The following is a 57,671-nucleotide window of genomic DNA, read 5'->3' on the forward strand; positions in this document are numbered from 1 at the left end:
GACCTCCGTGTCAGCAAGCTGCAATTTATGACGTTCAATGTCTTTTAGGATTATATCTAATCATTTACGATTAGCACATTAGCCACCAAAGTCATCGAGTAAGATGTTTTCATCTTCAACACCTAAGTCTTTAAGCATACCGATAACAGCAGCATTCATCATTGGAGGTCCACACATGTAGAACTCACAATCTTCTGGTGCATCATGATCACGTAGGTAGTTTTCATACAATACGTTGTGAATGAAACCCGTGTATCCGTCCCAGTTATCTTCTTCTTGCGGATCAGATAACGCAACATGCCATTCGAAGTTTTCATTTGCTGCAGCTAAGCCATCAAAGTCTTCTACGTAGAACATTTCACGCTTAGAACGTGCGCCGTACCAGAAGCTCATCTTACGCTTAGAGTTAAGACGCTTAAGTTGATCGAAGATGTGTGAACGCATTGGCGCCATACCAGCACCACCACCAACAAACACCATTTCAGCATCAGTTTCTTTTGCGAAGAACTCACCAAATGGACCAGAAATAGTGACTTTATCACCTTCTTTCAGGCTCCAAATGTACGAAGACATTTTACCACAAGGTAGAGTTAGGTTACGTGGAGGCGGCGTAGCAATACGCACGTTCAACATAATGATTCCAAACTCTTCTGGGTAGTTAGCCATTGAGTAAGCACGAATAGTTTCTTCATCAACTTTAGATTCAAGGTTGAAGAAGCCAAAGTGCTCCCAGTCGCCACGATACTCAGCAGGTACATCAAAATCTGCATATTTAACATGGTGAGCTGGCGCTTCAATTTGGATGTAACCACCAGCGCGGAAAGGCACTGATTCGCCATCAGGAATCTGTAGCTTAAGCTCTTTAATGAAGGTTGCTTTGTTATCGTTAGAGATAACTTCACATTCCCACTTCTTGATGCCGAAGATTTCTTCATCAAGTTCGATATCCATGTCAGTTTTAACGTTAACCTGACAGGCTAAACGACAACCCTGACGAGCTTCACCTTTACTGATGTGATCAAGCTCGGTCGGTAAAATATCACCACCACCTGATTTCACATTCACACGACACTGACCACAAGAGCCACCGCCACCACAGGCACTTGATACGAAAATACCGTTATCAGCTAATGCGCCAAGTAACTTGCTTCCCGCACCTGTTTTAATTGCTTTGTCGCTATCATCATTGATTGAGATAGTGATATCACCGCTTGCAACCAGCTTAGATTTAGCGAATAGGATCACTAATACTAAGATCAAAACGATTGCAGTAAACATACTCACACCTAGATATACATCTATTGGAGTAGCGTTAAGAATATCCATTAACTTATCCTTTAAGGTTCAAAGTAATACGTCGTAAGGTCTCTCTTAAAGAGAGACACCTGAGAACGACATGAAACCTAGCGCCATTAAACCAGAAGTGATGAAGGTAATCCCTAAACCACGTAGGCCATTTGGCACATCAGAATACTTCATTTTCTCACGAAGACCGGCTAACAATACGATTGCTAATGCCCAACCAATACCTGAGCCGATACCGAATACCAAGCTCTCACCTAGGTTGTAGTCACGCTCAACCATGAATGATACTGCACCAAAAATCGCACAGTTAACGGTAATCAATGGTAAGAAAATACCTAACGCGTTATACAAAGGAGGAAAGTACTTATCTAACGCCATTTCCAGAATTTGTACGAGTGCAGCGATAACACCGATGAAAGTAATGAACTTCAAGAAGCTCAAATCTGCATCAGGTACACCTGCCCAAGCGAGTGCGCCGGGTGCTAATAAACCTTGATAGATGATTTGGTTAACTGGTACAGCAATGGCAAGAACCACAATTACTGCTACACCAAGTCCCATCGCAGTTGTGACTTTCTTAGACACAGCCAAGAAGGTACACATACCCAAGAAGAAGGCTAATGCCATGTTCTCAATGAATATTGAACGAATTAACAGACTAATATAATGTTCCATTGCGCTTACCCTTTCGCTTCTACTTGCTCTGGCTTGTAAGTACGGATAATCCAGATCAACATACCGATCAAGAAGAACGCACTAGGAGGAAGAAGTAACAAACCATTTGGTTGGTACCAGCCACCGTCAGAGACCTTGCTTAGGATTTCAACACCAAATAAAGAACCGTTACCAAATAGCTCACGGAAGAAGCCAACTGATAATAGGATTGCACCGTAGCCTAAGCCGTTACCGATACCGTCCATAAAGCTCATTAAAGGTGGCGTTTTCATCGCATAAGCTTCTGCACGACCCATTACAATACAGTTAGTAATAATCAAACCAACGAATACTGATAACTGCTTAGCTACGTCATAGGCGTAAGCTTGCAATACTTGGTCAACCACGATTACTAACGAAGCAATAATCGTCATTTGCACAATAATACGAACACTGCTTGGAATGTGATTACGTAAAATCGAAATAAATAAATTCGAAAATGCGGTCACTGCAGTTAACGCTAATGTCATTACAATAGCGGTTTCCATTTTCGCGGTAACAGCTAGCGCACTACATACACCCAGAATTTGCAGAGCAATTGGGTTGTTATTAATGATAGGTCCAGTCAGAACCTGTTTAAGTTCTTTAGCATCAGCCATTAGCTAAGTCCTCCATTGCGTGCTTTTTCGATAAAGCGTGCAAAACCTTCTTCACCTAACCAGAAAGTTAATGAATGCTGAACACCATTACTTGTCAGTGTCGCACCAGATAATGCATCTACACCGTGAACTGAAGAAGCGATAGTTGGAACTTTAGTCACTTGAATAGCTAAGTTGCCATTGTCATCATAAAGTTTCTTCCCTTCCCACTTCGCAATCCATTGTGGATTTTGAACTTCGCCACCTAGACCTGGGGTTTCACCAGAACCAGTGAAGTCGTAATACACTAAACTACGAATCGTGTTCATATCAGCTTCAACTGCTAAGAAAGCAAACATGGTTGACCATAAACCGTAACCTTTAACAGGAATAATAACGGTTTGTAGAGCATTGTTATCATCTTTTACAAGATATATAACACCTTGATTCGCTACACGTTTAACAGAAGCAATATCGTTCTCAGGCTTGAAAGAAGTCGCTGGAGTTCGCGCTGCTTTTTCAACATCAAACGTATCAGCATCACCATCTACAAAGTCACCCGTTTTTAAATCAACTAGACGAGCTTCAACGTACTTATTGTACTTTTCGATGATAACGTCTTTCTCTACTTTGCCAGCTTTAGTATCCACTAAGCCCGCAGCTTCAAGAATATACTTTTGCTTATCTAATAATTTATTTTGTTGTTGAGTCGGCTTTAATAATACTGCTGCAGTCGAAACAAACATTGAGCAGACAAAGCACAAACCAATAACAACAAATAATGTTTTGCCGATTGATTCTTTATTACTGGCCACGTGAAATCCTCCGCTTAACATTTGCTTGAACCACAAAGTGGTCAAATAAAGGTGCGAATAAGTTAGCGAATAGAATTGCTAACATCATGCCTTCAGGGAATGCTGGGTTAATAACACGGATAAATACCGCCATCGCACCAATTAACAGACCGTAAGCCCATTTCGCATTATTAGTAAATGAGGCTGAAACAGGGTCAGTCGCCATAAACATCATACCGAAAGCGAATCCACCTAAAACAAGGTGCCAATACCATGGTGTTGCAAACATAGCGTTGGTATCACTACCAATAACGTTAAGCAATGTTGAAACCGCAATCATGCCAAGTAACACACCACCAATGATGCGCCATGAAGCAATACGGGTATAAACGATAACTGCGCCACCAAGTAAAATAGCAAAGGTAGACACTTCACCTACAGAACCAGGAATGAAACCGAAGAATGCGTCCCACCAATCCTGCGTTAAGCCATATTCTAATGTGCCTTGTGCCGCTTGGCTCAGTGCAGTAGCACCAGAGAAACCATCAGCAACAACCCATGACGTGTCACCTGACATGTTAAGTGGGTAAGCAAAGAATAGGAAAGCACGACCAGCTAATGCAGGGTTAAGGAAGTTACGACCTGTACCACCGAAGACTTCTTTCGCAACAACCACACCGAAGGTAATACCTAGTGCAACCATCCATAATGGAATTGTTGCTGGCAGTGTTAATGCAAAAAGAATCGAGGTAACAAAGAAACCTTCGTTAACTTCATGGCCACGAACAGAAGCGAAAAGCACTTCCCAGAAGCCACCGACCGCGAAGGTCACCGCGTAAATAGGTAAGAACCAACAGGCGCCATACCACATCAAGGCTGCAACGCCAGAATCTGCGGTAAGCTCAGTTCCAAACAAGCTAAATAAGCTAACTTGCCATACATCTGGAGTAGCAAAGCCAGCAATTAACGCATCTTGCGCTTGTAAGCCAACGTTGTACATACCAAAGAACATCGCAGGAAAAGTACAAGCCCAAACCGTAATCATCATACGCTTAAGGTCAAGGTTATCACGCACGTGCGTGCTACCTTTGTTTACTTTACCCGGAGTGTAAAACACAGTCGCAGCCGCTTCATACAGGGCATACCACTTTTCGTACTTGCCGCCTTTTTCAAATTGCGGTTCAATACGCTCGATAAAATCTTTCAAGCTCATATTAGCCTTCCCTCTCGATCGTATCTAAACAATCACGCAGGTATGTACCATAGTCATACTTGCCCGGACATACGAAGGTACACAATGCTAAATCTTCTTCGTCTAGTTCAAGTGCACCTAGCGCCGCAGCACCATCGTAATCACCAGAAACTAAGTCACGTAGTAGCATTGTTGGTAAAATGTCTAGCGGAACAACACGCTCATAATTACCAATTGGCACCATTGCACGGTCAGAACCACCAGTACTGGTCGTCATATTAAATAAACGTGAACGGTTTAAGTGGCCTAAGAATGCACGTGTAATAGAGAATTTGTCGCTACCAGGCATCGCCCAGCCAAACAATTCTTTTTCAGTGCCTTCAAGCAACAAACTGATTTGTTGATGATAACGACCAAGGTAAGCATGAGGACCTGCAGCTTGACGACCACTTAATACTGAACCAGAGATAACACGTACAGCATTACCTTCTACCTCATCAGCGGTAATTTCAGTTGTGCTTGCACCTAAGACCGTACGAATTAAACGTGGGTTCTTAGCTTGTGGGCCACCAATGGCAATAACACGTTGAGTGTTAAGTTCGCCTTGAGTAAATAGCTGACCGATTGCAATCACATCTTGATAGCCAACATGCCATACAGTGCGTGTTGCAGATGCAGGAAGTAAGTTATGAATATGAGTACCCACTAAGCCAGCAGGATGCTTTCCAGCAAACTCTTCAACTTGTGCATTCCCAGAAGGAATATCCGCACCAGGTGCTTTAGCCAGGAATACTTTGCCTTCAGTTAACTTAGCAAGTAGGGTCAAACCGTTTGCGAAGTCTTCTTTGTGCTCAGCAATCACAACGGCAGGATCTGCAGCTAGTGGTTGGGTATCTATTGCGGTGACGAAAATACCAGCAGCGACTGAGTCAACAGCAGGTACTTTACTGAAAGGGCGAGTACGCAAAGCTGTCCATAGACCTGATTCAATCAAGTTCTCTTTGACAACAGCTGCATCTAACGTGTTTAACGCATCAGCACTGTATTGAGTAAAGCTGACTTTTTCATCACCTTCAACTTCAATAACTACTGACTGAAGTACACGTTTCGCACCCCGGTTAATTTCTAATACAGTCCCACTAGCTAAAGCAGTATATTTAACGCCAAGGTTCTTTTTGTCTTCAAAAATTACCTGACCTTTTTAACTTTATCGCCAACCTTGATTTTCATCGTTGGACGTAAGCCAATATACTCTTCACCCAAAGTGGCGACATTCTTAATGGCTGGGCCATTATGGATAACTTGCTCTGGGCCACCTGCTAGAGGTAGTTCCAATCCTTTCTTTATTGTAATCATATCCACAAGCACTACGTTTGAAGGAAAGACAATGCGCCGCGTTCCTACCCAAAAAAACAAAGTGTTAACAAACACTTCAGTGTTGAGCTAGCGCAGATTTATCACGGAAATGCGATCGCAATCACGCTGGTCGCGCGCATTTTACCCCAAAATGTGCGCTATCGCCACGAAAATAATAGGTGATTGAAATTTTTGATTGTTCATTTTTAAACAATTACACCTATTTAGGGTGTGGAATAGGCCGATAAATAGCGATCCGATGCAATATTTCAGTAACAAGGGCACTATAGCATTAATTTTAAAAGAATTAATATAAGAAGTGTTTTATCTATTTGTTAACAAATGTAGCGTTTAGCATAGGCTAAAATAGCCCATGCTAAAGCGCTTTTAAAACAGTAAGGTAGGAAGGTTGACACTCAAATTAATTAGAAACGCGCTTGGTACCCCACATAACTCAGCATTTCACCCTGCGAGGTAATCCCTAAACTTGATTGTTGACTGACTAAATTTTCATCAAGCACATTTTCAACACGTAGATAAATTTCATGCACATTCGATAAATGATAATTTGCAGCAATATCAACTTTCCACTGGCCATCTATTTTTTCACCACCAGAAATTGCCGTAGCATAACCCAGCTCTGATTGATAAAGCGCTTGTGTCATAAAGCTAAAGTCCCCTACTACAACACCCGTGCTCAAGGCAATTTGCTGTTCAGGAACCCAAGGTAATTGCTCACCTTCAACGTAAAGGCCAATAAGTTCATTGACACCAGATTCACCAAACTCTGCTTGGCTATACTGATATTGAACCGATAACGGTATCGCAAACGAATCAAAACTAAATTGGTAATCGGCAGATAGATCGACACCATTTGCTGTTACGTCTTCGATATTGACCTGCATATAACGTTGTGAGAAATCGCACGCCATGCTCCACATACAAGTGACATGCTGATTATCAAAGTCTTGTATGTATAAGTTAACACCAAGATTCAATACTTGGGTTTGATAAGTAAAACCAAGTTGATAATGCATTGACTCTTGCGCTTTCATCTCAGCATTACCTGCAGATGCAGCAGTCCAAGACTGTTTTGCAGCAAAAGCGGCTTTCCAGTTACCTGTTGTATAAGCTATTTCAAGAGACGGGATCCAACCATCATCAGAGAAGTCAGCTTCTTCAACACCATAAGCTTCCACTCCAACTTCACGAGTTGTACTGACACTCTCGAAGGCCACACCAAGGTTAAATGACAACGCGCCGTAGTTTAGCTTTGCATCTGCAGTTGTCGTGAAAACATTCACATCATCTACATAAGCCATAAGCGCTTTATCCACCGATACGCTTGATAAACTTCTATCAATATTCCATAGCCAGTCTTGTTGGCCAAATTTCATTTCTGCTTTATCTGAATGATATAAAGCGCCGTAGGTGACTTGATGAGCACCGTATTGACTGACGCCTTCGGTTTGTAAACCATAACCAGCATAATGATTATCTTCGAGCATTGAGGCTAAGTTTGCCGTTGCAGAAGGATTGGCATCCATCGCAGCAATGGCTTGCAACTCTGCTACACCAATCGCAACGCCTTCTAAACGATTCAGTTGCGAGATTTTTTCATCGTAGGACTGATAATAAAAATCTGACACCATTTGAGTGCCACCAGTTAAGTCAACCACATGGCTAACTTGATACTTATGCCGTTTACCTTCTTGCTGATCGTTTTGAGTTGCTGAGTAGCGGGTAGCGGGCTTACTGTTCCAGTCTTGTGCAATTAGGCCAACATTAGAATAACCACTTTCAGAGTCGGTATACTGATACATGAACTCGGTTTTTTGTGGGTTACGCGCACCAACTAAGCTATCAGCATTAATCTTGAACATGATATCGGTTTGCGTTTTTTCATTATCAAATTGACTGGCAAAACCTACTTCTTCAGCCGTATTTTGATAATCAACCCCAAGCAACATGCCATATTCTTTATTCAAGCCGCTGGCAATTGCGCCAACATGCCCATCGCCATTATCGTTAATTTCAATATTGGCTCGGCCCCCCATTTCATTAGGGCTAATTTGCGCCGTTGTGTAATTAACATGACCAAATGCACCCATCCCGCCCTTAGTCACATCTGTCAGACTTAAAGCAGCGATAGACTCTTGTAATACTAAGTTAGGTTGCAGTACTAAATGAGGCGCTGCATAAGGAGAAGGAGAAAAGCTGACTCTGTCTTGGGTCACCGCAACGCCATTAATTGCTCCACGGTGGGTCACTGTTGTTGTTTGGTTTGTCGGCAATACAGTCATGCCTGATAATGCTAAAGGAATATCACTATCACGATAATGCAAAGACGCAGTCTGAGGTTGAGTGAGAATAACGCTATTATTTGATTCATCCATCGCAGCTGTAACTGAGGCGGCTGCATAAGTTGAACCTGAATGACAAACAAATAGCACAGCAGAAGCAATTACAGACAAGCTGAATTGACTTTTAGACATGGTTAACTCCCAAAATACATCATCGGCACCGTAGAGTTCGGTCCCTTATTGTTATGAAAAAATCCTTCCATTGACTGATAACAATAACGTTTTCATACAAATAAAAACAGTATTTTAATAAAAAATTAACCACTAAAAAACAAAGCGGCCTAAGCCGCTTTTATCAAATACCTAATGGGATCATTAGCAACAATTATAAAGTCCCTAAAATATCATCACTCAATTTTAAGTCATCATTACGATTCACACTTACACCCGCTGCAATAATCGCACGTGCAATATCTTGTGCTTGCTCTAATGAATGCATTTCGAAGGTGCCACATTGATATTCGTTTAACTCGGGAATTTCAGTTTGTTCAACTACTTTTAGTACATCTTCCATCGCAGCCAACCATGCATCAGCGACGATACGCTCAGATGGCACACCAATTAGGCTCATATAAAAGCCCGTTCTACATCCCATAGGGGAAATGTCGATAATCTCAACATTGTCTCCATTAAGATGGTCACGCATAAAGCCTGCAAATAAGTGCTCCAAAGTATGGATACCACGCTCACTTAGAATATCTTTGTTAGGGGTGCAAAAACGTAAATCAAATACTGTAATGGTGTCACCTTTTGGTGTGCTCATATGCTTCGCTACACGTACAGCTGGTGCTTCCATTCGAGTATGATCAACGGTGAAACTATCAAGTAAAGGCATTGCTTATTCCTTAAAGTGGGTGAAATCTTTTGGCATCATAGCATCAAAATTAACAGCAAGCAGCTAGGCCTATTTCAGGCCTACATTAATCTTTAACAATGATTGATGACACTGTTATGACAAACTATCAGTAATGGACAAACAAGCCCCAAATAGCCAATAAATCCCACATCAAAGCCTAGAAAACACTCAGTTAATCCATAATAATATGAAAATAACTCATGTAAAAAATAAGATAAAAGATTTGGTTTAGTAAATGTAAGGCAATAAAAAACCCCATACGAAAGATGAGGTTTAGGTCATGTGTTAATCGCTAATTGTTAAGCTGTATTAACCTTTGCAGTTTGGTGTTTTTGGCACACTGTCTAGCGCTTGCCACTCTTCTTGTGTATAAGCATTAATCGACAGCGCATGCACTCCATTAGCTAACTCTTCTGCTAGCACAGCATTGACAGCACGGTGTCTAGCAATGAGACGCTGAGCATCAAACTTGTCGCTGACGACAACGACTTTAAAGTGGGTTTCAGAATTAGGCGGCACATGATGACGATTGCTTTCATTAAGCACGTCTAAATGGACAGGGCTAAAAGATTGGTTCAGTTTTTCGGTAATAACGTGTTCAACTGACATAACAAGCTCTTTTTATCTACATCGTAAAAAGTGAAGACTACTGATTAACGTTTCAAAAATCAAACTTGCAACAACCCAACAAGATCCAGTTGGCAAAACAAGTTTACGATTACGTCTTGTATACTTTATCTACTGCTCACTCTCTTACCCACCCTGATGAAATCCCACAATCATTTGCCTAAAGGTAAAATTAATTCTTGGCTCATTCACTTTTAGGCGTTTAGGTATGGCGTGTTGCCACTCATCTTGCATACCTGCATGCATGATCAGTAAGTCGCCACAGCTAAGTTCAATGGCGTGTTTATGCCGTGTTTGCATGTGTCTCATAACAAAAGTACGACTGGCTCCTAATGTTAACGATACAATATCTGAATTGGCAGCAATCTCAGGCTCGTTATCACTGTGCCATCCCATGCAATCTTGTCCATTTTCATAGCGATTAACCAACACGCCATTGGTCATGATATTAAATTGCGACTCAAGTATTTGTCTTACTTTCAGCAATACAGGTGGCCAAGGTTGTGGCTTTATCATGAGTGATGAATATTGATATTCGCAACCTGAATCACCAAACCAGATCTGGGAGCGTGGAATAGGATGTTGCTTGCCAAATATCGTTACGATCGGTTTTTCAAATTGATATGAGTTCGCTTCTTGAAGCAGTGAAGTTTGCAATGGTAAAGGTAAGAAGTTGGCTAAATATGTAATGGGCGCAACAGATAAACTTGCCTCAGCAGTTTGATTTTCTCCGATATCATCAGCCCCCTGAGTAGTACAACTCACTGGTTGAGAGTTAACAAGTTCAAATCCTAATTGTTTCATGCTAAATAACCTGCCTTTGTATCACTTTATGATGATGCACAGCATCTAACCTGACCGTTGTGACTAATCCTTTAGTATATAAACAAAATTGATACGCATTTATGATATTAAGCTTAGTTATATTATGAGAGTCTAAATTGAGCTAGGCTTGTATATTATACTTATTTAGCTAAAACGTTCACTCAGAGCGATATGGATTTATACCCTGTCGCCATAAAGTTGGATTACTTTTTGCAAAAAAGTAATAAATGGATTTCTCGATGACATCATAACAATGGCATGTGACCGCATTTATGAAATGGATATTGACGCTGATTATTTGTTTATTTATCTGCATGAACCCTAACGCCGTTCACGCCAAAGAACTGTATTTATCTGATAAACACAACAAGCCTATCGGTTTATCACTTAAGCAATATATTGAAGATGAGCGACTCAATGCCTCACAAGCATATTCGTTATTACAGCAAGGCCAGTTTAGTCCTGTCAGTCAACATATCAGTAATTATGGTATCAATGCCAAACCAGTTTGGTTAAGTATCACACTCATTAATAACAGCCAAACAGAACAAGAAAAAACCATTCATATCGATAACTATTGGCTAGATGAAGTCAGTAGTTTTTGGTTTGCGGATGATCACATCATCCATTTTGAGCACCAAGGTGACTTATCATTGTTTTACCAACAAGAGTCACAGCAGCCTAGTTTTAATTTTAACTACCGCTATCCACCAGGTAAAACCACGGTGTTAATTCGGGTGCAAACCCCTGATGCTATGGTTATCCCAGTGTATTTATTCGACCAGCAGGAAATGGCTAATAAAAATGCCTTCAATGCTTATAGCTATGGTTTTTTGTATGGCTCAATCACTGCGTTATTAATTTATAACTTTATTTTATATGTTGGTCTTCGTCTAAAAAGCTACTTATTTTACAGCTTATATTTATTGAATTTTTTGCTGCTTAATTTTGCCTATAGCGGCCATGGTTCATTATGGTTATGGCCAGATTCACCGATATGGCAACAATGGTCTATCCCGATACTGATGGTCAGCTTTTGCACCAGTGGGATACTGTTTGCTTGCCACTTTTTACGACTTAAATTTCAACTCCCCACTTTAAATAAAATTCTCAAGAGCCTCTGTATTATCTTTCCGGCACTAATGCTGCTTGCTGCAGTGCTACAAGACCGAGTTTTAGGACTCATTTTTGCGTTTGATTTAATGCTGCTGTTTAGCGGTTTGATGATCGTGCTGGGAATACTGTCACTGAACTTTGGTAACATCTCAGCAAGATTTTTCTTAATCGCCTCAATTTCGTCAATGATCGGGATTGCCATTACCTGTCTTGCCGTTTGGGCTTATATCCCATTCAATCAATTTACCTATAGGGCTGCAGAGCTCGGGGTGTTTATTGATGTATTACTGCTCGCACTGGCATTAACAGAACGCTTTAGACGGGTAGAAAACGAAAAAACAATTGCCGAGAAAATGGCTAACATGGACCCGTTAACAAGGTTGAATAATCGCCGAGCTTTTTACCAATTAGTTGAGCCTCAATTTACAGAAAGGCAAGTCAAAAAAGCAGCGTCTATCTTGATGGTAGATATCGATCGTTTTAAAAGCATTAATGATACCTATGGGCATAATTTTGGCGATGAAGTGCTGGTTAAAGTCGCAGCATTAATCAGAGATACATTACGAAAGAACGATATTTTAGCGCGCTGGGGCGGCGAGGAATTTATTATCTTTTTACCTTACACCCAAGAGCAAGAAGCCAGTACCCTAGCAACAAGGCTGTGCGAAAACATTGCTAAACTCTCCTTTACTCAAAGTCAGCAAAAGGTCAACGTCACAGCCAGTATTGGCATTGTCACCAGTTGCAGTGCCATCAACCAATTACCTATGCTTATTGAGATCGCCGATAAACACCTATACCAAGCTAAGCGAGCTGGCAGGAACCAGATTTCAGCGGGCACATCCCCCAGCAAGGAAAGAATAGATAAATTAGCGACCTAGATAAAAGAGGGAATCCCCTACTACCATTAAGGTATCGTAATCGCTAATTGTGTTGTCATACACACATAATTTTGCTCTAACCATTGCGGGTTAATGGGGCCCCAATCATCAATTTTATAATAACCAGCATTGTGACGTTCACCCTCTTGAATAAACTGAACCGTCACACCAATATCAGACATTGATGCCAATGTATCTTGAATGGTTCTGCGGGGCATTTGGGTCATTTTATGCAAAGATAATAAATTATGTTTATCTTGGCTAATCAAATAGCAAAGATAGAGTTTTCGCAAAAATGCTTTATGTGCTTTAGAAACAGTTTGAGTCAATTTCGCCTCTTTTTTGATGAAAATAATAGTTAAATACCAACAAAGGAGCCTTTGTCTTATACTTTCAAAGTAAAAGATTATTGCATGAATATAAAGCTATTTTAGTCACTTAAGCTTACATGAGTGCTCAAAGACCTTTTCGACTTACTGCACAAGGCTGCTATGTCTGATTAGCATTACCCTTTACATTGCAGCCTAACATTGAACCCTGACATTGCAGCCAATGAGCATATAAATGACAAAAATTGATGATAAAAGCCAGCTTGAGCCAACACAATGGCAACCATACAACGCGTTAACGTTAACTCCCGTTGATAAGCGCTACCCCATACAAGCCGCGCTTCAAATCAGTATTATTGTGCTAATCATTCTAACCGCCATCATGGTGCTGATGAATATTCAGCACACCCAACCACTCGCAGATATCCTGATTGCTATTACTGCCATAACGTCTATTGGCACTCTTTGGATCTCACTGAAGTATCTAGCTGCAAAAAAGGTCTATTACGGCGTACTCAAGCATGAACTTGTGATGAGAAAAGGCTTGTGGTGGGTAAAAACCACCACCCTACCTTTTAGCCGACTGCAACATGTCAGCTTGTCGCAAAACCCGATTCAGCGACAGTTTAACTTAGCGACGTTAAAATGCTTCAGTGCAGGAAGTGGCGCTGCAGAAATTAACTTACCCGGCTTGAAGTTTGAAACAGCAGAACACCTAAGACAACACTTACTGCATAGAGCGACTTCGCACCAACAAGACAAATCAATACCTGAACAAGTCAAAACAGAGCTTCAATCAGACAGCACAATGATTAAGCCAGACAAAACGGAACATCAATCAGACAGCATAGAGATTGAGCCTGACAAAACGGAACTTCAAACAGACAACACAGAGATTGAGCCTGACAAAACGGAACTTCAAACAGACAACACAGAGATTGAGCCAGACAACACAGAGCATCTGCAGGTCGAACAACAGTTTATCCCCTCTGCCCAACAAACATCAGTCCAACAAACATCAGCAGAAAGCCTGTTATCTCACATCAAACGACTCAATTAGCAACCGCTGAAAATAAGCTAAAGTCGGAAAAGCAAGATGACTGAACCTTCCCAACAAAGCAACAATCAGCAATCCATGGACAAATTTAGTCAGTGGCAAGCTTTATCACCTTGGGCCATGCTCAGTTTCAGTTTCGGGACTGCAAAAGCCATTTTATCGAATGGTTATGCCATGATCCCAATTGTCTTCGCAGGTTGGAAAAACGGCTTTGATTTATCCTTTGCAATGATTGCTGCACTATTTCTGATTATCTCGTTAACCGTGTTTTCATTTATACAGTGGAAAAAATACCGTTTTAAGCTTGTTGATAATCAATTGAATATTAAGCGAGGACTACTGTTTACTCGCAAAGACGAGATCCCATTTAATAAAATCCAAAATATTCGCTACGAGCAACCTCTGTATTTTAAGCCCTTAAAGCTAGGAACGTTAATCATTGAAACGGCAGGCTCAAAAAATGATGAAGCACATCTTGCAGCAGTGGACTCAACTACCGCCTATAAAATTAAGCAGCAACTGTTACAGGTAACAGCAAATAGTCTTGAGGAAAACGGCAATAATGAATCTTTATTGGATCATGATGATGCCTGCAGTGAAAATGATGTAACCAACTTAGCGACACGAACTCATGCATTCGATAATACAGATCCAGCAAATAATTCTAGCCAGTCACTGCCGAACATTATTATTAAGCGCAATTTATTACAGCTCATCAAATTTGGATTTTATCAGAATAACCTTATCTGGCTCGCCGTTATCGCAGGACCAATCTTAGGACAAATACAATGGGAAACACTCGCCGAAATCCCGTTTTTTCAACAACTTTGGCATAGTATTATCACGTTAAGCGGTGACAATATTATCCTACAAGTGAGCATCATTTTACTATTAATAGCCTTGGTATATTGCCTGTTCGCTTTGATTTCTATTTTTTCTGCCGTACTAAAATATTTTCCCTTCACCATAGAGAAGCGACAACAAACTCTGCAAAGAAGTGGCGGAGTCATTTCACATCAGCAAGATGCATTAGCGATTAGACGTATTCAACTTGTACAAATCAGCCAACCTGTATTAGCAAGGTTATTTAATGTTTGGACTGTGTATTTAAAACAAGTAAAGGGACAAGAAGTTGAGCAAAAAACTGAACAGCACATGCTCATTCCTTCAGTCAAAACCACAGAGCTACAATCTACCCTTGGCAAAATAACCGGACTTGCAGGCGGCTCGTGCAATGTTCCGCGTCAGTATCAGTCAATCGCATTTGCTTGGTTTTTACGGCGAGGGTATTTGCCGTTCATTCCCGCTGCGATTTTGTCACTGTTTTTGGGCGCCAACTTAGCAAGTCTACTAATTTGTGTATCCGCAGTTGTTGTCAGTGGGCTTATCTACTTGCGCTACCGACAATGGGGATATGTTATTGATGAGGAAGCGGTATGGCAACATAGTGGATTGTTCAGTCGAGAATGGAAGCGCATTCCTTTTACTAAAGTTCAGCATGTCACCCTCACGCAAACTCAAGGACAAAAACAAAAAGGTTATGCGTACCTGACATTAGGATTAGCCAGTGGCGAAATGACTTTGCCTTATATTAGTCAAAGCGATGCGCAATATATATCGGAAAAAGCCATGATGGCGACAAAGTATGACACCACTAATTGGATTTAAGCCTAGCTACCAATAACATTATAAAGACGTTTTTATCCGCTAAAGTCACGATTAAATAAGCTTAATCGTGACTTCTCGCTTTACAAAACAACTCACATATCGAGCGGAGTGCACGCTAACTATTTCACAACCAGTACTGGACAAAGCGCTTGATTGGCTACTTCCTCCGCGACATTGTCATGGAGAAAATGTGCTAACCCTGTTCGGCCATGACTAGCGATCACTACCATACCAATATCACCGCTATTGGCTTCTGCAACGATTTCTTCAATTGCATCACCACGACGAATTAGGGTTTCGACGGGTAAGTCAGTTTTAAGCTCAGCTAATAAACCGCGCATTTTATCTGCAGCGGCCTGCTCCATACTTTTTGCTAACTCTTCTGGTGTGATGGCGAGAATCATATAATTCTCATCACCTAGAGGCTGATCAACCACATGAAGAATACGAATTCCAACTTGATATAAGTTTGCCATTTCGATGGCATATCGCAAAGCATGAGAAGCCGTCTCAGAAAAATCAGTCGGCCATAATATATTACGTGAACGCATAGTGACGCCCTCTTGTAGATTGAAAAAAGTTAAAATTTTTCAGCTAACTAGGTGTTACTGATACCGCCTAAACAAGACTTAATGTGACAATATCCATAGGCAGAATATCAACACATTTTTAATTAATACTTAAATCTCGTGTGGCTTACGTTAATTACTATCTCCTAATAAAAGTGTAGTGTAAAACACTAATTTGCTCCTTGAGCTGTATCAACTTCTGTGACTCAAATTATCTAAAACTTGCCTTTTGATGATTTATAGCCCATATTAAACCGACTAATCAGTCGGTTTAATTTTAAACGATAACTAGGCTGCAGAAAAACACTAGGAGAAGCAGATGAATATGGCGCTCAATGAAACACATCAAACCTCATTGAAACAACACCTCGACCTACAGCGACAGGCTTACAACTCAATGCCAGCACCTAGTTATCAGTCAAGAGTCAGCAAACTTGAACAGCTCAAAGCTGGATTATTGGAGCAAAGTGAGCAATTTGTTACTGCTCTCGCTGCCGATTATGGTCATCGCTCAAGTAACGACACCATGATTTCTGACATCATGCCATGTGTAAATAACATCAATTACACGCTGAAAAACCTTAAAAAATGGATGAAACCAAATCGTCGTCATGCAGGCTTACTTCTCGCGCCTTCATCTGTAACGGTTCACTATCAGCCATTGGGTGTTGTCGGCATTATCGTCCCATGGAATTTCCCTGTGATGTTAGCCATTGGCCCACTAATAACCGCCATTGCTGCTGGTAACAGAGCTATGTTGAAAATGTCTGAATTTACCCCAGCGACCAACCAAGTGATTAAAGCAATGTTGGCAAAAATCTTTAATGAAGATGAAGTTGCAGTCATTGAGGGTGAAGCTGATGTAGCAGCGGCATTCTCTGCCCTGCCTTTTGATCATATGCTTTTCACCGGTTCTACCACAGTAGGTCGTCACGTTATGCGTGCTGCGGCCGATAACCTCACGCCAGTCACACTTGAACTCGGCGGAAAATCACCTGTTGTTATTGCACCTGATATTGATATTGCCACGGCAGTCGAGCGACTCATTTACGGTAAGTGTTTAAATGCTGGCCAAATCTGTGTCGCACCTGATTACATTTTATGCCCAGAAGATAAGGTTGATGAACTCATCAGTGAATATCAAAAACGCTTCAATAAGATGTACCCTGACTTTGACTCTAACCCTGATTACGGCAATGTCATTAATGAACGTCAATATTCGCGTTTATTAACTGTATTGGAAGACGCTAAACAAAAAGGTGCGCTGATCCACTCTGCAACCGAATACAACATTGATACTAATGTTCGAAAATTACCGACTCAATTAATCACTGCTACCAGCGATGATATGACCGTGATGCAAGAAGAGATTTTTGGCCCCTTGCTTCCTATTGTGAGCTATAAAAATATTGATAATGCGATCGGATATATTAACCAACGAGAACGTCCATTAGCCTTATATATCATGAGTTTTGATAGATCAACCCAGCAACACATCGTTCAGCACACCCATTCGGGTGGCGTTTGTATAAACGATACAGTGTTTCATGTTGCTGCAGATGATGCACCTTTTGGCGGTATTGGCCCATCAGGCATGGGACATTATCATGGTAAAGAAGGTTTTTTGACATTTAGCCATGCCAAAACAGTCCTTAAAAGTGGCAAGTTTAATTCTGGTTTATTCGTTCATCCTCCTTATGGAACAAAAATCCAAGCGCTATTGATGAAGATGTTTTTACGTTAATTCAATGTGGGTGCAATATATCCTCACCCACTTTATTCTAAGCCTAAGTAAAACAAAGAATATAAATCAACATAGGAAATCGAACGCGTATGTCAGCCACCATAAAACCTGCCGCAACAGATAAAAAACAAGCTATTTTAGATGGCGCGCTACAACTGTTTGTCGACCAAGGCTTTCATGGCACTTCCACGGCTTCAATAGCAAAAACAGCAGGGGTAGCAACAGGTACCTTATTTCATCACTTTCCTTCTAAAGAAGCCCTATTGAATCATCTCTTTGTTGTGGTAAAGCAAGAGTTTGCTGATTCGCTTACCCATTCGATGACGCAATCCTTATCGCCAATCAATGATAAAGAGGCTTCTTTAGAGCAATTGATTACTGATATAGATTTTCATACCAGTAACTCTATTTCAGCCGATGTAAATAACGCAGCGACATTAAAAAGCAGCGCCAATACACTGTGGCAACATGCGATTGATTGGGCACTGTTAAATCCAACCAAACAAAAATTTTTCCTGCAGTTTTCTTTATCATCTGATATTGATCCCGAAATCCGCTCTCAAGCGATGAACAGTATTTTACATTTCATTATTGAGCTTATCGCTAAAGGTCAGCAACTGAATATCATTGCCGATTTTCCAATCACATTAATGCTTGAGAATTGCCATGGTCAATATTTAGCTGCGATTCGCTACTTCACCGATAACCCTCAGTGGGGCCATGATAAAGTCCATCGTGAAGCAAGTTTTGAACTGTTTTGGCGCTCAATGAAGTTGTAGCGCTGAAATTACAGTATTTACTTTTGCATATTTAACAAAAGTTATTTGTATCATTTGCTGTTTTTGCAATGAGTTCTTGCCGTTATGATTTCCTTCATTAGCCCAATGTCGAGGAAAAATCATGACAGCAGCACTATTTAATCCAATCAAATTAGGCCAACTTACGTTGGCAAATCGCATTGTCATGCCCCCCATGACCCGCTCAAGAGCGAGTTTGCCTGATAACAGCGCAAATGAAATGATGGCAGCCTATTACGCTCAGCGAAGTTCAGCAGGACTTATCATTGGTGAGGGCACACAAATATCCCCTTTAGCACAAGGCTATGCTTGGACTCCAGGAATATATTCATCAGCCCAATTAGATGGATGGCAAAAAGTCACCAAGGCTGTACACGCCAACAATGGGGTCATGTTTGCTCAATTGTGGCATGTTGGTCGTGTTACTCACCCGCAAAATATTGGTGGTTTGCAACCTATTTCATCCTCTGCAATTAAAGCGAATAACGTCAAGGTTTTCATCGACGATGGTACCCATGCTCCCGGTTTTGTTGATGTGGTAACCCCACGCGAAATGACACAAGCAGATATTGATACAGTGATCGCCGAGTTTACACAAGCGGCTAGCAATGCAATTAATGCAGGTTTTGATGGTATTGAACTTCATGCCGCTAATGGCTATTTGATTAACCAGTTTATTGATTCTGAATCTAATCACCGTACTGATAAATATGGTGGTAACTTAACGAATAGACTGCGATTTCTTGATGAGGTAATTAGCGCAATGGCTGCAGCTATTGGTGCCGACAAAATTGGTGTCAGGTTAGCACCACTCACGACACTTAATGGCACTGTCGATGCCAATCCAGAACAAACCTATGTTGCTGCAACTGCGCTGTTAAATAAGCATAATATTGCGTACTTACATATTGCAGAGGCCGACTGGGATGATGCCCCCGTTATGAGTAATAGCTTTAAAAATGCCATACGCAATGCCTTTGCCGGAGTGTTGATTTATGCGGGTAAATACACCGTTGAACGAGCAATCTCAGCTATCGAATCAGGTGTGGCTGACATGATTGCTTTTGGTAGACCATTTGTCGCGAACCCAGACCTGCCATCTCGGATAAAACACGGTCAACCTTGGGCAAATCATGATCCACAAACCTTGTTTGGCGGTAATGAAAAAGGTTTAACTGATTATCCCACGTTTTCAGAATCAGAAAGCGCCTAATCACCTTAGGTGTTTCATTTTAATTTGCATTTTTATCAACAATCATCAGGAATTGTTATGTTATTTACCGAATTTGATTTAGCAGGTTCAAGGCTTGCTAACCGCATTACTATGGCACCAATGACACGTTCACGCACCAGTCAGCCTGGCGATGTGCCTAACGCATTGATGGCAACTTACTATCAGCAACGAGCCAGTGCGGGGTTAATTATTTCTGAGGGAACGCCAGTTTCAGCAGTGGCCAGAGGATACTCACTGACACCTGGCATTTATACACAAGCGCAAATAGAAGGTTGGAAGTTAGTCACCGATGCCGTACACCAAAAAGGCGGTAAAATTTTTACTCAACTTTGGCATGTTGGCAGACGCTCTCATACTGATATTGCTGGTGAGCAACCTGTTGCTCCTTCAGCGATAAAACAAGCAGATAAAGTCTATGGTCCTCTCGCTGACGGGGGATATGGCATGGTTGAAACCTCAGTACCTCGTGCTATGACGCAAACTGATATCGACCAAACCGTTGCGGATTTTGTCCAAGCAGCAAAAAACGCAATAGAAGCGGGGTTTGACGGTATTGAGCTCCATGGTGCACATGGCTATTTACTCGACCAATTCATGCGTAAAGTCAGTAATCAGCGACAGGACCAATATGGCGGCAGTCAACGAAACCGTATTAGATTGACAGTGGATATTATCAACGCTGTTGCTGATGCCATTGGTGCCAATAAAGTCGCAATACGCTTATCGCCTTTGGTAGGTGAAGGCTTTAGTGAAGTTGACAGTGATATTATTGACGTCACAAAGTTGCTGCTTAAAGAAATTGCCCCACTTAATTTAGCTTATGTGCATTTTTCTGAAAATATTGGTGAATACACAGAAGCAACAGATCACTTTAGACAAGAGATACGAGCTATATATCCTCACACCATTATGGTCGCTGGTAAGCTAACACAAGAAAGCGCACAAACATTATTAACCAAAGGCTATGCCGATTTGGTTGCTTTTGGCACGCCTTATGTCACAAACCCTGACCTAGTGGAACGCTTTAAACACAACAAACCACTCGCTGAATTTGATGCCGATGCAAGATTAACCTTATATGGTGGAAATGAAGTTGGTTATACTGATTACCCAACAGCGTCTTAACAGCACACTCACTCATCTTTAAAGGTGAGTGAGTTTTTTGGCGTGAATCATCCACTCTCCCCATAAATTAATAACAAAAAATTATTAAAAATATAAAATTTGATAATTTTTAATCAGTGCGATATCGCCATATACTTCACTCATCAAAACGAACCAAACATTATTAAGGTGAAGCAAATGAAGATGAGTCATGTAGGTATTATGGTCAGCAACATGGATAAAGCGATTGAGTTTTATACCAAAGCATTGGGACTAAAAGTCGTAATGGGAAAATCTGCTGTCATCGAAGAAAAAGAAACCGCCATTGGAGCCATGTGTATCGCTGTATTTGGCGAAGGGTTTAAAGGCTTTAATATTGCCCACCTAGTAACCACTGACGGAGTCGGTTTCGAACTATTTGAAATGAAAGACAGAGAAGAGCGTCATCATGTCGACTTCTCAAAAATTGGTTTATTTCATTATTCTCTGGAAACAGATGATTTTGAAGGTGTCATTGAACGCGTAAGACAATATGGTGGCAAGACTCGAATGGAAACCATGCGATATCACCCAGAAGATGACAGCAAACCTTATAAAATGGTTTATTTAGAAGATCCATTCGGTACTTTATTCGAGTTATATTCTCATTCTTATTCTGAAACCTACTCTTCTGAATACGAATAAAGCCACCGCCCCATTGCAGTATTTGCCGTCAATAATGTTGACGGCTTTTTCGTTTTTACTAACCATTATCTGGGCTGCAGATATTGATAAAGTGCAAACAACTAGGCTTAGCTATATTTCTGTGAACATTTAATAATGAGCTTTCTTAGCCATTGATAACGGAGATCATTTAAGCGAGAACAAAACCAGTACATTGCCACCTGAATCAGTTCAATTAAGTAAGTTGTTTTAACTTAACGTATTGGTGATATTAATCCGCTAACCTAATCTAAATTGAATTTAGTGCCGACTAAAACGCCTGCCAAAAAATCCCGAACGAACTGAAAATAGCCACAAACCAAGAAAGCGATCTAAGGGTTGATAAACCTTTGATATATAAGATGTGATAGGCCGCTCTTGCGACCACATGTACTATGGCTAACGTGCTCACTGTCGAATTAACATTGTCTGTAGCAATTGCCGTTAGACAACAAATCCCAAACACAATGAGTGATTCAAATGCATTTTGGTGCCCTGCAAGCGCCCTAGCACCGAGTCCTGTTAGCTGGGATTGCTGCGCGCGAGGATGTGCATTGTCATACCCACCTAGTTTTGCCATCGCAACAGCAACGGGGCCTTTAGCAAAATAAGGCAATAATAAGGCGATAAAAAGACAAATAAGTAATGTTTGCATGGTGCTTCCTAGCTTGCAGTAATCAATGAGCGGATAGTAAAACATTTTTTTATACGTATAAAAACCCATTTCAGCTCATCGCAGCGGCTTCAATTAATCTCACCAGTTAATCCAACAACAAATAGGTCTAAGGCCAATATTGGAGCTCTCCTAACCACAATGACGGCTTAATTGGATATTCATTAGCTAAAATCCTAGCAATTGGGCTTCATTAGTTGAAAAAGTTTAACTAACAAATGTTAATAAAAAGTCATTTAAAATCAAACTGTAACGAAAATTCTTTCTTGTCATTTACCTTATTTCTTCGATAACAAATTAATTTTTATGAAATATCTGTAACGCCACCACGGTCAATATAACTACCTGCTATTAAGACAGATAACCGCGGATAGTATCGTTTAACAAGTAGGAAGATAGTCAAAGGAAGGCATGGAAGTGTCTACGATCTTACTCATTAGCAAAACACTAGCTCATCAAAGTCTCAATTTGTACTGATGAGTTAATGCAAGGAAATATCATGAATACTAAAGCACAAACCGCACTATCAGGTGCAGCGCTAGCCATGGCAATGGCCGGGTTATCTGGTCAAGTCGTGGCAGGCGAATCAGATACCTCTCCGGTTACAGCGGGTGAAACTGACTTAGTCCATTGTTATGACGTCAACATCTGTAAAGGACACAATGACTGCGGTACAGCTGACAATGCTTGTAAGGGTCAAGCGAGTTGTGAAGGCACAGGTTTTGTTGCCATGCCGTCTAAAGCGTGTAGCGATGTTGGCGGGAAAATAAAAGATGATTGGGTTGGTAAAATAACCAAAGCTGATTTGGTCCATTGTTACGGTGTTAACGTATGTAAAGGACACAATGATTGTAAAGGTGCTGACAATGCCTGTGGCGGTAAAGCAAGCTGTAAAGGCACAGGCTTTGTGAATACAACAGCAAAATCATGCGCCGATATCGGCGGTAAAACTGGCTAACGTTCAAGCCTGAACAACTTTTAAGCTTAATCGACAACACGAGTTGTAATAATGGCTTGGTAAGATTCATCTCCTTATTGCCAAGCCGTTTATTTTGCTTAAATTCATTCGATAACAAGCAAGTCAACATCCGTCTTCCACCAACATGAAGGTTATGATTAACCTAAGGAAAGCCCATGTCAGATTCGAAAATTACGCAAGACTTTATTGGTTTTGGCTTAGGGCTTCGTACAGATCATTTTGAGTACATCTTGCAGCATCAACCAGCCATAGATTGGTTTGAAGTACTATCAGAAAACTACATGGTTGCAGGGGTAAACCTCGTTACTACCTTGAAGCGATCGCTGAGCAATACCCTGTCGTGATGCATGGTGTTTCTATGTCGATTGGCAGCACAGATCCATTAGACATGGATTACCTTAAGTCTCTCAAAAAACTCAGTAATGACATTAATCCGAAGTGGATTTCTGATCATATTTGTTGGACCTCAATTCATGGTGTTAACAGCCATGACTTATTACCTTTGCCATATACAGAAGAAACCGTAAAGCACGTGGTTGAACGTATAAACGTCGTGCAAGACTTTTTAGGTCGCCGTTTATTACTCGAAAACGTTTCGAGTTACTTATCCTATAAAGACTCGACAATGGACGAATGGGAGTTTTTATCTCAAGTTGCTGAAGAAGCAGACTGCTTAATATTGCTGGATATCAACAATATCTATGTCAGTGCGCGTAATCATTGTTTTAACCCGCTTGATTATTTAAATAAAATAGATCCTAGACGAGTGCAGCAATTTCACTTAGCTGGCCATTCGGATCATGGCGAATATGTGATTGATACTCATGACAACGAAGTCCCACCGAGTGTGTGGACACTATATCAAGCCGCACTTGAACGCTTTGGTCCAATAAGTACCATGATTGAGCGAGATGCCAATATTCCTGATTTTCCAGTGTTATACCAAGAATTATTAGAAGCTCAAAAAATTGCTAAATTAACTTTACCTGGTCATCCTGCACTGGCTTGTTCATCATTAACCTCCATGGGGCTAGATTCTCATACTACAGCAGCCTTTCAGACCCAATCGTTATTGCCAAAAAGAAAGGTTGCAGTATGAGTAAACTAGCTAAAATTCAACAAGAATTTATGCAGTATCTGCTCTTTGAGGCCTCTCCTGAACATCCGCAAAGTATAACCCACAGAGTGGCACAACAAACGGGGATTTCAGCGCAACATCGTTTGGAAATTTACGCTAATGCTTATCGTACTCGCCTTACTGAAACCCTTGAAACTGACCATCAAATATTAGCGTTATATTTAGGTGATGAATTGTTCGATAAGTTATCGAAAGAGTACATTCAAACACACCCATCAGCCACCAGCTCATTAAGGCATTTTTGCAATAACTTAACTGAATATTTACGCCAAGATGCATTTTTTAGCCAGTATCCTATTTTAGCTGACATAGCAGAATTTGAACGTCGCTTACTGGTTGCTTTTGATGCTGCAGATGCAGACAGAATAGGTTTTGAAGCGTTACAACATTTACCACCTGAATATTGGCCAAACTGCCAATTACGTTTTCATCCGAGTGTTCAAGTTTTCAGTTGCCAAAGTAACGCAGTTGAAAGCTGGCAAGCATTAAAAGCCGACACCCATCCAGATGCACCATACTACAAGCGAGAACGTCATTGGTTACTGTGGCGAAATAGCGAAAGGCTAACTCAATTTGAGTCCTTAACGGTTAGCCAGCACGCGCTGCTTACCGGATTTATTGCTGGTCAAAACTTCGCTCAACAGTGCGAGTTGATGCTTAATTGGTATGATGAACACAGCGCACCCGCAGTGGTATTGCAGACCTTACAAGATTGGTTTAAAAAAGGCATGATCAGAAGCCTGTCTAACTAACAGCTACCATAAATGAATCTTACTATGACTCTTTAGGTAACCATAATTTAACGCTCAGTCCGCCTTCAACTTTGTTTTGCATGGTAATGTGACCACCATGCGCTTCGATAATCTCGCGACACAGAGGCAAACCGATCCCCGTACCTGATTGTTTGGTTGAATAAAAAGGTAATAAGGCTTGAGACAACACTTCGCTGGACATACCGCTACCTTGATCTGCCACTACAATCAAAATACCAGATACTGGATGAGTGACCTCATCGATATCCAAAGTGACATGCTGTGTATCTGAGCCTGACTCATGGGCATTTTTAAGCAGATTAATCAGGACTTGCTCAAGTTGAACACTGTCGAGCGCAATGTTCAACGTTGGCAAAGTAGAGGTGAGTTTAAACGGGTATTGCTCAGCTAACTGATCGACTAATTGCGACCAATCTACTGTGGTTTTACGTGGCAAAGGTAACTTTGCAAATTGTGCGTAATGAGAAATAAACTGACTTAGGTGAGCGGTTCTGTTTTCGATGGTATCAAAAATAAGTGTCAGCTTTTCATTATCAAGATCTTTAGTTAACACTCGCCCAGAGTTAACCATCGACGCAATTGGCGCGACAGAATTATTTAACTCGTGGCTGATAATTCGAATCACTTTTTTCCACACAGCCACTTCTTGACGGTTAAGCTCTTTAGTTAACTGTTTTAGTAGAATCAAATGATGCTGTTGGTTATTTTGAGTAAAGCTGCCACGAGAAATATGCCAGGTTTCCAGCTCTTCATTACCGCTGCCGTCCGATGTTAATTGCTCATTGTTCACATCAATTGAAAACAATCCTTCATGCTGACTATTCAATGCGTGCTTTAATGCACTCGGCAGCTCGGCGATAAGTGCATTTAACAGCATTCCTTCTATACGTACGCCTTGATTAAATAAATGCCTAGCAGCGTCATTTGCGTAGATAATCCTTTGATTGTCATCAACTAACAACATAATATTGGGCGAGTTTTGAATCACTTTGTCCAACATTAATTCACGCTGATAAATAAATTGCCTTTCGTTTCGCAGCTTTTGGGATGCTTGATTATAAAGCTCAGCAATGGCATCTAACTGAGGCTCTCCATAACCATGCAGCGACACACTAAACTCATTATCTTTAAAATTAAGTAAGCCCACTTCTAATGCTTTCAGGCTGTCATTCAGTGCAGTTGTTAACCACATGCTTAACACAAAACATAAGCCCAAGCTCGTTAGCAGCGCTAGCCAAACATGTTCACTGCCAAGAAAAACCACACGCACCAACCGCATAAACCGCTTAACGCAACGGAAAACACGTTACCAAGTACTAACTTACTACGCAGTTGTAGCGTGTATCTCATGTTATCGGTTCACTCTTGTTATTCATCCGTTTTACTTTTTTTATGATGTTCACAGCGCTTATGGACTATCATTTTGAGGATAAACCATACTTATCCATCCTACGATAAAGCGCTTGGCGACTTAACCCTAAGGATTTTGCCACTCTGGCGATAACTCCATTGTGATGCTGCAACGCCTGCTCAATCTGTTGTTTATCAGGCTCAACTTGAGCGGCACTCACTTGTTGAGGCGCTTGCTGAGTATGCTCACCATTTTCCTGATATGGTGCCCCTTGCTTAGGTGTAAAAGTCGATGTTGTTAAAGGTTCACTTGTTTTCACATTGGAAAGCGATGAGTTTGTTGAAGGTAATAGCCCCAAGTCATCCACCGTTAAAACAGCGTTGGTAGCAAGTAGCACCGCCCTTTTACACACGTTTTCTAACTCTCTTACATTGCCTGACCAAGCATGGGCTAACAAGGCCTGTTGAGCGGTTTTTTCAAACGTAAATCCATCACCCACAAAATGCTGCGCTAACGGTAAAATATCATCAATACGTTGATTCAAAGGCGGCAAAGGTAACTCAATCACATTGAGTCGATAAAACAAATCTTCACGAAAAGTCCCTTTGGCAATATCGTCGGCTAAATCAGCATTCGTCGCACTGATAACCCGCACATTCACTTTGCGAGTTTGGTGGCTGCCAAGTCGTTCAAACTCGCCTGTTTGCAGCACTCGTAACAACTTAACTTGCCCAGATAAAGGTAAATTACCAATCTCATCTAAGAATAAAGTGCCGCCATCTGCCGCTTCAAAACGCCCTATTCTGACTTTATTCGCGCCTGTAAACGCTCCAGCTTCAGCCCCAAATAGTTCAGCCTCTAATAGATCCATTGGTAATGCACCAATATTGACCTTAATAAAAGGTTGTTTATTTAATAAAGAGTTGGCTTGAACAATATCGGCAATTTTGTCTTTACCTGCGCCATTAGGCCCGGTAATCATCACCGAAACGTCTGATTTGGCAACTTGTAAGGCCAAGTCTATGCAGCGCTGCATGGCTCCACTACCAAACACCATGCCGCATAAATCAGCGTTATTAATCACACTCATGCGCTCTGAGTCGACTCTAGCAAGCTGATTATTTTGTTTAGAAAGATGATAAATGGACAGTAAGTTATTGATACTCGTGAGCAGTTTGGCATCATCCCATGGTTTACCCATGTAATCTGCAGCGCCGGCTTTAACTAATTCAACTGCGGTTTCAAGTTGCGTCCATGCTGTCATCAAAATAATCGGTAGATTAGGCTGCTGTTGTCTTAAGGTATAAAACAACTGTTTGCCTTCTTCACCCGAGGTCGTATCTCGGGTGAAATTCATATCTTGAATCACTAAGCTAATATCTTGTTTTTCCACAATAGCCAGTGCTTGTTCTGGCGTTTCACAGCTCAGTGCTTTATAGCCATGAATGTCCAACATTAACGTTAATGCGCTGCAAATTGAACTGTTATCATCTACGACTAAAATACTGTCCATACTTCCCATCATTCTTATTTATCGAGCTTAATTATCGAGTTAATACGCTAACTATATCTTACCAAGATACGAGCAGGCTAATTTAGCGACATCAAATTAAACGCTGCGCGTCGCCATCGCTGGAGAAATCTTAGCCGCCTTTAATGCTGGAAGCATTACCGCCAATGTGGTCACCAGCAATAAGCCTATCACCGCTGCAATAGGATAAGTGACTGGCAGCATAGGTAAATTATATAAACTCATTAATTGTTGACCTAACTGCAATGCCAGCATGGCACCAATCAGTCCACCCGCTATACAAATAAGGTAGTTTTCAACCATAAAGTAATTAACAATATCGCGCTTTTTAGCACCTAAAGCGCGACGAGTTCCAATCTGTTTCGTGCGGCGCTGAATATTAAACATGACCATACCCGTTAATCCGAGCGCGGTAATCAAAAGTAGCAATATCACCATCATACTTAATAATGTCGCCATCAATCTATGATTGTTATAAGCGCCTTTTTTGGTCTCGCTTAGTGATGAAAAGCCATCAATTACACGGTTTGGGTTTTCTGCATGAAACGCCTTTATTATCACTTCTTCCAGAGCGGGTATATGCTCAGGAAGCGCACGCACCATATAGGTTTTGTTTTTAAACCCGCCACCAAAATCAATATTTTGAATCACACTGTATTCAAAGTTTTCATGATTCACCCAGGCGCCTTGTAATTTATCCACCACGCCGATAATTTCGATCGTCTGTTTGCCTTGGTACATGGTTTTACCCACAGGCGACTCATCCCCCAAAACGCCTCTGCTAAAGGTTTTGAGACTATTGCGAGCATGCCACTTTGATCTAACTGAGTATTAATTTCTTCAGGACGAAAATTACGCCCATCTACCAGTTTAGATCCCATAACATTCAGTAAGTGCTCATTACCTAAATACAAAGCAAATCCAGGCATACTTTCTGCTGTATTTTCATCTGCACTATCAACATAGCGGTCCATCCAACCACTGCCACTCAGTGGCACCATGTTAGTTGAGCTTGCCTCTATGACATTGGGCAAGCTACGTAAAATTTGCTGGTCAACTTCGTTTTGCAGCACATTATCAATTGCAGGGTCAAAGTTATAAACGTTAAAGGTTAAAATTTGCTCCTCAAGTAAACCAGAATCACGCTGCATCATGGTTAAGCGTTCATGGATAATAAAACTCGCATTGGCAACAATGGCGACCGATAACACGATTTGTAATAGCAACAGCACAGGCCCACTTTTACTGCGCATTAAACTCGATAATATTGGCTTAATATGTAACATGTTGAATTCCTTCTCTACTACTGAGCTTTTAAATACACACTGGGTTTAGTACGGCACACAATCCAAGCTGGATACACCCCTGCTAATACAGCGGTAGAAATGGCAATTAATGGCGTAATAATCCACATGCTGCTATCAAGCCCTGTAACGCTTTGCTCCATGTTGAATTCTGCATGAAGGACAGTCAATGCGCCCCACGCCCAAAGCAAACCGATAATTCCACCAATAAAGCCAATCAAACCAACCTCAACCATATATTGGCTAAAGATTTGCGCTCTACTTGCTCCAATAGCACGGCGAACGCCGACTTCGGGAGCACGTTTTAAAAACTTAGTCAGTAATAAGCCAAGGATATTGACCAAACATACACTCAAAAATAGAACACTTAATCCTACGAGAATCTTGTTATCTCTTGGCACGACATCATTATTTTCAAGCCATAAGGCAACATCACTAATTTGAAACGCCTCGGCTGCACTTTTTGCCGTGTCAGTAAATCGCCCTAAATTGCGTTGCTGCTCGACGTAATGAGTAAGCCAAGTCGCGAGCTCAGATTTGTCATCATCTGTTGCAAGAAATGTCCAAAATTGGATCCACGTTTTTTCTGAGTTTAATCGGTCTTGGTAAGTAAGCATCGGCTCGAAACGCCAGCCACTGGTGTTTCCCCACACATCAAACTCTTCTTGCTCATTTAGCGAAAATGGAATGAAAATTTCTTCTGCATCATTAAATGCTCCATTGGTCGGGTCGTAATACTTAGGCTGAGGATTCCAATCTTTAATCACCCCTACGATCTGGTAGGGTTTACGATTCAAATACAAGGTTTCACCGACGCTGTTGTTACCATTAAAGAATGTTTGATTAAGGGTCTCTCCAATCACCACTTGATAAGCTGGCTGACTATCGACACTTTTATCCCAGCGTTGCCCATATAAAAACGGCACATCAAAAATGTTAAAAAAGTCACGATCAGTAATTCGCACACTTTTTAATGACGGCTGAATATCAGGGTTCTCAGATTGAACCGCAAGACCTGTACGATACGACGCTGCTTTTAATTCCAGCTGATTGTTGTTCCGCAGATTAATCACGTCGGTGTAAGTAAGATTTGAATGAAAGTCATCCCAGGTATCCAGGCCTTGACTCCACAACTGAATCGAATTTATCTGACTACTCTTATTACCTGCAGGGTTATGCGACATCGTTTTATACACGTTCAAGGTGGTAATCGTTATGCCAATACCGATGGAAATGGCCAGCACCATTAACATGGATAACATTGGGGTTTTCTTGATGCTGCGCCAAGCAAGATCGCAATAATAAAAAAACATAAGCTTCTCTCCTGCTTCAATTAGCGACTGGCGTTGGCAACTTGCTGCAGATCAGCAACAACAGATTGGTCAGCCTTTTGATACATAGAAAAGTCACATACCTGACCGTCTACAATTTGAATATTACGCTGTGCTCGTCTTGCTAACTCTGCGTCATGGGTCACCATAATGATGGTGGTACCTTGTTGATTAATATCTTCAAGTAATTCCATCACTTGCCTAGCCATTAAACTGTCTAAGTTACCTGTTGGCTCATCTGCTAACAAAAAACGTGGCTCGCCTGCTAACGCTCTCGCGATGGCCACACGTTGCTGTTGCCCGCCCGATAATTGCGTCGGTAAATGCTTCATTCTTGCGCCTAAACCCACTTGCTCGAGTGCCGATTTCACACGGCGTTGACGTTCAGCTGCATTAAAACCACGGTAACGTAATGGCACTTCAACATTTTCAGCAAGATTCAAGTCAGGAATTAAGTTAAAGCCCTGAAAAATAAACCCTATTTTTTCATTTCTAACTTTAGCACTGTGGTTATCGCTCAAATTAGACACGTTTTCACCGTCTAAACTGAACTCCCCCGATGTAAAGCCTTCAAGCAAACCTGCGATATTTAAAAAGGTAGTTTTACCTGAACCTGATGGGCCAGTCACTGCAACAAATTCGCCTTCTTTCACTTCAAGATTAAAGTCACGCAATGCGTGGGTTTCTACTAAGTCCGTTTTAAACACTTTGCTAATATTCTTCATTGATAACATGAGTCTGTCCTTGTCTTATTGGCTCTGTGTTTTGCCAATTTTTGTTTATTCAATTAATCGGTGAATTCGCGCTTAAAAATGCACTATGATTTGCAGTGCTGTTGGAAAATCTAATTCAAATAAAATCTTTACCATGTCATTCGTGAGACCATAACTCACTTGCTCTGATAGTTGATCCGTTAAGTCGATAATGTGGAAACTAAATGACAACCAATTGAAGCTTTCATCAATGCGATAACTCACCGCTAAGCTCAATAACATCAGAGCAATAAAGCCTGTCACTGGTTTACTTTGTAATAATTTCATCCTGAGATCCTTACTTGTACAGTCCAAGTCACTTATCTGTGATTATCTAATTTGAATTTGTGTATCATTTTTGAAGGTTTCGGTACCTGAAATAACCCATACATCACCTTCTTTAGCGCCGTCAATAACTTCAATCTCACTCATGCTTCGTGCACCTAAAGTCACTGCTGTTCTTTGCACCATGTCGTCATTCATGACAAATGCCGTAGCACCGCCTCGATTAAGAAAGTCCCCTCGTTTAACCATCAATACGTTAGGACGATTTTCAAGTAACACTCTTGCTGATAAACGTTGATTTTGACGTAATGACAAACTATCAATCGCTTCAAAGCGCACTCTTGCTGTTACTTCACGATTTCTGACTTCAGGTGAAATAGACGATAAATGCCCCATTACGGTGACGCTGCCAAAGCTCAGTTCAACATCCATTCCTATACCTAAGTCATCAGCATATGATTCCGGTACTGCAAGTTCTGCTTCAAAAGCACTTAAATCCACCACAGTTAACATTGGCTGACTCGCTCCAATACGGGCTTTTTGTTCCACCAGCCAATTACCGATAATGCCTTTTACTGGTGCTTTAATATCCAATGCCGCAATTTGACGGGCAAGCTCGGTTACCACTAAGGCTTGTCTGTCGACTTCTAGCGCACGGTTTTTCAATTCAAATGTCAGCGTATCTCGCATTAAATCAACTTCTTGTAATGCATGTTGATGCAATAAGTTGGCTTTATGCAGCTCATCTTTGCCTTTTTCAAAATCAATTCGGCTAATAAGGCTGTTTTCAATCAGTTGATCACCTCGGCGACTTTCTCTGTCTGCCGCTTCTAAGTCCACTTTCGCCATATCAAGCACTTGGCTAACTCGAAGTTGCTCGCGTCGTGCATCTAACTTGGCACGTTCCAAATCACTTTCCATTGCTGCAAAGACCGATTGTTCTTGCTGAAACCGACTGCGAAGTTTTGGACTATCAATTTGAGCAACCACTTGGCCTTGCTCTACTTCATCACCAGGTTGACTCAATAAAGTGACCACACCTTGCTCTGTGCTGTATAGCACTGGGGCATTGGCGGCGACAATTTTACCTGTGGTCGCAATGTCTCTGACTAAGGTGCCACGAGTGACTGTCGCCATGCGTAAGTCTTTACTATCAACAGAGCGAATACTGCTATCGTGACCTAAGCTTGCCCACACCAATGCACTCGTTAGTAATCCAGCAAGCCCTAGCACCATAGGTAGGCGAACCTTACGACCCATTGTCGGTGTCACCACTGTGTCTTGAGCACTTGTATCTTTAATCATTTCAGTTCCTTGAAATTCGTTGCTGTGGCCTTAGCAAAATAAATGGACACAAAGGTTGTCCGCTTTTCGGTCACTTACGATATCGTTGAATGTATGACGCTTATAGAGCACAAGCTATGCCAATAATTAAATATCAATTTATTTCAACAACTTAAGCAATTATAGTAATAACTAGATTTCATAAAAGTGTCCGCGGACACCTTTAAAAGTGTCCGAAAAACAAAAAAGTGTCCGAGTGGACACTTTTCAAAAGAAGCGATGACTGTTGGAGCTAAATGGAATAGAACGCTTTTTCACATCAGTTGACTCTGGCGTTGTCTAAGGCTGCACATAATGCTTGCACACCTAAGATGGCTCTGGGGAGGCTCGATGCAGTAAGTCTGCATTAAGCTGGTAGATATGATTGTTTTTAACTGCTGGTAATTCAGGCCACTTTGACCAATCGACACCAATAATATTGCCTTCATCTTGGCTTTGTAAAATCACTTCTGCATCGGTGAGTAATACATTTTCAACACTGATTTGTGGGTATTCACTCGCAGCATCAAGAAACACATTCTCGCCATGACATGCACTAATAATGTGCTCAATCCAACTGCCTTTAGATACTGTCATTAAAGGCGTAGACCATAATTGATAAAAGACCTTTATTGCTGGTTTTTGGGCGTTACTTTTTTGATTTTACTAAGCTGTAATCGATACTCATCAGCGGCTTGTTGTGCTTTTTCTTGATGGCCAGTTAACTCACCAAGTTGCAATAACTCTTTGGCGACATCATCTAAACTCTTAGGATCGCTATTAAACACGTTAAAGCCTAATTGGGTTAATTGATTGATATCATCCAGCTTATTACCGCTTTGCCAAACAACAATAAGATCTGGGTTGAGCTCAATAACGCGCTCCATTTGAATACCATAATAACCACCAATACTCGGAATCGCTTTGGCTGCTTCAGGAAAATCAGCATGGTCCGTGGTTGCAACTATTGTCTCGCCTGCACCAATGGCAAATAACATTTCTACAGCATGAGGAGATAAGGCAATGACACGCTTAGCTGTTTTCTGGGGGGTAGCGGTGTCTATGACCTTGCTTGTTGCCTTGTCTGACAGATGTGTTTCTTGTGCTGCATTGGCTGTATTGAGTGTTACTGACGTCATCAATACGAGTGCCGTTATTGCCCAAATACGGCTCAATTTAGTAAGAAACAACATGGGTATCCTTATGATATTTATTAACAACATTCGCGAAGTCATCGCCCCATTATACTAACTCACTTCAGCAAATAATGTGGTGGTTAATTACGCCAAGCTGACCAAGGTTATTTCACTATTTAGTCAACCAAATTAGTCGGCCAGCCGTGTTGCTTGATGTAGTTAACTAAATTTTTCGGTCGATATTGACTATCTTGCTCCCAACGTACCTTAACCGACTCATGTATTTGGGCTGGCAAACCAGCCTTATCAATGCCACGTATATACTCACCACGGATCCGATAGACGTGCTTCTTCGAGTTGTGTTTACTTGCTTGGGGGTTAGGATTAAGCGAATCCGTTAAGTGCGGTTCCGTACTAAGGGATTGCAAATTTGCTTGCGTAATCATCCATTGCAGGGATATATCACTCAATAATGTCTGATCTTGATCTGGCGAGTAACTCCCTCCCACATCACAATGAACCCCAGCAAACCAAACTTGTTCAATATCAATATCACTGTTGTTTGCCCAAATGGTGGGTTCAAAGTCACTCCTTATTTCGTCAATAGCCATGGCATGCCTTGCGACTTTAACGTTACGGCCTAACTTAGTGTCGTAAAACTCATCTTTATCATCAAATAACCCTAGAAATGAAAATGGAATTCCCATCGCCCCCACGGTATCCCACACACCGACAAACTTAACCTCTCTAGATGGGTGGCTGTGGTTGTTTCTGAATTGAATTGATTTTTCACCGCTAGGTTTATAGGCCTTAGTTTTGGTTTTGTAATGATTAAATGCTTGTTGAATTAAGTTAGCATCGGGACGTTTTAAAATACCGCAATTATTAATCAAACCGCATAAACACCTTACGGTATAAGCGCCACGGCTAAAGCCAAATAAATATATCTCATCACCATCTTGATAGTTTTGAACGATATAGCGGTAGTTATCCATAATGTTTTTATGAACGCCTTTACCGGTAACCCCTCCAGAAAACGAGTCATAATACGAGCCAACACCCCAATCATAAAAAACTTGTTGAGGTGTTCCGTCTTCAGCAATAGGTTTTATTGCTCTCGCCATTTTTAGCACATTAGTCGGGTAATCATCTTGGTTTTTTCCGGCCGATTCCAAGTTCCATCAGCACAAATTACAATACGCTTTTTCATTACCTAATCCTTGAAGACTCCGCTATTTATCAATATTAATAACCCAAAATGAACACTAATGCAGCAAGCTCAATGTCGTCCTAGACAGATTCCTTCCTTCGACTTATCGACAATAGGCGAAACACAAAAATTAGCGTTTACTGGTGTAAGAATAGCCAAAACAATGGTGCACATTGGCAGATTAACCTGAGGGATTTTTATGTTAACAAGTGAAAAGTCAGTATTGGTCATTATTGATGTTCAAGGCAAACTTGCACAAATCATGCAGCAGTCATCCCAATTACATCAGCAACTTGAAACGCTTATTCAAGGGGCACAGTTATTTGATATTCCCATTTTATGGGTCGAACAACTACCAGATAAATTAGGCTCGACCACCGAGTCATTAGCTTCACTATTAACTAAAACAACACAAGCTATCCCTAAATCGCACTTTAGTGCTTGGCATTGTCATGAGTTTCAGCAACAGCTAGCAAGGCTCAATCGTAACAATATTATTTTAGCAGGCATCGAAACCCATGTTTGTGTGTATCAAACTTGCCAGGACTTATTGGCTAATCGTTATCAAGTTCATGTGGTTGCCGATGCGGTGTCATCTCGCAGCCAAGACAATAAACAATTAGGCCTGCAAATGATGCAGCAAAAAGGCGCCTTTCTCACCAATACCGAATCATGTTTATTTGAACTGCAACATCAAGCCACAGGTGAGCGTTTCAAGGCGTTACTCAAACTCATAAAGTAATGTGAATTTGAGTTAAGTTTTGAACATTAATTATTGCTTAGGCTAGATAAGTAGTGCTTCAGATAAAGCTTGAATAAATTCAGTTTCAAAGGCAACGAACGACCTCATGACAAATGTCACTGGCACTCATGACAAAGCTCACTTATCTCATTGTCCAACGTTTTATATTCTGGTTGTGAATTCAAGGAAAGCCAAAGCAAACGAGCTTGGTATCTCCATCACAAATAGTGACTAATGGCAGTCAATAAGGAGCATAAAATGGGTTGGGAACATGTTGCAGCACTGAGCCTTTGCGTAGGAATCGTTAACCAGTTAGTACCAGTATTAATGGCATTAATTGAAAACCAGCAAAGTGACTCTTCAACCAAGCACCAGCAGTAATCTTAATACATCATCAAGCGCCAAGTGCGCTTTGATGTATAAACTCCCCACACCTTACATGCGTTAATTCAATTTACGTTATTCAAGAAGAGCTGCATTAACGCGCTTTAATAACCTCAGTTTCTATTCACAAAAAGCAATAACAGCACTTTTTGTATTATTTTTATTCAATATTACCCGCTGTATTTTGAATTAAGCTAAACTAGCTGATAGTTTTATGGAAATGATTGTATTTCTGTTATTATTTCTAACCAAATAATCATAATTTAGTGGGATAGCATCAGTCTATCCAAGTTCAATCGCCATAGGTAAAAATATGATTAACCACTTCACAGTCCTCGGTGTTAAAGCCAGTGCCAAAGAAGACGAAATAAAAAAAGCCTATAAACGTTTATCAAATAAGTACCATCCCGATAAACTGATTAATGCTTCAGAAGAAGAAAAACATCATGCAGCCGAGCAACTGCACCGGGTTAAAAATGCCTACGATGTGTTATCTGATAAAAAATTAAGAACGGCATTTATTAAAGATTTTAATAATGTCATCGTGACCAACCCAACAGCTGCTATGACCGAGCTGTGGGACCAATTTTATTCTTGAGAAACCCATGAGCAAACCACTTAATATCTCTCGTATTAATGAGTTAAAGAATAATGCCTTCGATAATATCGAATCGTATAACGATCCCGATAGCCCTGAAGCTTTAGCAAAATTCACCGATTCGATGAAAGAGATTTTATTAGCCGATCCATCGATGTTAGCAGCCGTGCCAGAATATTTGCCTGTTGCACTATTCAATCGTGTTCGCTTTTCAGATGAAGCCAAAACCAAATGGGCGTCATGGATTGATAACGCTGAATTACCTAGCTGGGATGAGTTTAAGGTAACGATTCAATTTAATAACGCTGATGTCCCGTTAGTGTTAGCGGTACGAAAATATTCTGAAGAGCTATTAATAGAAAGTTGTGCAGTGGTTTACCTGCTGAATACTCAAGATAATGTGGTTGCGCCAAGTAAATCTTTTAGTGCCAATGAAGCAAGTGACACTAATGATGACGGCTATGATCCCTACAATGATGATGGGGACTATGATGACAGCGATGAAGAAGGTTATTACGACCAATATGATGACGAGGAGCGATAATGAACAATCTTATTGAACTCACCGCAGCAGAGATAAAAGATCTAGCTGACGTCGAGCCACAACAAGCCAGTAAGCGATTCGAAATCATTGCAAACACGATGTCAGACGATCAACTTGTTGATGTTATTGAACATATGGACATTGTGACATTAACGCAGATTAACAGTCATCATGATATTTCATGTCCGTCAATTATGTCGGAGTTAATGACGCCTGAACAAATTCGCGACATCGTTTGTCAGCAACCTTTATATTGGGAAGAACAAATTAAAACCAATGCTGATGAACTTATGCATCATACATTTGAGTTTTTAACTTACCTTATCCGTATTCAGGGTACCGAAGAAAAACAAGCGGCGATTTTAGAATGTATTGCAGAAGATCCTGCAGGGTTATTCTACCTTTCTATTCCGTTTATCGAGTTAATTTTATCGCCTTCTGCCGAGCAAGATACCAACAGTATTTACGAAAGCTTTGACGATGAAGATGACGGCGAAACCGTTGGTTATAGCAACTGGCAGGCAGATGAAGAAGCACATAGTTTAGCAATTGATGATCCGCGTAGCTTGCTTGCGTTAATTAAACAAATTGCGCCAGATGTGGCCTCTTCGATTAAAAACTTACTCCGTAATGAAAGTTCAGGATGGGAACAAATTATTGGTAAGTTCGTTAATGAGCTTGTACTGCAAGCTAAAGAGAAAAACGAAGTGGCTGATGAATACGCCGAAGTCGACGATATGTTTACTTTTCTTGATTAAGGAATCGAGTTAATGCAATTAGCATTACGTGATAATAACCAAGGCCCTTACTTTAGTAGAGTACTAGAATATGGGCGCACAGAAGAAAGATTAACTGATGAGCACATCACTCAAATAAAATCGAAAGCGATTTTAATGAGTTTAAAACTGGCTGATAAGTTTTATAACAAGCATAAAATGCATCTACTTGAGCAAGCAGGCCATGATGTTATTGGAGTTGTGAGCCTTGGACTTATTGCACTGACGGGCCAAGAGCCTGCGGGCTCAGTTGCCTTGCTGCAAACACCTGATGGTGTGTTGAAGTGTTTTCAAAAAGGCTGGAGCATGTTGACCGTTGTCAGCAAACACATGCACGGTAGTGATAAATCGCTTTATGGTGATATTAATCCACTGTTGTTAGAGAAAATCTCTACACCACCCGACACAGAAGAATGGCTGGGTTGGCAAGATTATCAAGCAGCGCTACAAGATCATCGCAGCCAAGAAGCCACCAAAGTGTTACTTGAAACCTTTTATGCTAAAACTGAGCTCGATCCACTGTTCAGTTTAGGTCTTGAAAGTGTGCTGGCTGAAGCCGTCTTGTACCGCATCATGTTTGATGATGCCAAAGTACGTGAAGACATGAAAAAGCGTTTACGTAAAATAGAGCTTAATGAGCAATGGTTTAGCACTGAGTCGATTCAAAACCATACCGAACGCGCATTATCTCAACTACCTGAAACCTTAGCCGATGCCATACGCCGAGATTTAGGAAAACACTTTTATCAAGAGCTTCTACGCACCCTTAAATTTGCCAAAAAATATCGAGAATTGGCATTAAGTGACGCAAGCCCTGAAAAACTTGAGCGCTATGAGCAAAAGCATGGCTTACAAAGTGTCCTTTTAGGTTGGCAAGACACAATAGATTTTTAATCAATAGCTTAGGGCAACAAAACCTTCTTTGTTGCCCCAGCTTTTATGCTGGGTATGTTAATCGCTATTGTCATTCGTATTCATAATTATCATTACCTACCTCTTTCGATACTCCTCATTTCACTGCAGACCAGCAATTATCTCTTACTCAGGGTTACAGCTTATTCATACGTGTTAGCTTGGCTTTATTCATACCGTCTTATTTACCTCACCCAATACCCTACGATTAACTGATTGATCTAAATTCACTAATAATCGTATTGTTATTTATAATTAAATAAAGACTCATGAGCTATTAAACTGCATGTTGATAGACATTGAGTACCCCATTCTTGATACAGTGTCAGCACCATTAAGTTGATGTTGATGCTGAATACATTAATTACATGAGTTGTCACTATGTCTAAAGAAGTTGCCAGTGTTCCCAGCAGTCGGTTATCTAGACTATCCAAAATAGGCGGGCTAGCCTCTCGCCTTGCAGGCAATGTATTCGTGGAAGGTGCAAAACAGCTGAGTAAAGGGCAAAAGCCAACATTACAACAACTGGTACTTACCCCCAATAACCTGACTCAAGTCGCAGAAAAGCTAGCCCAGCTTCGAGGGGCTGCCATGAAAGTTGGCCAAATGATCTCAATGGATACTGGCGATTTACTTCCCAAAGAACTCAGCGACATTCTGGCTAGACTTCGTGATGATGCTAAAGCAATGCCTCACAAGCAATTGGTTGCTACGCTAAAGCAGCAATGGGGTGATGATTGGCTTGCGCCATTTGCTCAATTTGAGTTACGTCCATTTGCAGCTGCGTCTATCGGCCAAGTGCATCAAGCCTATCTGGATTCAGGTGAAAAGCTGGCAGTAAAAATCCAATATCCAGGTATTAAAGACAGCATTGACAGCGACATTGATAACGTTGCCACCTTACTCAAAGTAGCGCAGCTGGTCCCCGACAATGTGCAGTTTGATAAATTACTGACTGAAGCCAAAGCACAATTGCATCACGAGGCTGATTACAGCTACGAAGCAAGATTGCTAAAAGAGTATCAACAATGGGTCGCTAACGACACACGATTTATCGTTCCTAAACTATATGAACAACATAGCACTGACAGTATTCTTGTTATGGAGTTTGTCGAAGGTGTACCGATTGAATCTGTCAGCGAATTACCTCAGCTAGACAGAGATAAAGTCGCGACTGATCTATTAGCATTGTTTTTAGATGAACTGTTTACTTTTTCTTTGGTGCAAACCGACCCCAATTTTGCCAATTTTATGTACCAAAAAGAGACAGGTAGCATTGTATTACTCGACTTCGGTGCCACCAGAAAAATTACTAAGACGCTGTCTAATGGGTACCGAATGCTGATGCAAGGTGCAATGACAAGTGATAAAGCACTCATGACAAGTGCAGCCGAATCAATTGGATTTTTTCAAGACAGTATCACTCCAGAGCAACAAGCCTTTATCGTTGATATTTTTTATCAAGCTTGCGAGCCATTGCGAAGTGAAGGTCCATACGATTTTGCCAGTAGCAATCTTGCTAAACGTATTACTGATGCAGCCAAGTCATTAAGTACCAAACAAGATGAATGGCATACCCCGCCAACTGACGCTATTTTTGTTCATCGTAAACTTGCTGGCATTTATTTACTCGCCTCAAGAATACAAGCCAAAGTCGATGTAAAAAAATTGTTTTTAGTTCATCAATAATGAGCTGTTGTTTTAGATTAAAAACGGTAAGCTAAAGGTCATTTTATTTCATGCTAATAAAGCGTTATCAATAATGGCATTTTAACTATGACCCCAATTATCCATGGCATTCTAATATTGATTGTCCTGCTTAGCTCAATACTCGCAGAGCCCACTTTCGCCGAACAAGTCAATCAACCCACAATGGCCACTAAAGCAAATGCAGCCTCCCTTAACAGTTCAGATCCAACGTTGCCTTTAGCATTAAAACCAAGCCAGCATGGTGAACTGTCAATATCGGCATTATCAGACAATCTTTACCTGCATGAGTCTTTCATGCAAACCAAGCAGTTTGGGTTTGTTGGCTCAAATGGGCTAATTTTTGTCGATGGCAAAGATGCCTACTTGATTGATACTCCTTGGAGTGAAGCAGACACAATTAAATTGGTGCAATGGGTTGAACATCAAGGCTTAACATTAACAGCAAGTGTATCGACTCATTCCCATGAAGACAGAACTGCAGGTGTGGGCTACCTCAATAGCATTGGCGTTGACACTTACGCATCGACGCACACTAACCAACTATTAGAAAAAGCAGGCCACCCAAAGACAAAGCAACAGTTTACGCCCGGTCAGTTCGACTTTTTAAACCAGAAAATCGAAGTTTACTTTGTCGGTGCTGGCCACACTCACGATAATCTTGTCGTCTGGTTCCCTGAATCAAAACTGCTTTATGGAGGCTGTTTAGTTAAAAGCCTTTCGAGTAAAACCCTTGGTTACTACGGTGAAGCCGATCTGATTGCTTGGCCAAACTCAATTAAGCAGTTACAAGTTCAATTTGCCGATAGCGAACAAGTATTACCAGGTCATGGTGACATTGGTACAGGTGTTTTATTGAGTCACACAATCAAGCTACTTGAACAACATGCGGCGTATTAACAATTACCTCAGTAAATTATTACTATTATATCTATAGGGAGATACACATGTTCAGTCACATTATGATTGGTGCAAACGATATCGAGAAGTCGAAAAAATTCTATGATGCTGCTTTAGGAGCATTAGGTCATGCACCAGGTCAAATTGACGAAAAAGGCCGCTGTTTCTATTTTACTGATACAGGTGTTTTTGCATTAACCAAGCCAATTAACGGTGAAGCAGCCAGCCATGGTAATGGCTCAACAATCGGTTTTGCGGCGAAAAATGAACAGCAAGCTGACGAGTGGCATGCTGCGGGTTTGGCAAATGGGGGCGAAAGTTGTGAAGATCTTCCAGGTTACAGACAGGGGCCAAACTTTAAATTGTATTTAGGTTACCTTAAAGACCCTGCAGGTAATAAAGTTTGCGTGCTTTATCGTCCTTAACCTTCTTAACTGCTCACGGCATAAGTAAGCTTAATGATGCTGAGGTATACATGTCAATGGCGCCCTGTGAGGCGCCATATTCTTATCAGATTGGGCAATCGATATACAATCAGCGCTATTACTGATGATTCTATGGTTAACTGATGCACTTGTGTTGCATTCAAGGTAAAATTAACAATGCCCATCATTGTTATAGTTAAACTCATTTTTCTGTTATTAAATGATTAAAATGTTTACGCTTCATAAGTGAAAGCATGAGCGATGATGGTACCTGACTATTTCTCAATATTTTTGATGTTTATTCTGTAAAAGGTTATCCATGTCTGAACTCGATCCCCGTTTCATCCAATTCGACGAATCGGTTGCTGATATCCCTTTACCAGAAAAATTCACCTTCCCATTTTTTTATCAGCCACACCCTCTAGCCATTAAGGCTTCTGAGCAGCTTCAACAACACTTGATGCATCAGACTGATTGGCAACATAACTTCGGAGTGACGCAAAGTCATGCTCCTGAAGCGCTGCAATCACTGCCTGTTATTGGCAAAATGTTTGGGGTTCTCGTGGTTAAAGATGCTCATAATCAACTCGGGTTTCTGGCCGCATTTTCAGGAAAAGTCGCCGACCAAAATATTCTCCCATATTTTGTGCCACCGGTATTTGACATGCTCAGCCAAGATAGCTTTTTTAAAGACGAATATGAGGCAGTCAACACATTAAGTCATCAGCTGACTGTTTTACAAAGCGACCCTAACCTTGCGTCTTTGACTGAAAACCTTAAATTGCTGATGTTAAAAGCCGAGCAAGAGATTGCACAGTTTCGTCAGCAAATGATTGAGAATCGTAAAATTCGCAAAGCAAAGCGCAGTAGTCTGACCAATCTAACAGAAGATGAGCAAAAAACACTGTCGATAGAATTGAGTCGACAAAGCGTACAAGATAAGCATCAACTCAACAGCATTAAAGCAAGCTGGGAGCACAAATGTGGCTTGGTGCAGCAGCAATTAGACGCACTGACAAATCAAATTGATTCTATCAAACAGCAGCGAAAGCAAGTATCGAATACACTGCAACACAAACTATTCGCCCAATATCGTTTTTTAAATATACGTGGTGAAAGCCGAGATTTAACCCATATATTTAAAGATGCCCCTAACCAGCAGCCACCCGCGGCAGCAGGAGAATGCGCTGCGCCTAAGCTACTACAATATGCTTTTCAACAACAATTCACTCCCATCACGATGGCAGAGTTTTGGTGGGGCGAATCACCCAAGTCAGAAATCAAACAACATAAAAACTACTACCCTGCATGCCATGGCAAATGTAGGCCTATTTTAGGTCATATGCTTGATGGTATGAACGTAGATGAAAACCCATTACTTAACAATCCCGCCGAAGGGGTTGAGCTGCCAATTTTATATCAAGACCCCTATATTGTGATTGTTAATAAGCCAGCTAACTTCTTATCGGTACCCGGTAAAAATATTACTGACTCGGTATACAGCAGAATGAAACAACGCTTTCCAAATGCAACTGGACCATTGATTGTGCATCGGTTAGACATGTCAACTTCGGGCTTAATGGTAATCGCGTTATCAAAAGAGGTTAATAAACACTTAGTACAGCAATTTATTGCTCGAACAGTCACCAAGCGCTATATCGCAAAAATCGACGGTGAAGTAACCGAAGATAGTGGCACTATCAGCTTACCTCTAAGGGTAGATCTTGATGATCGCCCAAAACAGCTCGTCTGTGATGAACATGGGAAGCACGCAGAGACATTTTGGCAAAAAGTCACCACAGAAAGTGGCAAGAGTTTATTACATTTATACCCTAAAACTGGGCGTACCCACCAATTAAGAGTACATTGTGCACATCATCTGGGATTAAACATGCCAATTTTAGGTGATGATTTATATGGTAAAACAGAACAGCGGTTACATTTACACGCTCAACTATTATCCATTACCCACCCACACACCAATGTAGCAATGACATTTGAAGTCAATGCCGACTTCGAATAATACAATCGTTTTAAACACTCATTTGAACACCATTAGCTTCTGCTAATTTACTCAGCAATAAAAACTTGAAAATTTAACTATTTCGAAGTAGATATGTTAACGAATATAGGTTAATGTAACCAGTTCGTATGATATGCGGTTTAATTTTTTTAACCCTGCAAGCTGACGTTTTCCTTCGTTATATTTTGAAATCACCAAAGCTGTTGATTGTATTCATAAAACTTTAGCTTACTACACGATTAAGGATAAGAGTGGACTATGAAAGAGTGGTATTTCTCAAATAATGGTGAGATCAGCGGACCGTTAGGCTTAGCTGATTCGAATAAATTTATTGCATCGAACCCTGATGTTTATGCGTGGCACCCGTCTTATGCCCAATGGGTACCAGTTAGCCACGTTGAAGAATTTGATATTACAGTGTCTCCGCCACCGCCTCCTGCGGAGATCCCACAACAGTTAATCGAGCGGTTTACCGCTAAGGAACGTGAGTTGAATTCAGCCCTTGGCCGAATCGACACCACGCTAAAAACGATTAATTCTTCAATGTCAGATATTGGACGTGACTCAAGCCGTTATAAGGTCACAACAAAAGAGTTGAATGAAAAAGTAGAAGCGACGCTTCGTAGCGTTAATGAACAATATGCCGCACTTCAGAAAACCTTATCAGGTGTGAGTTAATTAAGTTTTACCCGACTTAAAAACTGATTAAATCTGAGTGGCATATAACAATTGTTGTTAACTAAATAAAAAGAATACGACTATGAAAAAATGGTATTTTTCCAAGAATGGTCAAGTAACAGGGCCGTTGAACGAAGTTGAAGCAAAAGAATTTTTAATGAAAGATGGCAACTGTTACGGTTGGCACCCTTCATTCACACAGTGGAAGCCGGTAAGTTGCATTAAAGAATTTGCCCACCTTGTGCCTGTCATCACACCGCCAGCATTGATTCCTCAAGATCTTATTGAAGAATTTACTGCCAAGGAAAAAGCACTTCAAGTTAAAGTCGCGAGCATGGAAGAAAGCGTGGCAGCAACTCAAGGCGTGCTGGTTGAGTTTGAGCAGGAAATTAACACATACAAAAAACTGACAATTAACTTAACTGATGAAGTTAAATCAAATATTGATCCTTTTGAAAGCAAGTACAACTCTTTCAAAGGGTCATTTGATGAGCTAATTTCTGCATTATCAATTGCCAAGACTGAAGTTAATGAGGTCACTACTGACTTCAATCAACGCGTTGCTAAGCAAGCTGCTGAGAATACGAATAGCCCAGTAAGTGCGCCAATTGTAGCACCAGCAGCACCTGCGCCAGAGAAAGCATCAAGCTCTAGCCTTTCTCCTGACAATGTTTCTGAAATCAGTAATCAAATTCAAAAAGCACTGGCAGAAAGTATGCTTAAATCAGCCGCAGAAGACTCTGCAGCAGAAGAGCTTACAGCCGCTAATACAGTAAGTGCAGCAAAAAGCCTTGACCCGGTAGCCGTATCTCCGAAGAAAGCAAAACCAAAAATTGACAAAATTGAATTCTCTGAAGATATCTCTGAAGACAAGCAAGCTGAAGATGCAGCCGGCATTAATGGCGTAACAAGCATCATCAAGTCCGTCTTCAAGGGGGACACTAAGAGAAATGAAAAAAGTCCGAAACGCCGGATGATGTAGCTCAACTGGCGCAAAGTAACGAAGCTACCGCTAAGACCAAAAAATCTGGTGAAACTGCAGTTAATGATTCAGCAAACGATTCTAATAACGAATCGGACGATGGTGATAAAGAAGGTAGAATGAGACGTCGTAGAAGACGCACTCATTACATTGCTTCTTAATACTTAGCTAAATATGGCATTGCTCTGCATATCAGAGCGGCGCGAGTTTCTAAGTTTTACTTTGTAAAATGCTAAATGAATTGATTGAAAAAAGGCTTATCTAAACGATAAGCCTTTTTTATTGTTCAATATTGCCATTTAACTACTTTATCAACGGATAACGTATTTCCATTGGCTTTATGTACTCAATTGAGCATTAACGATCAAATGTTAGCAGCAATCAGCCTTGACGCCTCTGTTACTGTTTTGGCATCAGCACGATCGATAATCTTAACCAGTGTGGTTTGAATCACCTCATCTTCTCTTACATCAACTTTGCTCTTAAAAGATTGCTGCTGCGGCTCAGCTCCTTCATCTAATACAAACTCAATTATCACTTCGTCAGCGATATCTTGGGTTTTCCCCTGATAGATGATATTAACTTGCGGATAACCTTTAAAACCTGCTTTTACTTTTTTAGCGATTCTCTTTCTTGATTTATCTAAATTCATATTCCATTCCTAAAAGTAAAGCACTGCCATTTGGCGATTAAAAATCTTTCAAGCTATTGTACTAACATAACGATTATTGCGTGATACTCGCAAAAGAACCTTGAGTTAACGCACAAAGTGATGTTGGCGATAAACCGATTTCTAGACCGCGCTTACCTGCACTGACATAAATGACATCAAATTGTTCAGCGCTCACATCAATCACAGTCGGTAATCGCTTCTTTTGCCCTAACGGGCTTACCCCACCTAGGACATAACCTGTGGTTTTCTCAACCCGTTGCTTATCTGCCATCACAACTTTTTTAACCCTAACACTCTTAGCCATTTGTTTTAAATTAAGCTTTGAAGAAACGGGCGTAATAGCGACAGCTAATGTTCCATTATCTAACTGCACCACCAAGGTTTTAAAAACTTGCTCAGCACACAGGTTTAACTTAGTTACCGCTTCGTCGCCATATGACTGTGCACTAGCTTCATGTTGATAGCTAAGCACTTGATGACTAATCCCTTCTCTTTCCAATAAATTAATTGCAGGGGTCATGTATTCCTCAACGCTTTTACCTTACTCGCTAATTGGACTGACGTAACTTAGTGGCTAATCTGATTTATCACTCTTTTTTAGCAGAGGTGTTATTGACGACGTTTTCATAGTCAAAAGTTGTAATCTCAAATGGGTTTCCATCAGGATCGCTAAAATAAAGCGACCATGAAATATCATGGTCGCTCACCACAAATGTCACTTCATGAGTAGTTAAATGTTGTTGCCATAATAAAAAGTTTGCCGCATCAACACCAAAAGCGACCGTGGTTCTTTTTTGAAGTTCAGATTCAAATAAAGCTAAATGCAAATCCTCATGAGCAACCACTAATGGCCCTTTATCAACAGCCCAAAACGCCAATGACTCAACAACAGAGAAACCTAAAACCGCTTGATACCATTTCACTGCTTGTTGTCGATTCTTAAGGTAAATATGGATATGGTCAAATGATTGAAGCTTTGGCATTGACTGTCCTTTAAAATAAATAGATGAATTGGCAAGGGTAGCGATTTGTAAACGAATGTATCTCAAATTTATATAAAACAATACTTTACAGTTTAAAATGGCTGAGTAATATATGGATATTAAATTCTACAAGGATGTCAAATGCCTCAAGAGTCGCCAGTCGATACGCCTAAAAATACCACTGAGAAGCCTGCAAATAACCAATCTCTAAGTCAATTTTTAAAGCAACTCAAAAGCCAAGTTAGCCACTCAAGCTCTATTGATGTCATTAAAGACGCATTAGATACAGCAATTCATTACCCAAACAAATTGTCTTATAACAATACTAACTTATTCATTGTTATCGCTATAGCCTTATTTAGCGGGATTGGATATTGGTTTTACCTAGAGCAGTTAACTTATTACTACCGCTATACTGACCTGGATTATGCCGTTTTCGCAGTCTGTATCATCACACTAATTATACCAATTTGGCAGTTTTTTAACCGCCGCAGCCAAATTAAAAAAGTCTCAACCCTGATAAGGGACGAAACCTTAAAACACCTATACAATATGCGAGATTGCGATGGCAGTTTTTTAAAGGACGCAGAAAACAAGTTTGTCGACTTTAATCGAGGTAATTACTCTCAAAAAGTAGAATGGGGTAAAGAAATTGATTTTCATGCAGAAAGCGGGTTAATTCGAGCATCTGTGGTTTATCATCATTATGTGGATAGAAGAACTGAAACCTATACTGAATCTGACGGTAAAGGTGGCACTCGAACACGTACTAGAACCGTATACGATCATTACTATCGACAAGGTGTCATCATTCCACCTATCAATAAAACCACCCACTTAGTGATGAGTGAGTCGAGATTATCAAAACGCTGGTCACAACGCTTTATGCCAGCGTCAAGAGAGTTTGAAAAAGCCTTCCATGTTCAAGCACAATCTGAGTTCGATGCGGCTAAGTTTCTGGAGCCTGCTGTCGTAGTGGCATGTGAACAACTCAATAATAAACTAAAAAATCTCACCATTGAATTTGCTCATGATGGAAGCTTATTAATTAATCAACACAATACTAACTTACTCAATCCTGCTATGGATTATGACATCACTGAACCAGAAAAATTTAAACAAGAGTTGCTTAATGACACTTCTCTGTTCACAGTGAATAGTATCTTTGGCTTCGTTAACCAAATCATTAAACACACAACCTAACCTAGGAAATAAGGAACCACTATGGAAATGTCGTATGTGATATTAGCCGTCATTGTTGTTATCTCGATTATTATGCTGACCATTTACAATGCCATTGTTAAAGAGCATAACGCAGTACAACGCGGTTGGGCTGATGTGTTAACGCAAGAAAGACAACGTAGCCGAATCATCCCTGAGCTTGATCGTGTTCTGCAAGAGCACAAAGATTACGAAAGTGATTTGCTGCCTAAAATCACCGCATTACGTCAAGGTATTAATGCGCTGCAAGATAATAATATTGACCCGAAACTGCAAAGCCAGGTTGATAAAGCATCACAAGAATTAATCAAAGGCATCAATGTCGCTGTGGAAGCATACCCAGAACTTAAAGCCTCTGAGTCTTTCGCCAAGTTTATGGGGGAAATTACTGAGCAAGAAGAAAATGTCGGTGCTGCAGTGCGTATTTTTAACCAAAATGTGGCTAATTTTAATAACTGTATTCAAGCTTTCCCTAACAATATCGTCAACAGCTTGTTTAACAAAAAGCAGGTTATTGAAGTATTTACTGACAGTAAAGCCCAAGCAGCTTTTGAATATAAACCTAAGTTCTAGGCCATATTAGCAAGTCATAAACATCATGTTAGTGGGGCTTAATGCCCCACTTTTTTAGGCTTGTTGTACTAAGTTAGGTTGGCCGAAGTAATGTATGTTTTTTGGTATTAAGCTAGATTCAGTCGTTAACAAGCCACTGTGAAGTACTACCGCATCATCATCTGAACACAATAATAAGTCATGTTGGGTATGGGCAACAAAATCCATTATTTGAGCAGTGGGTTCTTGCGGGTTTTTAACGTGTGGTACAAATTGAAAAGGCATTATATTAAGCGCTGATGTGTTAGCCAACCCAATTGAATTTGTATCGCCACATAATATGGCGCTACTGATATCTGGCGTCAATATCATTGCACCAGCACTGACGCCAACAATCGGTAAGCCATTTTCAGCTAAATGATAAAGCTGTTTATCAAGCCCTCGTTGCTTTAGCCAATATAGAAATCGAAACGTATCGCCACCCGATAAATGAACCAAACCAGCCGCTCTTAAAACCTTTAACGTTGCTTGGGCATCAAAGTCCTGCTCTAGTTCCACATACTGAACAGTATTAAACCCAAGTTGACGATAACAATCGGCAATAGGATTAAAAAATTGCCTTTGTGCATCAGGTTCTGAAGCGATATAAACCACAGGTAGTGATTTTAAATCGTTTGAAAGTCCATCGATAAAATACCTTAATGCCTTGCTCGCATTGGCGGTATCGGTATGACTTAATAGCGCTACATTCACTCTGAATCCTTTCTATTTTTGTGATTTGAACGATTGGGTGTTTGCTTAGGTAGTTACTGGCTTATAGCGAGTGACTAAAGTTAATAACTAAAGCTAATAACTAAAGCTGATAACTAAAAAGAGTAACTAAAGCTAATAACTAGCACTTAGTCGTGTTCCCCCATCCCCTTCGCAGTTGCCTGTATTCAGCTAATTAATCATTAGGTAATGATTCGAATAAAGCCCGTTTCTCTTCCATAAAAGCCTGTAATGCTGATGGGTTTTGCATTAAATCAGACATTGCCGTCATTGCCTGAATATGTGCAGGCTCTTGCTGCTGAAACATCAGCTTTCCATGCGCCTGACTCAAGGTTTGTATTTGTTCAAAATTGTCAGCTTGAAAACGCTGGTCACAGGCGCCGCCTAATTGCTTACATGTCATTGTTTTCATCACTTATCCCTAATATCACACCAGTAAACAGCTTAAAACAAGCCTACAAATTACTATTATGTAGATAACGCACTATTGCAATCCATATCAACAACAACACCGAATTTAGCAATAAAAAAAAACCAGCTGTGCAACTCTATGCTCAGCTGGTTTTCTGTGAGTTAGTCACTCATTTTATAAAACTGAATACTACGACTAACTCATATTAATGGTTACGCCATGAATCAAGACAAACGCTTATGATTGACGACGACGCCAAAGTAACGGTAGCAGCATCAGTAAACCAGCACCCAAACTACCGGCGCCTTCTGGTTTGCTCCAACCATCTTCTAAAGTGTTGCTAACATTTACACTAACAGAGGATGTCACTTGCTCTTCACCATCGCTAATCACAAGTTCAAATACAAGCGATTGATCAACAGAAACTTCAGGGGAGTTAACCGTTAATACTAAACCATCTGCACTGTACTCAGCAGCGGCACCTGACACTTGGTTCCACGTGTATGTTAACCCTTCAGGCTCATCAGCTATAGCAGCAGTAATCGTCGTGGTTTCACCTTCATTTAGTTCAGTGTTACCACTAAAGCTAACATCAAAAGCTAATGGCACATTGATAACAGACACATTAACCACTTGAGTTTTATCCAGTACACCGTCACTGACCGTTAAAGTAAACGCTATTGCTGTATCTGCTGTCACCTCTGGTGCAGTTACAGATAATATAGCCTTAGTGCCATCAAAGGTTAACGCTGGTCCAGCTGTTTGCTCCCAACTGAAGCTAAGCTCTGAACCATCTTCAGCAACCGTAGCTGATGCATCAATAACCAGTGTTTCAGCTTCGTTCACTTGCTCTGGTGCATCGATAATTACGTCAACATCTAAGCTCGGATTAGCTGGATCACCACATTGGTCACCATAAACTTGTTGAACCCACTCTGGGTAATCAATGTATGGGTTACGGTTTCCTTGATACTTATACACGGCATCATTACGCTGTGTATCAGCAGCATCAACTGGATCTTGTTGATGCCAAGCATAAAGTGTACATAGCTTGCCATGCAGTGGGTCGTTATTACTGACTTCATCAGCCGTAGTGATGCGATCCACTGCAACTAAGTCAGGCATGTTACTGTCATTGCCTTGGTAACGTGTATCCATGTAAAGGATCATACGTGCGACATCACCTTTAACTTGATCGCGAGGCTCAAAACAACGTGCCGCAGTATCTAGGTAATTGCCTGGTGCGTCAGCCACCTCAGTTCCAGTATCGCTACACTCATTAAAGTCATAGTTACTGCGAGTTGAGTTAACCTTTACATTCGTTGGACGTAAATGGTGCGCATCGGTGTAACCTAATTGCGACTCACTTGGGAAGCCATGGCTTTTAGCCCAAACGTGTTCACGGTTCCAGTCACTGGTATTGCCGCCATTATTTTGCTTAGACACAGATAGGCCTGTGTAAAGCTCAATAACATTACTGCTGTTAGCAGGATCTTCATCAGAATAAGACAGTGCTGTCCAAACTTGCTTGTAAGTTAGCTGTTGATGACCTGCAGTAATAGCAACAGAAATGGCATTTTTCATTGCTTCAGCATCATCAAAACTCCCCGCCAGAACGTTAGTATAATAAACGTTACCGTCAAAGGTGGTTGGGTCTGCAACAGGAGTTAACTCTTCACAACCTGAGCAAGGCGTATCTGGGTCTGGCTCAACTGGCGTTTCGCCACATGCACTTTCCCCAGCACAACCTAGGCCATCAGCAGTGTCCTTATCAAATGTCACCCACTGATTGTTATCACCAGGGAATGCTGCTGTTGCATCAGTATCACCAGCGGTGACACTGTCTTTGCGACGTAGCGTTTTGTCTTTTGTCGAAAAGTTTGCATCGTTCGGATCCGTCCATTCAGAACCAGGATCTTCACCTAACTTACCTAAACGGTCGATAACCACATCATCTTTATAAAGAACCAGCGCATCATCACCATTAAAATAAGTAACAGTTGAAGCCGTGCCCACTTTGAATGCGTCATCGGCACTGCTGTTATGGAAAACAATGCTTTCACCAGCAGCCAGCATACCTGTTAGTGTTTCGGTATTACCCGCATCAGTGCTGCCATTGCCATATAAACTTAACGTGTATACAGCAGCATCTAAATCAATTGCACTGCCACCTACGTTAGATAATTCAACAGCTTTATTATTGCCACCACCTTCTACGTATTCGGTAATGATTAATACACCAGGTTCAGCAGTACAAGCACCTTCACCAGGGCAACCTAAGCCATCACTGGTGTCTTTATCGAATACTAGCCACTGGTTATCAGTACCCGGAAAATCAGCCGAGGCATTGGTATCACCTGTAGTGATACTGGCTTTGCGTCTTAACGTTTTATCTTTAGTCGAAAAGTTAGCATCGTTTGCATCGGTCCATTCAGAACCTGGGTCTTCGCCAAGCTTGCCAAAACGGTCAATAATGGCGCCGTCTTTTGTCAGCAATAACGCATCGTCACCATTAAAGTAGGTTACAGTTGATTCAATACCCACTTTAAAAGCGTCATCGGCACTGCCATTGTGGTAAACAATACTACTGCCAGCAGCTAATGTACCGGTGAGAATTGACGAGTTACCCGCTTCAGTTGAACCATTCGAGTAAAGTGTAATCGCGTATTGAGCAGCATCTAAATCTACTGCACTCGTGCCTAAGTTTGAAATTTCAACAGCTTTATTACTACCACCACCTTCAACATACTCGGTAATGACAAGATCAGCATTAGCAGCTGTTGACGCTGCAGCTAACAGTAGGGTAACTGCTTTTGCGACTGCGTTAATTTTATTATTCATAGTCGTATCTTTTTATTAGAAAGTGAGGTGAAGCTAGCGCTAACACCTCACTTTGGGGTTGAACTTATTTACGATTACGGCGACGTAATGCCGATAATCCCAACAGACTCAGTAGACTGATAAATCCGGTGCTACCGCCGCTACCATCATGTTTTTCTTCTTTGATATCAGCCACTAATGCATCACGACTTGCGACTTCGATATCTAATGAAACCGTAGAACCATCAACCACTGTTCCGTCACGTTCCAATGTCACCTTGGCAGTGAAACGAGCAGATGGAGCACCAAACACTTCGAAGTTCACCAAGGTTTCGCCGTCTTGAGTTAATACCACATTCGGTTCAACCAATTGGCTCATGTCTAATTTAGCTTCATCATCTTTTGGTGTGAGCTTAATCTTAGCGATATCACCCGCCATAGCCCCTGCTACTTCAGGGATCTGATATGGCACTTTAATCAACTTATTAAGCTTGGTTAGATAGATAGGCGTGCTTGAGTCAGCTTCACCCGGTAAGTAACTTAGTGTCACAAGCGCTGGATCATGATCCGACGAGCGGAAGTGATCTTCGGCATAAAACTTGTTGTACTCGTTATCGTAGTCGCCTTTGTATTCATTGTTGTAATCGTACAAACTAGATTCAGCAGCATTAATGTGCCAATCCGATGCATCAATCACACGATCTTCAAGCGATGGAGAAATTAAGATGTGATCTAATGAACCCACTTCGTCGTTATAAGAATAACTCCAAGGTGTTTTGCCTTTTTCTTCAAAGACTTTAGAAATAATATCGATGTAACCGTAGCTTTGTGTAATTGCCACAGGTGACCCATCGCTATTAAATTGCGGCTTAGTACCAACAAAGGTATGGCTTGCTGTCATCAAGGCTTTATTACGTGGGTTTTCGGTCAGAACCAGTAACGGATCCTCTTTAGCATAAGCATTTAAATCACCTAAGATGATGCTATCACCTTCAACAGACTTTAACTCTTCAGCTAAATGTACTGCACCAGAAATACGGAACTCAGAACACGAACCTTGGTAATCAAGATCTGGCGCATCATCAGTCCATTTAGTGGCATCACCAAACTCAACACCTTGCCAGTCTTCCCAACAGGTTGACCCTTTAGATTTAAAGTGATTAACCGCTAAGGTTAAACGCTTACCTGTTTGGTTAACCATGAAGGTGACAACTAGCGCATCACGATGATAGTTTTGACCACTTTCTAGGATCTCATCGTTGTTGTCCTTGATGACTTCGTTGTTGTCATTAACAATGGTAGGCGCTTTTTGTTGTGGCATTGTCACAACTCGTGTGCGTTCAATACTCAGCTTGCTTGGGCGATAAATAATACCCGTTGCAATTGCATCAGAACCTAAAGCATCTAACTCATCAAGCATTTGGTTACCGTTGTGGTCGAAACCAACAAACACATAACGGTTCTCTGTTGAGTAAGGCTTATCAAAGTTATCGGCATACTCATCGTTATAGTAAACGTTAACTTCATTGACTAAATCTGCAATCGCACTTTTTAGTCCATAACCATTGTTTTCAATTTCCATCAAACCAACAACGTCAGCATCGAGTGCACGAATGGCTTCAACTAACTTAGTTTTCTGTTGGATGAATTCATTGTAAGTATCAGCACCACGGCTTTGGCCGAATTGGTTTTGATCACCGCCAAATGGCGAATTAAAGTAATTGAATAGGTTTTGACTTGCGATACGAATAGCAAATTCATCATCGGCTACAGTTTCATCAATATCAGGGCTATCAGTTCTTGGCAGGTTGTGAACAAAGTTATTGCTCGTTAGCTCATTGGTAACTGTTAAGGTGTAGTCGCCGTAGCTGTAACTAATCACACCTTCCATCCCCACTACACTGTCATCAATGCGAATGTAATTATTTTCAGGTGCAACTGAAAAGTTAGGGTAATAAGGGATATTGTCATTACTTGCCTGTGTCGCGCTTTCAATCACTAGACGGTAGTCATTATTTTGCGCAGCAGCTGCAATTGACTCAGGTGTACCAGCAACATTTAACTGATTTGGCTGCATGTTAGGACGCATATAAGCCAACGTCATATTGTTGCGGAAACTGTCGTAGTTAAAACTGAAACTACGAGAAACACGCATGTCTTGATTACCCTCTTGTTGAGGATTCAAGTCTTCTGGTAAATTAACCACCATGCCTTCGTAACGTGCTAATGTGGTTTCAAAAGAACCACCATCAGAATCAAGTATTTCGATATCTGTAGCAACAGTCTCAGTAAAGTCACTGTTAGTGATTTCCCAGTTTTCTGCACTTAACTGAGTTTGACCATAACTTTCAGCAACATCACTACCTAAACAAACGGTGCGGCCGACAAGCTGGCTATCAGCGCTACCACTTTCAACAAAAATACCGTCAGACGTTAATGGATTACCATCTGCAACTTCATCACGTAGATAGAAACCTTTCTTAGGTAGGTCAACAACAGCAGTTACCACACCTTGCACTGCAACCGCTTCACCTTTTAGTGGAGACTCGCCACCAGTACCTTGAATGTCACTGATGCGGGTTAAGTTTTCACATACAAATGGAACATATGATTCAGCAAGGTTTGGCGCACCAACTGTGCTCATATCCAGTGGCGTAATCACTTCCCACTGCGATGCATCAAAGTCACTTGACGGTACTGGCGCATTGCCTTCACTGTCTTGGCGACGACGTAAAGTTGTGTCTTCAGCCCATACGCTTGTATTATCCGCAGCGCCAACTCGGTCAATGATCACATCACCGTTTTTAATATAAAAACCGTCATTACCGCTTAAGTAAAAATCACTGTAGTTACCATTACCTTCACCAATAACGAACGCTCCGCCATTATCAGTAATGATTTGTTTGTACTCGTCACTCGCAGCCGAATTAAGTACAACAACAGATTTACCCGCTTCAACTGTAATACCGGTTAATAGCGGCTCACCTTCAGCTGTTAACATTTGATTTTCGTATTTACCATTACCCCACATAAATGCGGCAGTTTCATCGGTAAAAGTGAAAGATTCAGTTGCGTGAGTATTCGTAATTTCTACAGAGCCAACTTCAGCGCCATAATTTTTTTGCACCATTTCGGTGATCAGTAGATCGTTGACGCCAGCGTTGGCACCTACACTGATGACACTGGCGATTGCCAGTGAAAGGAAACTTTTCTTCATAGTAAACTCGATAATTGTTTAACTGAAAATGAAACTAGAAGTACATGCGTACGTATGCATAGCCGGCTTCTGGCGCTTCGCCTACACGACCTTCAACAGACAACACAATGTCTCTTGCTGGACGGTAATTAAAACCTACGCTTGCCCAGCGACGATCTTTGCCATATTCAGCGGGTAATTCCGTGAAGTCATAGTTCGGGCTTTCAACATCCCAACTCTCATACTCTTCATGGTTAGCTGAAGCTATAAATTCCCAAGATTCATTCAGTTGGTATTTACCGCTTAACGTGAGGCCATAATTGCGGAACGTTTCATAAGCGAGATACACATCGCCACTTTTACGTGTTGCAAGATCTTCATCTTCAATAAAACCATTTAAGCCTAATGCAATATCAGAGGTCACTTGAACACGCATGCCAAGTCCAAATAACTGCTGTTCGCCATACTTAGATTCACCTTCTGAACCGCCACGCGCTTCAACACCAGCAACAACAGAAACAACGTCTGACATCCAACCTACGTAGCCATTTACAATGTCACCTTGAGGTGAACCATTCTTATGCTCTCCTTCATAAGAATAAGAAACACCGTAAAGCAGATGATCGAACTTAGCTTCGTACTTAACCGTGTTTTCTTGATCGCCCGCTTCACCAGTTTCAACAGACTTATTAAATGTAAAATCACCGAAATGATCGTATTCATCAAAAGCGGTATCCGTTAAACCAAGTTCAACCCAATGATGATCATCAAACAT

The 57,671-nt window shown here is 41.0% G+C and carries 50 protein-coding genes and 5 pseudogenes (1 of these 55 running past the window's edge); 25 read left to right on the forward strand and 30 right to left on the reverse strand.

The features are described from left to right. Positions 1–78: 78 nt before the first annotated feature. The 10 genes and pseudogenes from nqrF to ACGEDC_RS03470 form a co-directional block, all read right to left on the reverse strand. Entirely contained in the window at positions 79–1,326 is a 1,248-nt protein-coding gene (gene nqrF / locus ACGEDC_RS03425; RefSeq protein WP_055023684.1) for an NADH:ubiquinone reductase (Na(+)-transporting) subunit F, read from the reverse strand. Positions 1,327–1,371: 45 nt separating this feature from the next. Continuing rightward, positions 1,372–1,980, reverse strand: a complete 609-nt coding sequence (nqrE, locus tag ACGEDC_RS03430) for an NADH:ubiquinone reductase (Na(+)-transporting) subunit E (protein WP_055023683.1) — start codon at positions 1,978–1,980, stop codon at positions 1,372–1,374. A 5-nt stretch (positions 1,981–1,985) separates the two neighbouring features. Continuing rightward, positions 1,986–2,618, reverse strand: coding sequence for an NADH:ubiquinone reductase (Na(+)-transporting) subunit D (locus ACGEDC_RS03435; protein ID WP_055023682.1), 633 nt, complete (start codon positions 2,616–2,618; stop codon positions 1,986–1,988). Further along, positions 2,618–3,412 (reverse strand): Na(+)-translocating NADH-quinone reductase subunit C, encoded by a 795-nt coding sequence (locus ACGEDC_RS03440; protein ID WP_055023681.1) that lies wholly within the window; start codon positions 3,410–3,412, stop codon positions 2,618–2,620. The genes ACGEDC_RS03435 and ACGEDC_RS03440 overlap by 1 nt, the downstream gene beginning before the upstream one ends. Further along, complete coding sequence (locus ACGEDC_RS03445) at positions 3,402–4,604, reverse strand: NADH:ubiquinone reductase (Na(+)-transporting) subunit B (RefSeq protein ID WP_055023680.1); 1,203 nt, start codon at positions 4,602–4,604, stop codon at positions 3,402–3,404. The genes ACGEDC_RS03440 and ACGEDC_RS03445 overlap by 11 nt, the downstream gene beginning before the upstream one ends. Position 4,605: 1 nt before the next feature. After that, positions 4,606–5,939, reverse strand: a pseudogene (locus ACGEDC_RS03450) (Na(+)-translocating NADH-quinone reductase subunit A). A 425-nt stretch (positions 5,940–6,364) separates the two neighbouring features. Further along, positions 6,365–8,434, reverse strand: coding sequence for a TonB-dependent receptor domain-containing protein (locus ACGEDC_RS03455; protein ID WP_394496439.1), 2,070 nt, complete (start codon positions 8,432–8,434; stop codon positions 6,365–6,367). Between the two features lie 193 nt (positions 8,435–8,627). After that, a complete protein-coding gene (gene luxS / locus ACGEDC_RS03460) occupies positions 8,628–9,137 on the reverse strand; it encodes an S-ribosylhomocysteine lyase (RefSeq protein WP_055023678.1) in 510 nt (169 codons plus the stop codon). A gap of 330 nt (positions 9,138–9,467) precedes the next feature. Then, positions 9,468–9,767 carry a BolA family protein gene (locus ACGEDC_RS03465; protein WP_055023677.1) on the reverse strand — a complete coding sequence of 100 codons (300 nt, stop codon included), beginning with the start codon at positions 9,765–9,767 and terminating at the stop codon, positions 9,468–9,470. A 144-nt stretch (positions 9,768–9,911) separates the two neighbouring features. Then, the gene (locus ACGEDC_RS03470) at positions 9,912–10,589 is read right to left on the reverse strand and encodes an alpha-ketoglutarate-dependent dioxygenase AlkB family protein (RefSeq protein ID WP_394496442.1); all 678 of its coding nucleotides are present in this window, start codon (positions 10,587–10,589) and stop codon (positions 9,912–9,914) included. Positions 10,590–10,882: 293 nt separating this feature from the next. Here ACGEDC_RS03470 and ACGEDC_RS03475 point away from each other — a divergent pair, with 293 nt between their 5' ends. Further along, positions 10,883–12,607, forward strand: coding sequence for a sensor domain-containing diguanylate cyclase (locus ACGEDC_RS03475; protein WP_394496444.1), 1,725 nt, complete (start codon positions 10,883–10,885; stop codon positions 12,605–12,607). 26 nt (positions 12,608–12,633) lie between these two features. Here the strand turns inward: ACGEDC_RS03475 and ACGEDC_RS03480 are convergent, their stop codons facing one another. Continuing rightward, positions 12,634–12,936, reverse strand: coding sequence for a winged helix-turn-helix domain-containing protein (locus ACGEDC_RS03480; RefSeq protein ID WP_394496447.1), 303 nt, complete (start codon positions 12,934–12,936; stop codon positions 12,634–12,636). A gap of 235 nt (positions 12,937–13,171) precedes the next feature. On the opposite strand from ACGEDC_RS03480, the gene ACGEDC_RS03485 reads away from it, so the two are divergent. Further along, the gene (locus ACGEDC_RS03485) at positions 13,172–13,996 is read left to right on the forward strand and encodes a PH domain-containing protein (protein WP_394496449.1); all 825 of its coding nucleotides are present in this window, start codon (positions 13,172–13,174) and stop codon (positions 13,994–13,996) included. 36 nt (positions 13,997–14,032) lie between these two features. Beyond that, positions 14,033–15,661 carry a PH domain-containing protein gene (locus ACGEDC_RS03490; RefSeq protein ID WP_394496451.1) on the forward strand — a complete coding sequence of 543 codons (1,629 nt, stop codon included), beginning with the start codon at positions 14,033–14,035 and terminating at the stop codon, positions 15,659–15,661. Positions 15,662–15,780: 119 nt separating this feature from the next. On the opposite strand, the gene ACGEDC_RS03495 is transcribed toward ACGEDC_RS03490, so the two are convergent. Further along, on the reverse strand, positions 15,781–16,212 hold the full coding sequence (locus ACGEDC_RS03495; protein WP_055023671.1) for a universal stress protein: 432 nt from the start codon (positions 16,210–16,212) through the stop codon (positions 15,781–15,783). Between the two features lie 337 nt (positions 16,213–16,549). On the opposite strand from ACGEDC_RS03495, the gene ACGEDC_RS03500 reads away from it, so the two are divergent. The 5 genes from ACGEDC_RS03500 to ACGEDC_RS03520 all read left to right on the forward strand — a co-directional run bounded on the left by ACGEDC_RS03500 (position 16,550) and on the right by ACGEDC_RS03520 (position 21,793). Further along, complete coding sequence (locus tag ACGEDC_RS03500) at positions 16,550–17,974, forward strand: coniferyl aldehyde dehydrogenase (protein WP_394496454.1); 1,425 nt, start codon at positions 16,550–16,552, stop codon at positions 17,972–17,974. Between the two features lie 89 nt (positions 17,975–18,063). Then, positions 18,064–18,753, forward strand: a complete 690-nt coding sequence (locus ACGEDC_RS03505; protein ID WP_394496456.1) for a TetR/AcrR family transcriptional regulator — start codon at positions 18,064–18,066, stop codon at positions 18,751–18,753. A gap of 121 nt (positions 18,754–18,874) precedes the next feature. After that, positions 18,875–19,984 carry an alkene reductase gene (locus ACGEDC_RS03510; RefSeq protein ID WP_394496458.1) on the forward strand — a complete coding sequence of 370 codons (1,110 nt, stop codon included), beginning with the start codon at positions 18,875–18,877 and terminating at the stop codon, positions 19,982–19,984. A gap of 57 nt (positions 19,985–20,041) precedes the next feature. Next, complete coding sequence (locus tag ACGEDC_RS03515) at positions 20,042–21,130, forward strand: alkene reductase (protein WP_394496460.1); 1,089 nt, start codon at positions 20,042–20,044, stop codon at positions 21,128–21,130. 177 nt (positions 21,131–21,307) lie between these two features. Beyond that, positions 21,308–21,793: a VOC family protein gene (locus ACGEDC_RS03520; protein ID WP_394496462.1), complete on the forward strand. Its 486-nt coding sequence runs from the start codon at positions 21,308–21,310 to the stop codon at positions 21,791–21,793. 289 nt (positions 21,794–22,082) lie between these two features. Here ACGEDC_RS03520 and ACGEDC_RS03525 read toward each other — a convergent pair whose 3' ends face one another. Continuing rightward, positions 22,083–22,466 (reverse strand): MAPEG family protein, encoded by a 384-nt coding sequence (locus ACGEDC_RS03525; protein WP_055023665.1) that lies wholly within the window; start codon positions 22,464–22,466, stop codon positions 22,083–22,085. Positions 22,467–22,983: 517 nt separating this feature from the next. Here ACGEDC_RS03525 and ACGEDC_RS03530 point away from each other — a divergent pair. From ACGEDC_RS03530 to ACGEDC_RS03540, 3 genes and pseudogenes are all read left to right on the forward strand, one after another. Then, positions 22,984–23,442, forward strand: a complete 459-nt coding sequence (locus ACGEDC_RS03530) for a hypothetical protein (RefSeq protein ID WP_065108679.1) — start codon at positions 22,984–22,986, stop codon at positions 23,440–23,442. Between the two features lie 176 nt (positions 23,443–23,618). Continuing rightward, positions 23,619–24,562 (forward strand): annotated as a pseudogene (locus tag ACGEDC_RS03535) (DUF692 domain-containing protein). Then, positions 24,559–25,353 carry a DNA-binding domain-containing protein gene (locus ACGEDC_RS03540; RefSeq protein ID WP_055023663.1) on the forward strand — a complete coding sequence of 265 codons (795 nt, stop codon included), beginning with the start codon at positions 24,559–24,561 and terminating at the stop codon, positions 25,351–25,353. The pseudogene ACGEDC_RS03535 and the gene ACGEDC_RS03540 overlap by 4 nt, the downstream one beginning before the upstream one ends. Positions 25,354–25,375: 22 nt before the next feature. Here the strand turns inward: ACGEDC_RS03540 and ACGEDC_RS03545 are convergent, their stop codons facing one another. From ACGEDC_RS03545 to ACGEDC_RS03585, 9 genes and pseudogenes are all read right to left on the reverse strand, one after another. Further along, positions 25,376–26,653, reverse strand: a complete 1,278-nt coding sequence (locus tag ACGEDC_RS03545; RefSeq protein ID WP_394496465.1) for a sensor histidine kinase — start codon at positions 26,651–26,653, stop codon at positions 25,376–25,378. 139 nt (positions 26,654–26,792) lie between these two features. After that, positions 26,793–28,238: a sigma-54-dependent transcriptional regulator gene (locus ACGEDC_RS03550; RefSeq protein ID WP_394496467.1), complete on the reverse strand. Its 1,446-nt coding sequence runs from the start codon at positions 28,236–28,238 to the stop codon at positions 26,793–26,795. 96 nt (positions 28,239–28,334) lie between these two features. Next, positions 28,335–29,542 (reverse strand): annotated as a pseudogene (locus tag ACGEDC_RS03555) (ABC transporter permease). A 17-nt stretch (positions 29,543–29,559) separates the two neighbouring features. Next, the gene (locus tag ACGEDC_RS03560) at positions 29,560–30,873 is read right to left on the reverse strand and encodes an ABC transporter permease (RefSeq protein WP_394496469.1); all 1,314 of its coding nucleotides are present in this window, start codon (positions 30,871–30,873) and stop codon (positions 29,560–29,562) included. 20 nt (positions 30,874–30,893) lie between these two features. After that, a complete protein-coding gene (locus tag ACGEDC_RS03565; RefSeq protein WP_055023658.1) occupies positions 30,894–31,625 on the reverse strand; it encodes an ABC transporter ATP-binding protein in 732 nt (243 codons plus the stop codon). A 72-nt stretch (positions 31,626–31,697) separates the two neighbouring features. Then, positions 31,698–31,931, reverse strand: coding sequence for a hypothetical protein (locus tag ACGEDC_RS03570; protein WP_394496472.1), 234 nt, complete (start codon positions 31,929–31,931; stop codon positions 31,698–31,700). 42 nt (positions 31,932–31,973) lie between these two features. Continuing rightward, a complete protein-coding gene (locus tag ACGEDC_RS03575; protein WP_394496474.1) occupies positions 31,974–33,233 on the reverse strand; it encodes an efflux RND transporter periplasmic adaptor subunit in 1,260 nt (419 codons plus the stop codon). Between the two features lie 298 nt (positions 33,234–33,531). After that, a pseudogene (locus ACGEDC_RS03580) lies at positions 33,532–34,249 on the reverse strand (cobalamin-binding protein). Positions 34,250–34,563: 314 nt separating this feature from the next. After that, a pseudogene (locus tag ACGEDC_RS03585) lies at positions 34,564–35,597 on the reverse strand (DUF2235 domain-containing protein). Positions 35,598–35,796: 199 nt separating this feature from the next. On the opposite strand from ACGEDC_RS03585, the gene ACGEDC_RS03590 reads away from it, so the two are divergent. The 12 genes from ACGEDC_RS03590 (at position 35,797) to ACGEDC_RS03645 (ending at position 46,268) form a co-directional block, all read left to right on the forward strand. Further along, positions 35,797–36,339: a hydrolase gene (locus ACGEDC_RS03590; RefSeq protein ID WP_065108685.1), complete on the forward strand. Its 543-nt coding sequence runs from the start codon at positions 35,797–35,799 to the stop codon at positions 36,337–36,339. A gap of 258 nt (positions 36,340–36,597) precedes the next feature. Further along, on the forward strand, positions 36,598–36,720 hold the full coding sequence (locus ACGEDC_RS03595; protein ID WP_263863652.1) for a hypothetical protein: 123 nt from the start codon (positions 36,598–36,600) through the stop codon (positions 36,718–36,720). Between the two features lie 316 nt (positions 36,721–37,036). Then, a complete protein-coding gene (atcJ, locus tag ACGEDC_RS03600) occupies positions 37,037–37,321 on the forward strand; it encodes a cold adaptation protein ActJcold adaptation protein ActJ (RefSeq protein ID WP_055023653.1) in 285 nt (94 codons plus the stop codon). A gap of 7 nt (positions 37,322–37,328) precedes the next feature. Further along, entirely contained in the window at positions 37,329–37,865 is a 537-nt protein-coding gene (gene atcA, locus ACGEDC_RS03605; RefSeq protein WP_065108686.1) for a cold adaptation protein AtcA, read from the forward strand. After that, positions 37,865–38,623, forward strand: a complete 759-nt coding sequence (gene atcB / locus ACGEDC_RS03610; protein ID WP_055023651.1) for a cold adaptation protein AtcB — start codon at positions 37,865–37,867, stop codon at positions 38,621–38,623. Before atcA ends, atcB begins: the two co-directional genes overlap by 1 nt. Positions 38,624–38,635: 12 nt before the next feature. Beyond that, on the forward strand, positions 38,636–39,535 hold the full coding sequence (gene atcC, locus ACGEDC_RS03615; RefSeq protein ID WP_394496479.1) for a cold adaptation protein AtcC: 900 nt from the start codon (positions 38,636–38,638) through the stop codon (positions 39,533–39,535). Between the two features lie 399 nt (positions 39,536–39,934). Then, positions 39,935–41,242 carry an ABC1 kinase family protein gene (locus tag ACGEDC_RS03620; RefSeq protein ID WP_394496481.1) on the forward strand — a complete coding sequence of 436 codons (1,308 nt, stop codon included), beginning with the start codon at positions 39,935–39,937 and terminating at the stop codon, positions 41,240–41,242. An 87-nt stretch (positions 41,243–41,329) separates the two neighbouring features. Further along, the gene (bla, locus tag ACGEDC_RS03625; RefSeq protein ID WP_394496483.1) at positions 41,330–42,160 is read left to right on the forward strand and encodes a subclass B1 metallo-beta-lactamase; all 831 of its coding nucleotides are present in this window, start codon (positions 41,330–41,332) and stop codon (positions 42,158–42,160) included. A 47-nt stretch (positions 42,161–42,207) separates the two neighbouring features. Continuing rightward, the gene (locus tag ACGEDC_RS03630; RefSeq protein ID WP_080916453.1) at positions 42,208–42,585 is read left to right on the forward strand and encodes a VOC family protein; all 378 of its coding nucleotides are present in this window, start codon (positions 42,208–42,210) and stop codon (positions 42,583–42,585) included. Positions 42,586–42,904: 319 nt separating this feature from the next. Next, a complete protein-coding gene (locus ACGEDC_RS03635; protein ID WP_394496486.1) occupies positions 42,905–44,608 on the forward strand; it encodes an RluA family pseudouridine synthase in 1,704 nt (567 codons plus the stop codon). 258 nt (positions 44,609–44,866) lie between these two features. Continuing rightward, positions 44,867–45,286, forward strand: a complete 420-nt coding sequence (locus ACGEDC_RS03640) for a GYF domain-containing protein (protein WP_055023646.1) — start codon at positions 44,867–44,869, stop codon at positions 45,284–45,286. A gap of 82 nt (positions 45,287–45,368) precedes the next feature. Then, the gene (locus tag ACGEDC_RS03645) at positions 45,369–46,268 is read left to right on the forward strand and encodes a DUF4339 domain-containing protein (protein WP_394496489.1); all 900 of its coding nucleotides are present in this window, start codon (positions 45,369–45,371) and stop codon (positions 46,266–46,268) included. A gap of 364 nt (positions 46,269–46,632) precedes the next feature. Here ACGEDC_RS03645 and ACGEDC_RS03650 read toward each other — a convergent pair whose 3' ends face one another. The 3 genes from ACGEDC_RS03650 to ACGEDC_RS03660 form a co-directional block, all read right to left on the reverse strand. After that, a complete protein-coding gene (locus ACGEDC_RS03650) occupies positions 46,633–46,920 on the reverse strand; it encodes a hypothetical protein (protein ID WP_065108691.1) in 288 nt (95 codons plus the stop codon). Positions 46,921–46,993: 73 nt separating this feature from the next. Further along, on the reverse strand, positions 46,994–47,461 hold the full coding sequence (gene ybaK, locus ACGEDC_RS03655; RefSeq protein WP_394496492.1) for a Cys-tRNA(Pro) deacylase: 468 nt from the start codon (positions 47,459–47,461) through the stop codon (positions 46,994–46,996). A gap of 67 nt (positions 47,462–47,528) precedes the next feature. Then, on the reverse strand, positions 47,529–47,924 hold the full coding sequence (locus ACGEDC_RS03660; RefSeq protein ID WP_394496494.1) for a VOC family protein: 396 nt from the start codon (positions 47,922–47,924) through the stop codon (positions 47,529–47,531). A 141-nt stretch (positions 47,925–48,065) separates the two neighbouring features. On the opposite strand from ACGEDC_RS03660, the gene ACGEDC_RS03665 reads away from it, so the two are divergent. Next, on the forward strand, positions 48,066–49,127 hold the full coding sequence (locus ACGEDC_RS03665; RefSeq protein WP_394496496.1) for a hypothetical protein: 1,062 nt from the start codon (positions 48,066–48,068) through the stop codon (positions 49,125–49,127). Between the two features lie 21 nt (positions 49,128–49,148). After that, positions 49,149–49,718, forward strand: a complete 570-nt coding sequence (locus tag ACGEDC_RS03670; RefSeq protein WP_394496498.1) for a LemA family protein — start codon at positions 49,149–49,151, stop codon at positions 49,716–49,718. Between the two features lie 54 nt (positions 49,719–49,772). Here ACGEDC_RS03670 and ACGEDC_RS03675 read toward each other — a convergent pair whose 3' ends face one another. The 5 genes from ACGEDC_RS03675 to ACGEDC_RS03695 form a co-directional block, all read right to left on the reverse strand. Next, positions 49,773–50,450, reverse strand: a complete 678-nt coding sequence (locus tag ACGEDC_RS03675) for a Type 1 glutamine amidotransferase-like domain-containing protein (protein WP_394496500.1) — start codon at positions 50,448–50,450, stop codon at positions 49,773–49,775. A gap of 193 nt (positions 50,451–50,643) precedes the next feature. After that, a complete protein-coding gene (locus ACGEDC_RS03680; RefSeq protein ID WP_394496502.1) occupies positions 50,644–50,880 on the reverse strand; it encodes a hypothetical protein in 237 nt (78 codons plus the stop codon). A 237-nt stretch (positions 50,881–51,117) separates the two neighbouring features. Continuing rightward, the gene (locus tag ACGEDC_RS03685) at positions 51,118–53,721 is read right to left on the reverse strand and encodes an endonuclease (RefSeq protein WP_394496504.1); all 2,604 of its coding nucleotides are present in this window, start codon (positions 53,719–53,721) and stop codon (positions 51,118–51,120) included. A gap of 64 nt (positions 53,722–53,785) precedes the next feature. Beyond that, the gene (locus tag ACGEDC_RS03690) at positions 53,786–56,917 is read right to left on the reverse strand and encodes an ExeM/NucH family extracellular endonuclease (RefSeq protein ID WP_394496507.1); all 3,132 of its coding nucleotides are present in this window, start codon (positions 56,915–56,917) and stop codon (positions 53,786–53,788) included. 34 nt (positions 56,918–56,951) lie between these two features. Beyond that, positions 56,952–57,671: the 3' portion of a porin gene (locus tag ACGEDC_RS03695; RefSeq protein WP_394496509.1), read on the reverse strand. Its footprint extends 333 nt past the window's final position; only the last 720 of its 1,053 coding nucleotides appear in the window; the start codon falls outside the window, past its right edge; it ends in the stop codon at positions 56,952–56,954.

Origin of the sequence: Shewanella sp. ENK2 (genome assembly GCF_043568515.1) — a bacterium.
Taxonomy (GTDB): domain Bacteria; phylum Pseudomonadota; class Gammaproteobacteria; order Enterobacterales; family Shewanellaceae; genus Shewanella; species Shewanella japonica.

Coding starts and splice junctions, on each gene's coding strand:
- ACGEDC_RS03685 (WP_394496504.1), bottom strand. CDS start 53,721: ATGAATAATAAAATTAACGCAGTCGCAAAAGCAGTTACCCTACTGTTA.
- ACGEDC_RS03530 (WP_065108679.1), top strand. CDS start 22,984: ATGAATACTAAAGCACAAACCGCACTATCAGGTGCAGCGCTAGCCATG.
- ACGEDC_RS03465 (WP_055023677.1), bottom strand. CDS start 9,767: ATGTCAGTTGAACACGTTATTACCGAAAAACTGAACCAATCTTTTAGC.
- ACGEDC_RS03500 (WP_394496454.1), top strand. CDS start 16,550: ATGAATATGGCGCTCAATGAAACACATCAAACCTCATTGAAACAACAC.
- ACGEDC_RS03485 (WP_394496449.1), top strand. CDS start 13,172: ATGACAAAAATTGATGATAAAAGCCAGCTTGAGCCAACACAATGGCAA.
- ACGEDC_RS03445 (WP_055023680.1), bottom strand. CDS start 4,604: ATGAGCTTGAAAGATTTTATCGAGCGTATTGAACCGCAATTTGAAAAA.
- ACGEDC_RS03470 (WP_394496442.1), bottom strand. CDS start 10,589: ATGAAACAATTAGGATTTGAACTTGTTAACTCTCAACCAGTGAGTTGT.
- ACGEDC_RS03640 (WP_055023646.1), top strand. CDS start 44,867: ATGAAAGAGTGGTATTTCTCAAATAATGGTGAGATCAGCGGACCGTTA.
- ACGEDC_RS03515 (WP_394496460.1), top strand. CDS start 20,042: ATGTTATTTACCGAATTTGATTTAGCAGGTTCAAGGCTTGCTAACCGC.
- ACGEDC_RS03575 (WP_394496474.1), bottom strand. CDS start 33,233: ATGATTAAAGATACAAGTGCTCAAGACACAGTGGTGACACCGACAATG.
- ACGEDC_RS03490 (WP_394496451.1), top strand. CDS start 14,033: ATGACTGAACCTTCCCAACAAAGCAACAATCAGCAATCCATGGACAAA.
- ACGEDC_RS03670 (WP_394496498.1), top strand. CDS start 49,149: ATGGAAATGTCGTATGTGATATTAGCCGTCATTGTTGTTATCTCGATT.
- ACGEDC_RS03595 (WP_263863652.1), top strand. CDS start 36,598: ATGGGTTGGGAACATGTTGCAGCACTGAGCCTTTGCGTAGGAATCGTT.
- nqrF (WP_055023684.1), bottom strand. CDS start 1,326: ATGGATATTCTTAACGCTACTCCAATAGATGTATATCTAGGTGTGAGT.
- ACGEDC_RS03475 (WP_394496444.1), top strand. CDS start 10,883: ATGAAATGGATATTGACGCTGATTATTTGTTTATTTATCTGCATGAAC.
- ACGEDC_RS03505 (WP_394496456.1), top strand. CDS start 18,064: ATGTCAGCCACCATAAAACCTGCCGCAACAGATAAAAAACAAGCTATT.
- ACGEDC_RS03525 (WP_055023665.1), bottom strand. CDS start 22,466: ATGCAAACATTACTTATTTGTCTTTTTATCGCCTTATTATTGCCTTAT.
- ACGEDC_RS03650 (WP_065108691.1), bottom strand. CDS start 46,920: ATGAATTTAGATAAATCAAGAAAGAGAATCGCTAAAAAAGTAAAAGCA.
- ACGEDC_RS03660 (WP_394496494.1), bottom strand. CDS start 47,924: ATGCCAAAGCTTCAATCATTTGACCATATCCATATTTACCTTAAGAAT.
- ACGEDC_RS03645 (WP_394496489.1), top strand. CDS start 45,369: ATGAAAAAATGGTATTTTTCCAAGAATGGTCAAGTAACAGGGCCGTTG.
- ACGEDC_RS03620 (WP_394496481.1), top strand. CDS start 39,935: ATGTCTAAAGAAGTTGCCAGTGTTCCCAGCAGTCGGTTATCTAGACTA.
- ACGEDC_RS03510 (WP_394496458.1), top strand. CDS start 18,875: ATGACAGCAGCACTATTTAATCCAATCAAATTAGGCCAACTTACGTTG.
- ACGEDC_RS03565 (WP_055023658.1), bottom strand. CDS start 31,625: ATGTTATCAATGAAGAATATTAGCAAAGTGTTTAAAACGGACTTAGTA.
- ACGEDC_RS03570 (WP_394496472.1), bottom strand. CDS start 31,931: ATGAAATTATTACAAAGTAAACCAGTGACAGGCTTTATTGCTCTGATG.
- ybaK (WP_394496492.1), bottom strand. CDS start 47,461: ATGACCCCTGCAATTAATTTATTGGAAAGAGAAGGGATTAGTCATCAA.
- atcB (WP_055023651.1), top strand. CDS start 37,865: ATGAACAATCTTATTGAACTCACCGCAGCAGAGATAAAAGATCTAGCT.
- bla (WP_394496483.1), top strand. CDS start 41,330: ATGACCCCAATTATCCATGGCATTCTAATATTGATTGTCCTGCTTAGC.
- ACGEDC_RS03545 (WP_394496465.1), bottom strand. CDS start 26,653: ATGCGGTTGGTGCGTGTGGTTTTTCTTGGCAGTGAACATGTTTGGCTA.
- ACGEDC_RS03550 (WP_394496467.1), bottom strand. CDS start 28,238: ATGGACAGTATTTTAGTCGTAGATGATAACAGTTCAATTTGCAGCGCA.
- atcA (WP_065108686.1), top strand. CDS start 37,329: ATGAGCAAACCACTTAATATCTCTCGTATTAATGAGTTAAAGAATAAT.
- ACGEDC_RS03680 (WP_394496502.1), bottom strand. CDS start 50,880: ATGAAAACAATGACATGTAAGCAATTAGGCGGCGCCTGTGACCAGCGT.
- ACGEDC_RS03590 (WP_065108685.1), top strand. CDS start 35,797: ATGTTAACAAGTGAAAAGTCAGTATTGGTCATTATTGATGTTCAAGGC.
- ACGEDC_RS03540 (WP_055023663.1), top strand. CDS start 24,559: ATGAGTAAACTAGCTAAAATTCAACAAGAATTTATGCAGTATCTGCTC.
- ACGEDC_RS03690 (WP_394496507.1), bottom strand. CDS start 56,917: ATGAAGAAAAGTTTCCTTTCACTGGCAATCGCCAGTGTCATCAGTGTA.
- atcJ (WP_055023653.1), top strand. CDS start 37,037: ATGATTAACCACTTCACAGTCCTCGGTGTTAAAGCCAGTGCCAAAGAA.
- ACGEDC_RS03630 (WP_080916453.1), top strand. CDS start 42,208: ATGTTCAGTCACATTATGATTGGTGCAAACGATATCGAGAAGTCGAAA.
- ACGEDC_RS03495 (WP_055023671.1), bottom strand. CDS start 16,212: ATGCGTTCACGTAATATATTATGGCCGACTGATTTTTCTGAGACGGCT.
- ACGEDC_RS03560 (WP_394496469.1), bottom strand. CDS start 30,873: ATGTTTTTTTATTATTGCGATCTTGCTTGGCGCAGCATCAAGAAAACC.
- ACGEDC_RS03435 (WP_055023682.1), bottom strand. CDS start 2,618: ATGGCTGATGCTAAAGAACTTAAACAGGTTCTGACTGGACCTATCATT.
- ACGEDC_RS03635 (WP_394496486.1), top strand. CDS start 42,905: ATGTCTGAACTCGATCCCCGTTTCATCCAATTCGACGAATCGGTTGCT.
- ACGEDC_RS03455 (WP_394496439.1), bottom strand. CDS start 8,434: ATGTCTAAAAGTCAATTCAGCTTGTCTGTAATTGCTTCTGCTGTGCTA.
- atcC (WP_394496479.1), top strand. CDS start 38,636: ATGCAATTAGCATTACGTGATAATAACCAAGGCCCTTACTTTAGTAGA.
- nqrE (WP_055023683.1), bottom strand. CDS start 1,980: ATGGAACATTATATTAGTCTGTTAATTCGTTCAATATTCATTGAGAAC.
- ACGEDC_RS03520 (WP_394496462.1), top strand. CDS start 21,308: ATGAAGATGAGTCATGTAGGTATTATGGTCAGCAACATGGATAAAGCG.
- luxS (WP_055023678.1), bottom strand. CDS start 9,137: ATGCCTTTACTTGATAGTTTCACCGTTGATCATACTCGAATGGAAGCA.
- ACGEDC_RS03665 (WP_394496496.1), top strand. CDS start 48,066: ATGCCTCAAGAGTCGCCAGTCGATACGCCTAAAAATACCACTGAGAAG.